At 72.0% G+C, this 56,279-nt stretch carries 49 protein-coding genes and 1 pseudogene; 20 read left to right on the top strand and 30 right to left on the bottom strand.

Translation table 11 applies throughout. The annotated features are described in order from the left end of the window. The first annotated feature begins 260 nt into the window (after positions 1 to 260). Both ABZ370_RS26580 and ABZ370_RS26575 read left to right on the top strand, forming a co-directional pair. Positions 261 to 1,127 (top strand): helix-turn-helix transcriptional regulator, encoded by an 867-nt coding sequence (locus ABZ370_RS26580; RefSeq protein ID WP_358625499.1) that lies wholly within the window; start codon positions 261 to 263, stop codon positions 1,125 to 1,127. Then, the gene (locus ABZ370_RS26575; RefSeq protein ID WP_358625497.1) at positions 1,124 to 1,324 is read left to right on the top strand and encodes a DUF397 domain-containing protein; all 201 of its coding nucleotides are present in this window, start codon (positions 1,124 to 1,126) and stop codon (positions 1,322 to 1,324) included. Before ABZ370_RS26580 ends, ABZ370_RS26575 begins: the two co-directional genes overlap by 4 nt. Before the next feature lie 68 nt (positions 1,325 to 1,392). Here ABZ370_RS26575 and ABZ370_RS26570 read toward each other — a convergent pair whose 3' ends face one another. Both ABZ370_RS26570 and ABZ370_RS26565 read right to left on the bottom strand, forming a co-directional pair. Beyond that, entirely contained in the window at positions 1,393 to 2,286 is an 894-nt protein-coding gene (locus ABZ370_RS26570; RefSeq protein WP_358625495.1) for a hypothetical protein, read from the bottom strand. A 130-nt stretch (positions 2,287 to 2,416) separates the two neighbouring features. Beyond that, positions 2,417 to 3,214, bottom strand: a complete 798-nt coding sequence (locus ABZ370_RS26565) for an APH(3'') family aminoglycoside O-phosphotransferase (RefSeq protein ID WP_358625566.1) — start codon at positions 3,212 to 3,214, stop codon at positions 2,417 to 2,419. Between the two features lie 75 nt (positions 3,215 to 3,289). Between ABZ370_RS26565 and ABZ370_RS26560 the strand changes: the two are divergent. Continuing rightward, positions 3,290 to 3,875 (top strand): annotated as a pseudogene (locus tag ABZ370_RS26560) (zinc-binding dehydrogenase); the annotation flags it as partial. Between the two features lie 81 nt (positions 3,876 to 3,956). Here the strand turns inward: ABZ370_RS26560 and ABZ370_RS26555 are convergent. The 3 genes from ABZ370_RS26555 to ABZ370_RS26545 form a co-directional block, all read right to left on the bottom strand. After that, entirely contained in the window at positions 3,957 to 4,868 is a 912-nt protein-coding gene (locus ABZ370_RS26555) for a ferredoxin (RefSeq protein WP_358625493.1), read from the bottom strand. A gap of 414 nt (positions 4,869 to 5,282) precedes the next feature. Next, positions 5,283 to 6,746, bottom strand: a complete 1,464-nt coding sequence (locus tag ABZ370_RS26550; protein WP_358625491.1) for a sugar porter family MFS transporter — start codon at positions 6,744 to 6,746, stop codon at positions 5,283 to 5,285. 316 nt (positions 6,747 to 7,062) lie between these two features. After that, positions 7,063 to 8,475: a helix-turn-helix domain-containing protein gene (locus ABZ370_RS26545; protein ID WP_358625489.1), complete on the bottom strand. Its 1,413-nt coding sequence runs from the start codon at positions 8,473 to 8,475 to the stop codon at positions 7,063 to 7,065. A 197-nt stretch (positions 8,476 to 8,672) separates the two neighbouring features. Between ABZ370_RS26545 and ABZ370_RS26540 the strand changes: the two genes are divergently transcribed. After that, positions 8,673 to 9,245 (top strand): DUF4232 domain-containing protein, encoded by a 573-nt coding sequence (locus ABZ370_RS26540; RefSeq protein WP_358625487.1) that lies wholly within the window; start codon positions 8,673 to 8,675, stop codon positions 9,243 to 9,245. Here the strand turns inward: ABZ370_RS26540 and ABZ370_RS26535 are convergent. The 5 genes from ABZ370_RS26535 to ABZ370_RS26515 form a co-directional block, all read right to left on the bottom strand. Next, positions 9,235 to 9,984, bottom strand: coding sequence for an SDR family oxidoreductase (locus ABZ370_RS26535; protein WP_358625564.1), 750 nt, complete (start codon positions 9,982 to 9,984; stop codon positions 9,235 to 9,237). The two genes, ABZ370_RS26540 and ABZ370_RS26535, sit on opposite strands and share 11 nt — an antisense overlap. Positions 9,985 to 10,048: 64 nt before the next feature. After that, on the bottom strand, positions 10,049 to 11,791 hold the full coding sequence (locus tag ABZ370_RS26530; protein WP_358625485.1) for a D-aminoacylase: 1,743 nt from the start codon (positions 11,789 to 11,791) through the stop codon (positions 10,049 to 10,051). Positions 11,792 to 11,825: 34 nt separating this feature from the next. After that, a complete protein-coding gene (locus ABZ370_RS26525; RefSeq protein ID WP_358625562.1) occupies positions 11,826 to 12,947 on the bottom strand; it encodes an LLM class flavin-dependent oxidoreductase in 1,122 nt (373 codons plus the stop codon). Between the two features lie 106 nt (positions 12,948 to 13,053). Further along, positions 13,054 to 13,848, bottom strand: a complete 795-nt coding sequence (locus tag ABZ370_RS26520; protein ID WP_358625483.1) for an SDR family NAD(P)-dependent oxidoreductase — start codon at positions 13,846 to 13,848, stop codon at positions 13,054 to 13,056. Positions 13,849 to 13,858: 10 nt separating this feature from the next. Continuing rightward, the gene (locus tag ABZ370_RS26515) at positions 13,859 to 14,806 is read right to left on the bottom strand and encodes a TIGR03619 family F420-dependent LLM class oxidoreductase (RefSeq protein ID WP_358625481.1); all 948 of its coding nucleotides are present in this window, start codon (positions 14,804 to 14,806) and stop codon (positions 13,859 to 13,861) included. A 138-nt stretch (positions 14,807 to 14,944) separates the two neighbouring features. Here ABZ370_RS26515 and ABZ370_RS26510 point away from each other — a divergent pair, with 138 nt between their 5' ends. Further along, complete coding sequence (locus ABZ370_RS26510) at positions 14,945 to 15,931, top strand: AraC family transcriptional regulator (RefSeq protein WP_358625479.1); 987 nt, start codon at positions 14,945 to 14,947, stop codon at positions 15,929 to 15,931. Between the two features lie 164 nt (positions 15,932 to 16,095). Here the strand turns inward: ABZ370_RS26510 and ABZ370_RS26505 are convergent, their stop codons facing one another. After that, positions 16,096 to 17,322 (bottom strand): amidohydrolase family protein, encoded by a 1,227-nt coding sequence (locus ABZ370_RS26505; protein WP_358625477.1) that lies wholly within the window; start codon positions 17,320 to 17,322, stop codon positions 16,096 to 16,098. A 320-nt stretch (positions 17,323 to 17,642) separates the two neighbouring features. Between ABZ370_RS26505 and ABZ370_RS26500 the strand changes: the two genes are divergently transcribed. The 3 genes from ABZ370_RS26500 to ABZ370_RS26490 all read left to right on the top strand — a co-directional run bounded on the left by ABZ370_RS26500 (position 17,643) and on the right by ABZ370_RS26490 (position 21,478). Further along, complete coding sequence (locus ABZ370_RS26500; protein ID WP_358625475.1) at positions 17,643 to 20,579, top strand: BTAD domain-containing putative transcriptional regulator; 2,937 nt, start codon at positions 17,643 to 17,645, stop codon at positions 20,577 to 20,579. A 216-nt stretch (positions 20,580 to 20,795) separates the two neighbouring features. Next, positions 20,796 to 21,086, top strand: a complete 291-nt coding sequence (locus tag ABZ370_RS26495) for a hypothetical protein (RefSeq protein ID WP_358625474.1) — start codon at positions 20,796 to 20,798, stop codon at positions 21,084 to 21,086. Between the two features lie 218 nt (positions 21,087 to 21,304). Next, positions 21,305 to 21,478, top strand: coding sequence for a hypothetical protein (locus tag ABZ370_RS26490; RefSeq protein ID WP_358625472.1), 174 nt, complete (start codon positions 21,305 to 21,307; stop codon positions 21,476 to 21,478). 66 nt (positions 21,479 to 21,544) lie between these two features. Here the strand turns inward: ABZ370_RS26490 and ABZ370_RS26485 are convergent, their stop codons facing one another. Further along, on the bottom strand, positions 21,545 to 23,146 hold the full coding sequence (locus tag ABZ370_RS26485; protein WP_358625470.1) for a FadD3 family acyl-CoA ligase: 1,602 nt from the start codon (positions 23,144 to 23,146) through the stop codon (positions 21,545 to 21,547). A 121-nt stretch (positions 23,147 to 23,267) separates the two neighbouring features. Between ABZ370_RS26485 and ABZ370_RS26480 the strand changes: the two genes are divergently transcribed. The 3 genes from ABZ370_RS26480 to ABZ370_RS26470 are packed head-to-tail and all read left to right on the top strand — an operon-like array spanning position 23,268 to position 25,663. Beyond that, a complete protein-coding gene (locus tag ABZ370_RS26480) occupies positions 23,268 to 24,413 on the top strand; it encodes a lipid-transfer protein (RefSeq protein ID WP_358625468.1) in 1,146 nt (381 codons plus the stop codon). A 6-nt stretch (positions 24,414 to 24,419) separates the two neighbouring features. After that, complete coding sequence (locus ABZ370_RS26475; protein WP_358625466.1) at positions 24,420 to 24,899, top strand: OB-fold domain-containing protein; 480 nt, start codon at positions 24,420 to 24,422, stop codon at positions 24,897 to 24,899. Further along, a complete protein-coding gene (locus tag ABZ370_RS26470) occupies positions 24,896 to 25,663 on the top strand; it encodes an enoyl-CoA hydratase/isomerase family protein (RefSeq protein WP_358625464.1) in 768 nt (255 codons plus the stop codon). The genes ABZ370_RS26475 and ABZ370_RS26470 overlap by 4 nt, the downstream gene beginning before the upstream one ends. A 31-nt stretch (positions 25,664 to 25,694) precedes the next feature. Here ABZ370_RS26470 and ABZ370_RS26465 read toward each other — a convergent pair whose 3' ends face one another. The 4 genes from ABZ370_RS26465 to ABZ370_RS26450 form a co-directional block, all read right to left on the bottom strand. Next, on the bottom strand, positions 25,695 to 26,264 hold the full coding sequence (locus tag ABZ370_RS26465) for a hypothetical protein (RefSeq protein WP_358625462.1): 570 nt from the start codon (positions 26,262 to 26,264) through the stop codon (positions 25,695 to 25,697). Between the two features lie 112 nt (positions 26,265 to 26,376). Next, positions 26,377 to 26,940 (bottom strand): hypothetical protein, encoded by a 564-nt coding sequence (locus tag ABZ370_RS26460; protein WP_358625460.1) that lies wholly within the window; start codon positions 26,938 to 26,940, stop codon positions 26,377 to 26,379. Between the two features lie 99 nt (positions 26,941 to 27,039). Further along, positions 27,040 to 29,691 (bottom strand): PQQ-binding-like beta-propeller repeat protein, encoded by a 2,652-nt coding sequence (locus ABZ370_RS26455; protein ID WP_358625458.1) that lies wholly within the window; start codon positions 29,689 to 29,691, stop codon positions 27,040 to 27,042. Positions 29,692 to 29,922: 231 nt separating this feature from the next. Further along, positions 29,923 to 30,732 carry a VOC family protein gene (locus ABZ370_RS26450; protein ID WP_358625456.1) on the bottom strand — a complete coding sequence of 270 codons (810 nt, stop codon included), beginning with the start codon at positions 30,730 to 30,732 and terminating at the stop codon, positions 29,923 to 29,925. A gap of 356 nt (positions 30,733 to 31,088) precedes the next feature. Here ABZ370_RS26450 and ABZ370_RS26445 point away from each other — a divergent pair, with 356 nt between their 5' ends. Then, entirely contained in the window at positions 31,089 to 31,736 is a 648-nt protein-coding gene (locus ABZ370_RS26445) for a TetR family transcriptional regulator (protein WP_358625454.1), read from the top strand. Between the two features lie 530 nt (positions 31,737 to 32,266). Here ABZ370_RS26445 and ABZ370_RS26440 read toward each other — a convergent pair. Then, positions 32,267 to 32,767 carry a nitroreductase/quinone reductase family protein gene (locus ABZ370_RS26440; protein WP_358625452.1) on the bottom strand — a complete coding sequence of 167 codons (501 nt, stop codon included), beginning with the start codon at positions 32,765 to 32,767 and terminating at the stop codon, positions 32,267 to 32,269. Beyond that, positions 32,767 to 33,978 carry an acyl-CoA dehydrogenase family protein gene (locus ABZ370_RS26435; RefSeq protein ID WP_358625450.1) on the bottom strand — a complete coding sequence of 404 codons (1,212 nt, stop codon included), beginning with the start codon at positions 33,976 to 33,978 and terminating at the stop codon, positions 32,767 to 32,769. Before ABZ370_RS26435 ends, ABZ370_RS26440 begins: the two co-directional genes overlap by 1 nt. A 68-nt stretch (positions 33,979 to 34,046) precedes the next feature. Between ABZ370_RS26435 and ABZ370_RS26430 the strand changes: the two genes are divergently transcribed. Both ABZ370_RS26430 and ABZ370_RS26425 read left to right on the top strand, forming a co-directional pair. Beyond that, positions 34,047 to 35,216 carry an acetyl-CoA acetyltransferase gene (locus ABZ370_RS26430; RefSeq protein ID WP_358625448.1) on the top strand — a complete coding sequence of 390 codons (1,170 nt, stop codon included), beginning with the start codon at positions 34,047 to 34,049 and terminating at the stop codon, positions 35,214 to 35,216. Positions 35,217 to 35,277: 61 nt separating this feature from the next. Beyond that, positions 35,278 to 35,970, top strand: a complete 693-nt coding sequence (locus ABZ370_RS26425) for a pyridoxal 5'-phosphate synthase (RefSeq protein ID WP_358625446.1) — start codon at positions 35,278 to 35,280, stop codon at positions 35,968 to 35,970. Between the two features lie 34 nt (positions 35,971 to 36,004). Here the strand turns inward: ABZ370_RS26425 and ABZ370_RS26420 are convergent, their stop codons facing one another. The 7 genes from ABZ370_RS26420 to ABZ370_RS26390 all read right to left on the bottom strand — a co-directional run bounded on the left by ABZ370_RS26420 (position 36,005) and on the right by ABZ370_RS26390 (position 42,404). Then, on the bottom strand, positions 36,005 to 37,252 hold the full coding sequence (locus ABZ370_RS26420) for a cytochrome P450 (protein ID WP_358625444.1): 1,248 nt from the start codon (positions 37,250 to 37,252) through the stop codon (positions 36,005 to 36,007). Further along, positions 37,243 to 38,631 (bottom strand): cytochrome P450, encoded by a 1,389-nt coding sequence (locus ABZ370_RS26415; RefSeq protein WP_358625442.1) that lies wholly within the window; start codon positions 38,629 to 38,631, stop codon positions 37,243 to 37,245. The genes ABZ370_RS26420 and ABZ370_RS26415 overlap by 10 nt, the downstream gene beginning before the upstream one ends. Continuing rightward, on the bottom strand, positions 38,628 to 39,221 hold the full coding sequence (locus tag ABZ370_RS26410; protein ID WP_358625440.1) for an ATP/GTP-binding protein: 594 nt from the start codon (positions 39,219 to 39,221) through the stop codon (positions 38,628 to 38,630). Before ABZ370_RS26410 ends, ABZ370_RS26415 begins: the two co-directional genes overlap by 4 nt. Positions 39,222 to 39,240: 19 nt before the next feature. Next, positions 39,241 to 39,639 (bottom strand): DUF742 domain-containing protein, encoded by a 399-nt coding sequence (locus tag ABZ370_RS26405; protein WP_358625438.1) that lies wholly within the window; start codon positions 39,637 to 39,639, stop codon positions 39,241 to 39,243. Next, positions 39,636 to 40,052, bottom strand: coding sequence for a roadblock/LC7 domain-containing protein (locus ABZ370_RS26400; RefSeq protein WP_358625436.1), 417 nt, complete (start codon positions 40,050 to 40,052; stop codon positions 39,636 to 39,638). Before ABZ370_RS26400 ends, ABZ370_RS26405 begins: the two co-directional genes overlap by 4 nt. Next, positions 40,049 to 41,701 carry an ATP-binding protein gene (locus ABZ370_RS26395; RefSeq protein WP_358625434.1) on the bottom strand — a complete coding sequence of 551 codons (1,653 nt, stop codon included), beginning with the start codon at positions 41,699 to 41,701 and terminating at the stop codon, positions 40,049 to 40,051. Before ABZ370_RS26395 ends, ABZ370_RS26400 begins: the two co-directional genes overlap by 4 nt. 211 nt (positions 41,702 to 41,912) lie before the next feature. Then, complete coding sequence (locus ABZ370_RS26390) at positions 41,913 to 42,404, bottom strand: Zn-ribbon domain-containing OB-fold protein (RefSeq protein ID WP_358625432.1); 492 nt, start codon at positions 42,402 to 42,404, stop codon at positions 41,913 to 41,915. A 125-nt stretch (positions 42,405 to 42,529) separates the two neighbouring features. Between ABZ370_RS26390 and ABZ370_RS26385 the strand changes: the two genes are divergently transcribed. The 4 genes from ABZ370_RS26385 to ABZ370_RS26370 all read left to right on the top strand — a co-directional run bounded on the left by ABZ370_RS26385 (position 42,530) and on the right by ABZ370_RS26370 (position 47,729). Continuing rightward, the gene (locus ABZ370_RS26385; RefSeq protein WP_358625430.1) at positions 42,530 to 43,687 is read left to right on the top strand and encodes an NAD(P)/FAD-dependent oxidoreductase; all 1,158 of its coding nucleotides are present in this window, start codon (positions 42,530 to 42,532) and stop codon (positions 43,685 to 43,687) included. A 219-nt stretch (positions 43,688 to 43,906) separates the two neighbouring features. After that, entirely contained in the window at positions 43,907 to 46,147 is a 2,241-nt protein-coding gene (locus tag ABZ370_RS26380; RefSeq protein ID WP_358625428.1) for an acetate--CoA ligase family protein, read from the top strand. 106 nt (positions 46,148 to 46,253) lie between these two features. Continuing rightward, entirely contained in the window at positions 46,254 to 47,072 is an 819-nt protein-coding gene (locus ABZ370_RS26375; protein WP_358625426.1) for an enoyl-CoA hydratase-related protein, read from the top strand. A gap of 39 nt (positions 47,073 to 47,111) precedes the next feature. Beyond that, a complete protein-coding gene (locus ABZ370_RS26370) occupies positions 47,112 to 47,729 on the top strand; it encodes a flavin reductase family protein (RefSeq protein WP_358625560.1) in 618 nt (205 codons plus the stop codon). Here the strand turns inward: ABZ370_RS26370 and ABZ370_RS26365 are convergent. Beyond that, positions 47,704 to 49,104: an MFS transporter gene (locus tag ABZ370_RS26365; protein ID WP_358625424.1), complete on the bottom strand. Its 1,401-nt coding sequence runs from the start codon at positions 49,102 to 49,104 to the stop codon at positions 47,704 to 47,706. The genes ABZ370_RS26370 and ABZ370_RS26365 overlap by 26 nt on opposite strands. 97 nt (positions 49,105 to 49,201) lie before the next feature. Between ABZ370_RS26365 and ABZ370_RS26360 the strand changes: the two genes are divergently transcribed. Beyond that, positions 49,202 to 50,281, top strand: coding sequence for a helix-turn-helix domain-containing protein (locus ABZ370_RS26360; protein ID WP_358625422.1), 1,080 nt, complete (start codon positions 49,202 to 49,204; stop codon positions 50,279 to 50,281). On the opposite strand, the gene ABZ370_RS26355 is transcribed toward ABZ370_RS26360, so the two are convergent. From ABZ370_RS26355 to ABZ370_RS26340, 4 genes are read right to left on the bottom strand one after another with little or no spacing between them, the layout of a single operon-like run. Then, on the bottom strand, positions 50,203 to 51,255 hold the full coding sequence (locus ABZ370_RS26355; RefSeq protein WP_358625420.1) for a Zn-dependent alcohol dehydrogenase: 1,053 nt from the start codon (positions 51,253 to 51,255) through the stop codon (positions 50,203 to 50,205). The two genes, ABZ370_RS26360 and ABZ370_RS26355, sit on opposite strands and share 79 nt — an antisense overlap. A gap of 40 nt (positions 51,256 to 51,295) precedes the next feature. Continuing rightward, a complete protein-coding gene (locus ABZ370_RS26350) occupies positions 51,296 to 52,774 on the bottom strand; it encodes an aldehyde dehydrogenase family protein (RefSeq protein WP_358625418.1) in 1,479 nt (492 codons plus the stop codon). Further along, a complete protein-coding gene (locus ABZ370_RS26345; protein WP_358625416.1) occupies positions 52,771 to 54,135 on the bottom strand; it encodes an acyl-CoA dehydrogenase family protein in 1,365 nt (454 codons plus the stop codon). The genes ABZ370_RS26350 and ABZ370_RS26345 overlap by 4 nt, the downstream gene beginning before the upstream one ends. A gap of 40 nt (positions 54,136 to 54,175) precedes the next feature. Then, positions 54,176 to 55,087 carry an SDR family oxidoreductase gene (locus ABZ370_RS26340; RefSeq protein ID WP_358625414.1) on the bottom strand — a complete coding sequence of 304 codons (912 nt, stop codon included), beginning with the start codon at positions 55,085 to 55,087 and terminating at the stop codon, positions 54,176 to 54,178. Positions 55,088 to 55,210: 123 nt separating this feature from the next. Here ABZ370_RS26340 and ABZ370_RS26335 point away from each other — a divergent pair, with 123 nt between their 5' ends. After that, positions 55,211 to 56,137 (top strand): cyclase family protein, encoded by a 927-nt coding sequence (locus tag ABZ370_RS26335; RefSeq protein WP_358625413.1) that lies wholly within the window; start codon positions 55,211 to 55,213, stop codon positions 56,135 to 56,137. Positions 56,138 to 56,279 lie beyond the last annotated feature (142 nt).

The following is a 56,279-nucleotide window of genomic DNA, read 5'->3' as shown; positions in this document are numbered from 1 at the left end:
CACGTTCCTTATGTGCTTGGCGATCCGGAAGGTGTCCCGGCGCGACTCGTCCGTGACGGTTCTGGGCATGGCAGACCTACCCCCTGACTGTTCGTCAAGATTGCGCTCTGTAGCGGCGCATGCACAGAGACTAGACGTACCTCACCCACTCACGCAATCGCCCTAGAGTGCACACGTGCACGAAGTGCTCTGTCGTGAAACGTCACTCAACGTCTGCTACTGGAGGCAGACTGAGGACTTGGAGAGAGGGAGACCACAACATGCCCGCAGGTGGGAAGCCGACCGTGCGCAGCAGGCGGTTCGGTCGCAGGATGCAGCGCCACAGGCTCAAGGCTGGCTTCGACCAGGAACAGGCCGCGGCGTTCATCTACGGCTCGCGATCCAAGATCAGCCGCATGGAAGATGGGATCACCACAGCCAAACCTGCGGAGGTCTTGCTCCTCCTGGACCGCTACAGCGTCACGGACGAGAAAGAGCGCGACCATCTCGTATGGCTCGCCAAGAACAGCAACCATCGCGGCTGGTGGTTGAACTTCCCGGAGCTTTCAGACGGCTACCGGAACCACATCTCGCTTGAAGACGACGCCACATCCATTCGCGAATGGCAGACAGTTCTCGTGCCGGGGCTGCTGCAGACGGCGGGGTACGCCGAGTGCGCAAGCACAGCTGGGCCCGACTTCGTATCGTCTGAATCCGTTGCTCAGTTGGTGAAGGTTCGCGAGGAGAGGCAGGCGAAGATCAGTGAAGGCGGTACAAGCTACGCGGCCGTCATCTGGGAACCAGTCGTCATCAACCGGCTGGTCCCCGATGACGTCTACCTCGACCAGCTTGAGCACCTGCTCAAGGTGGGCAAGCGGCAGAACGTGACCCTTCAGATTCTGCCGCTGGCAGCAGGAGTGCGGGCCGGAATGACGTACCCGTTCTCGTCGTTCTCCTTCGACAATCAGCCGACAGTTGAAGCCGTCGCGATCGACAACCTCAGAGGAGCGTCCATTCTCGAAGCCTCGGACGATCTGGCAGCTTACACACGCGCTTTTGACCAGCTACGATCGGCGGCACTCACGCCGGATGCAAGCGCACAACTTATCCGGCGCGTCCTGCGAAGCAGCAAGGAAGACGAATCGTGACCCCTGACGCTGTAGGCCCGTACATCAAGTCGTCGTACTCGGGCCAGAACAACAACTGCATAGAGGTCGCGGCTACCGTCAGCGGTGGCCGGGCCGTGCGGGACAGTAAGGAGCCCGGCCGGTCGGCCCTCCGCTTCAGCCGTGAGGGATGGCAGGCATTCCTTTTGGACATCGAACGCGGCGTGTTCGACGCCTAGTACAGCGCAACGCAGGCCAAAGAGGTGCCGACGCCGCCTGACGGGCGGTCGACAGCACGCCGGTTGCGTCAGAAGTAGTCGGTTTGGCGGAGAAGCCGGGCCGTGCAGGTGAGGCACACACCGTAAAGGTCGCGCGGAGCGCTGCGCAGGCGGACTTCGCGGGCAAAGGTCGGCTCATGACAGGCGGGGCAGGGGCCGACCAGGTGGTCTTGCCGGGGGTCGCACCAGTAGTAGGCGGAGGCGAGTTCGCCAGGATCCGGATACGTCGTGCCGCAAAAGTGGCACCGGCTGATCGGTGGGCCAAGAACCAGGGCCCACAGGTCACAGTCCGGGCAGTGGATGACGCGGTCCTCCCACCCGGTCAGTTCGCCTCTCAGCCGGTTCATACGCTTGGTGACGTACGCCGCGATGTCTCGCAGGCCTTCGCGGACGCGGTCCATCTCCGCACCGACCGCCTCTCCCTCCTCGGGGCTGAGCCCGGGCAGCAGTTCCTCCTCCAGGAAGCGGACGAGGAAGTCCAGCACCTCGCCGGCACGCGCCTCGACAGCGCGGGCGTTGTGCCGGAGACCGTAGTGCTGGAGAGCGTTGCGGAGCTTCGCCAACGCTCTCAGCGCCGAGTGCTCCTGGTCGGTGATGCAGAGGCCGACGATGCGGCGCAGCCGGTACACGGAATCGTCGGTGGTGCAGCTTTCGAAGTCGCCTTCCAGGAACCGCTTTTCGGAAGCGATCCCAGGATCCTTGAAGACCAGGGCCCAGTGCTCACGCTGCAGTCGGGCCTTCAGCAGGACCTCGACGGCGCTCTGGAGGTGGAGCACCCCGTACTTCAAGTCGCGGAGGGTCACCTCGTGGTCATACTCGAAGGCCACGAGGTGATCCACCACGCTGACGAGGTAGTCGACCCCGTTACGCACCGGCGGAAAGTCGAGGTCCGCCGCCGATCGCCTATCGGTGATCGCTGACATGGCGGATGTATCTGACGATTGCACGCGAAGCCCCTTGGTCGGATCGCGCTGACGCTAACTCAGCGTCCCGATCCCTGGCACCCTCATTGATGTGAGATGCCCGCGCCCGCCCGCGTCGGTCAAACCGGTGCTACCCCCAGGTGAGGGGGTCGAGGTGGAGGTAGAAGCACTCCCGGGTGCGGTCCAGGGCGGTGCCGTAGTGGGTGGCGAACAGGGCTTCCGCCGTGGCCGTCTGGTGGGCGTCGGGCCAGGTTTCGCGGGCGGTGGCCAGGAGGAGGGCGATGTCGGCGTAGGGGTCGGCGCGGCCCAGGCGGCCCAGGTCGATGAAGCCCGTCACGGTCAGGGTCGTCGGGTCGAGGACGATGTTGGGCAGGCACAAGTCCCCGTGGCAGACGACCGCTTCGGCGGCTTCCTGGTCCAGGCGGGCTTCGAGCTGCGGGGCGAGGCGGGCGAGCAGTTCGTCAGGTGGGGTGTGCTGTTGGTCGACGGGGAGGAAGTCCGGGTTGACCGCGCCGCGCGCCACGACCTCGCGGGCGGTGGCGTACATCTGGCGGAGGTCGCGGCTGAAGGGGCAGTCCTGGAGCGGCATATCGTGCAGCCGCCGCACGGCGTCGGCGATCGGCTCCCACGCCGCGTGGAGCGTGGCGGCCGGGACGCGGTCCGCGGGGACGCCCGGCACGGCGCTGGTCACCAGGCAGCCGCCCGCAGCGGTGACGCGGTAGTCGAGTGCCCGGGCGCCTGGAATGCCCCGGGCGTGAAGCCATTCGACACGGTCCCGCTCCGCCTCCAGCGAGGCCGTCTGGTGCGGGGGCACGCACTTCGCGTACCGAGCGCCGTCATCGGAGCGGAAGACCGCGGCCCCGGACTCGCCGGAGGTGACGGGCTCCCACCCGCTGTCGTCGCGGCCCGCGGGGAGCAGGGTTCGCAGTGCCCTGGAATCGATCACGGCACCAGCCTAGGAACCAGTTCCTCCAGCGCGGCGAGAACCCGCCGGGCTCTCTTCCACACGCCGGAGGGCATCAGCGACGAGGTGGCGAGCACGCTTCCGGTGGCCGGGCTGACCGCCGCCGCCGCGCTGGCGGCGGTCGGTCTGCGGTCCGGCGACACCCTCCTGATCGGCGGCGCCGCCGGCGGTGTGGGCGTGTTCGCCGTGCAGCTCGCGAAGCTCGCCGGTGCCCGCGTGATCGGGACCGCCTCGGAGGGCACGTTCGATTTCCTGCGGCGGTTGGGCGCCGAACCCGTGGCATACGGCGCCGGGTTGGCCGACCGGGTACGGACGGCCGTTCCCGGTGGCGTGACCGCGGCGACCGACCTGTTCGGCACCGAGACGGCGAAGACCGCGCTCGCGCTCGGCGTACCGCCCGAGCGGGTCTCCACGAATCGCCGCGGGGCTCAACCCTCCCGGCGGTGTGCGCGCGACCGGCGGCGTCGACGCGGCGCCGGATGCCCCGGAACGGATCACTGACGCGATCCTCGCGGGTCAGCTCACCGTGCCGATCGCCGCGACCTTCCCGATCGAGAAGATCCGCGACGCCGTGACGCTGCAGGCCGGACGCCACGTCCACGGCAAGGTCGTCATCACGCTGTGATCAGGTCCTCCGTCCGCCGGGTCCGTACGGGTCCGTACAGGTCCGTACGGGTCGGTACAGGTCCGTACGGGTCGGTACAGGTCAGTAGCGGACCTTGCCGTAGTCGATCGGCTGCTCCGGATACGTGGTGGCCCGGTGGGCGAGGGCTCGCATGCGGGTCCTCATCTCTTCGGCGGGGAGGCGGTGGAAGCTGCCGTGGCCGGGGAGGACCCATTCGAAGGTCAGCTCCTCGGCCCCGCGTGCCACCGACGCGGCCAGGGTCTTGATCGAGTCGTAGACGACGCTGTCGGCCACCTCCAAGTCCTGCTCGGACTCGGACCAGAAGAACGCGTCGCCGGTGAAGCAGAACGTGTCGTCCGCGACGAAGACCGTGCTGCCCGCCGTGTGGCCGGGGAACGGGTGGGCGATCACGCCCGGGCCGATCTCCACCGGGTCCCGGCCGCGGATGACCGAGTCGGCGTCGGGCCGGGAGTGGAGGTCGCCCTCGTGAATCCACAGCCGGGCGCCGAACGCGTCGGCGTACCGGCGGCCGTGCGCCACATGGTCGAGGTGGGTGAGCAGCACGTCGGTGATCTTCCCGGCCCGCTCCTCGTAGTGGCGGGCGAGCGCGGGCTGCCAGCGCGGGGTGTCGATCATCATCGCGGTGGCATCGGGGCGGCGCAGCAGGTAGGAGGCGGCGCCGTAGGTCCGCGGTGAGGCGTGCCCGCACAGCAGGACGGTTCCGGCCTCGTCCAGGGGCAGGGGGTACGGGTCCGAGTCCGGCTCCCACGCATCGGCGGGCGGGTGCACGGACCGGGTCGGGCACGAGTGGGCGGCCATGTAGAGCTGCCGGACCTCGTCCTCGTTCTCGGGCTGACGCAGGACCGTCGACAGGCCGCCGTAGTCGCCGCCGGGCGTGTAGCCGATAAGGCCGGGCGCGTACTGGCGGGCGAGGTTGCAGTTCAGACAGCGGCCGTCGACGTACCAGCCGGGTGAGGTGTCGGTGGGGCTCATGAGCGCCCTCCTGAGGATAGAGCGACACCCACGTCGTCGAGCGGTTCCGTGGCGCGGGTATGACGCTGCTGCGAATCAGGTCATGGAATGCGCGACGGAAGGCGATGCGACGGACGACGTTTCCGCGGTGAACCCTAACGGATAGCGGCCCCCGGCCAGGTGGAGTTTCGGCCGAAGTGCGTGGCTGGGGTCTGTCGTTTGGATCAGGCCGGATCAGGGAGCGGGGTCTGGTGCGTGCAGCTGCAAGGCGGAGGAGGGAGTCGACGCGGAGCGTCGGCGAGTGACGACAACGCCGCAGATGCGCGTGCCAGACCCCGCGAGCCCGGCCTGATCCAAACGACAGGCCCTACCCCACCCGCTCGATCCGCTCGCTGCCGCCCAGCGGGTACGGCCGCTACCGGGGCACCTGCCTGCTCATCCCGCACTACCGCCCACGCGGCCGGCCGTCCTGAAGTCGTAGACGGTACCGCTGGTGACGCCCTCTTCCAGCTTCTCCAGCGACACTCCGCGGGTCTCAGGCACCTGGGTGACGACGAAGATCAGCGCGACCACACCGATGCCGGCGAACAAGAAGAACGCCCCGGTGATACCGACCCCTGCGACCAGCGATGGGAAGAACAGGGCGAGCAGTGCGTTCATGAGCCACCCGAAGAACACGGCGACGCCGATCCCCAGGCCGCGCATGTGCAGCGGGAAGATCTCCGCCAGCCACACCCACACCGCGACGTTGAGGCATGACTGCATCGAGAAGACGAACGCCACGACGAGGAACAGGAGGACGTACGGGCGCAGCGGGTTCCCGACCGGCAGCACCATCGAAGCGGCCCCGATGAGGAGATGGCAGGTCGTGGTCAGCGAGAGACCGATGACGAAGGTGTTGCGCCGGTTGATCCTGTCCATGTTGTAGAGCGCGATAACGCCGCCGATGACGGCGAAGACACCCGAGGCGATGTTGGCGATGAGCGCCGCGCCTGCCGTGAATCCTGCCTCGATCAGCACCCGCTGGCCGTAGTACATGATCGAGTTGATGCCGGTGAGCTGCTGGGTCATGGAGACCCCGATGCCGACGAGCAGGATCCGGATCAGCCACTTGTTCGCCAAAATCGCCCGCACACCGACGTGGCGGTCCTCCTTCTCCTCTGCGGCGACGCGCTGCACCTCGGCCAGTTCGGCGATGGCCCGCTCCTCCGAACGGACGGTCTTCAATACCGCCAGAGCCTGGTCGTCGTGTCCCTTCTCGACCAGCCAGCGAGGCGACTCGGGCATCCGCAGCATGCCCACGAACAGGGCTATGGCAGGGAGCGCGCAGATGGAGAACATGATGCGCCAGACGCCGTTCAGATCACCGAAGACGGTGCCGATGATCGCGTTTATCACGAAGGCGGCGAGCTGGCCGGTCACGATCGCCAGCTCGTTCCGCCCGGTGATCGAGCCCCGGATCTCGACTGCCGCGAGCTCGGCGAGGTAGACCGGAACCACGGTCGACGCACCACCGACCGCGAGCCCGATCAGGATCCGTCCGGTCACGAGGGCCTCGAAGCCCGGCGAGAACACGACGAACAGCGTGCCGAAGAAGAACAGAACCGCGAACAGGAGGATCGTCTTGCGACGCCCCCAGGCGTCGGAGACCTGCCCGCCGAACAGCGCGCCCACCGCGGCGGCGAAGATCAGTGAGCTGATGACGACGCCCAACGACAGATTGTCCAGACCGAGCTCGATCTGCATCGGGTTCTCTGCACCGTTGCTTACGCCGGTGTCGTAGCCGAACAGCAGGCCTCCGAAGGAGGCGACGATGGAGATGAGGCCGAGCCTCTTGCGATGCGGACCGGGAGTGAGCGGTGGAAGTGCGAATTCGCGCGCGCTTACGGACTGCGTCATGGGGAGGGAACTCCTTTGTCCAAACCTCGGGGCGTCCCGCGGCCCCTTGTCGGCCTCGACCTGGTTCTGGAAGCGGTGGGCGGCGTCACCGTCGTTGGTAAGCGGTGCGGCTGCGCGCCCGGGAAGGCGGCTTCCGGTGGGAAGTCCTTCCGCGCTCGGTGACGCCTGTCATTCTTGAGAGCTCCCCGCTCGTCAAGCAATGCTCAGACATCCATCAAAAGTCCCTCATTCAATACCGGTGGGACGCACCTTCGATGAGGTCCTTTTGATGGGTCTTTTTGATGGGCCCTGCGATTTACCATGGGGAGCCGAATTATCAGGATTCCGCCCGCTCGATCCACTCGCTGCCGCCCAGCGGGTAGTCGTAGCCGGGGCGTCCGGCGTCGGCGCTGGTGCGGAACGGGGTGCCGTTGTTGTCGATGTGCACGGTGCCGTGGCGGTCGCCGCTGGACCACTTCAGGGAGAGGTCCCACCGGACGTCGTGCGCCGTGGTGCGGGCGGAGACGTAGAAGACCTCCGGGTCGGACTCGCTGACCTTGTACGGGAAGTCGCGCTGACCGTTCTCGACGGTGACGGTGGGGCTGCCGTCGTCGAGGTCGACGCCGAACGACTTGGTGCCGACGCCACCGCCGCAGCCGACGCCCATCGAGTAGTCGTTCCAGGCGAGCGGGGCGCCCTTGTCGACGACGCGTATGTGCAGCGCCTCCAGGACGACGGTGTCCTTCCCGGTGCCCTGGACGGTGAGGGCCACGCGCTGCTCCCCCGAGGAGACCGCGCCGTTCGCGGCCGCCCAGCGGGGCGCGTCCTGCTCGGCGGCGGGCGGGCCGACCTGTGCGGGCTCGGCGTCGACGAGGAAGTGCTGGCTGCACGGACTCTCGTAGATGTAGGGGCGGATGGCGACGTTGACCGGTACGCCGCCGGTGCGCTCGGCGGCGCCCCCGCCCCCGTGCGCCTCCCCGCCGCCGCGCGCGCCGGACTCCCGCGTCGGGGCGGGGGGTTCGCCGGTCTTCGCGCTCCGGGATGGGGCTGGGGAGGAGGGCGAGGAGGGCGGCTTGGACTGGCGCTTGCCGTCCGCCCGGACGGTGGTGGCGGGCGCGTTGGTCGGGGGGACGGTGACATCGCCCGCCCGCCGGTCTGCACCGTCGTCCCCGGAGGACGACAGGTTCACGGCGAGCACCAGGGCTCCCAGCACGGCGGCCGTGGCGACGGAGGCGATGAGCGCGGTGCGGCGCCGACCTGGCCGCACGGGTGCGGAGGGGGCGGGGTCGCCGACGACCGGTTCATCGCCTGCGGCGGGCTCGGTGGGTTCGGCAGGCTGGGTGGGTTCGGCCTGCTTACCGGATTCGGCGGGCTCGGCGTCCTGGGCGGCGGATTCGGCTTCCAGGGCTGCGGGTTCGCCGTCCCGGGCGGCGGCGGGCGCCTGCTCCTCGGGCGCCGCTGCCTCGGGGCCCGCTGCCTTACGCCTCCGCGCCGCGTCCGCCAGAATCCACCGCCGGTGCAGCTCGACCAGCTCGTCGGGGGTCGCCCGGCACACCCGGGCGAGCCGCTCGGCCGGTGCGTAGTCGGGCGGTATCGCGCTGCCGTTGCAGTAACGATGCAGCGTGGACGTGCTCATGTGTAATCGCTTGGCGAGCGCCCCGTAGCTCAGCCCCGCGCGTTCCTTGAACCCCCGCAGCAGCTCCGCGAACGCCTCCGCGTCCGTCCCGGCCGCCCCTCGTGCCCCTGACACCCGTTTCTCCCCATCCCTGTGCGGCCCGGCGCGTCCCATTTCCGCGTCCCAAGCCCCTGGCGTTCCCCCTGGTCACAGCCCGTTTTCGCGTTCCACTGTCCCAAACTGCCCGGATTTTCTGGCGGTTGGGACAGATCACCCCACAAGCTCCGGTCATCCAAGCACCACACGCACCGCACCACCGAAAGGGCTCACCCATGTCGAGCATCCGGATGTCCCGCGCCCGCTTCGTGACCGCCGCCGCGACCGTCGCGGTCGCCGCGCTGTCCCTGACCGCGTACAGCAACGGGGCGACCGCCCACGCCGAGGGCGCGCGGGCCGCGGGGGCGGCGAAGGCCAAGGCCGCCGTCACCTGCCAGGGGTCCAACACCAAGACGGTCGCGGCTCCCCTGAGCCGCCCGGTGAACCACATGCTGCTGACGGTCACCAACACCGGCAGCGTCCCCTGCAACCTGTACCAGTACCCGGCCGTCCAGTTCGGCGAGGCCCAGTCGGTGCCGCCGGTCATCGAGGCGTCGAAGCCGCAGGCCGTCGTCACGCTCGCCCCGAAGCAGTCCGGCTACGCCTCGGTGAACCTGTCGGCCGCCGACGGCAGCGGCAAGCACGGCCACACCGAGAAGTCGCTCACCGTCTGGTTCCAGGGCCGCACCGCCGACGAGGACGTCTCCTCGGCCGCCCACCCGTCGCTGCCCGCCAAGGGCGTCTGGATCGACGACTCCATCAAGGTCACCTACTGGCAGCAGAACCTGGACGACGCCATCATCTGGTAGCCCCACGGTAGGCCGCCCGGACCCGGCGGCCGCCGTCCACCACCAGGTCGGTGCCGGTGATCCAGGACGCCTCGTCCGAGACGAGCCAGCGAACGGCGCCCGCCACGTCCTCCGGTTCGCCGATGCGGGCCAGGGGGAGGGTGGCGGCGATGGACGGTTCGTCGGGCTCCCAGACGAAGCGGGCCATCTCGGTGCGGATCAGCCCCGGGGAGACCGCGTTGACGCGGACGCCCGGGGCGAGTTCGGCGGCGAGCTGGCGGGTGAGGCGCAGGAGCGCCGTCTTGCTGGTGCCGTAGGCGCCGATGCCGGGGCCCACGCCGTGGGTGCCCTCGGTGCAGATGTTGACGATCGCGCCGCCGTGGTCGCGCATCCAGGCGCGCCAGGCCGCCTGCGCCAGGCGCAGCGGGGCCTCCACGTTGACCGTGAAGGCCGTGCGCCAGGCGAGCGGGTCGGCGTCGATCAGCGGGCCGAGCGGGGCGTTGGTCGCGGCGTTGTTGACGAGGATGTCGAGGCGGCCGAAGGCGGCGACCGTGCGCGCCACGGCCTCCTCGATGTGCGACGGGTCCGCCACGTCACCCGGGCAGGTGATGACGTGCGGGCCCAGCTCGCGTACGGCGGAGGCCAGGGCGGCGGGCTCGCGGGCCGTCACGCACACCGCCACCCCGTCCGCCACCAGGGCCTTCGCCACCGCCAGGCCGATGCCGCGCGAGGCGCCCGTGACCAGGGCGGCGCGCCGCACCGGTTCGCCTCGCACCGGTTCGCCTCGCACCGGTTCGCCTCGCACCGGTTCGCGCCGCACCGGTTCAGCCACGTGTCGACACGCTGCGGGTGTCGCGGCCCGAGCGCAGGACTCTGCCCGGTATCGCGCCGGTGATCTCGTCGTCGCGGATGGTTTCGACGCCGCCGACCCGGACGCTCACCATGCCCGCCGCCCGGGAGTCCAGGCGGGGGCTGTCGCCGGGCAGGTCGTGGACCAGCTTCGCCTGGCCCGCGTCGATCCGTTCGGGGTCGAAGAGGACGAGGTCGGCGTGGTAGCCCTCGGTGATACGGCCGCGCTCGCGCAGGCCGAACAGCCGGGCCGGGTCGTCGGTGAGCATCCGCACGGCCCGCTCCAGCGGGACCAGCCCGCGGCCGCGCAGGCAGTCGCCGAGGAAGCGGGTGGTGTACGGGGCGCCGCACATGCGGTCCAGGTGGGCGCCCGCGTCCGAACCGCCCAGCATGACGTCCTCGTGTTCCCAGGTCCGCCGCCGCAGTTCCCAGCTGGCCGGGTCGTTGTCGGTCGGCATCGGCCACAGGACGGTACGCATCCCGTCGGCGGCGCAGACCTCCACCAGGGTGTGGAAGGCGTCCTGTCCGCGCTCGGCGGCGATGTCGCGGACGACGCGGCCGGTGAGTCCGGCGTTGGCGTCGCTGTACGTGTCGCCGATGACGTACCGCTCGAAGTCGGCGAGGCGGCGGAAGACCCCGGCCTCGGGGCTGTGCGCGCGGCGCAGCATCTCCTCCCGTACGGCCGGGTCGCGGAGCCTGGCGATGCGCTCCGGGATGGGCAGGCCCAGGATGTCGCCCCAGCCGGGGATGAGGTTGAGCGCGCAGAACGTGCCGAGCGACATGTTCATCGGGGTGAGGATGGGCATGGTGAGGGCGACGATGCGGCCGCCCGCCTTACGGGCCCGTTCGCTCGCCTGGAGCTGGCGCGGGACGCGCTCGGGGACGGCGGCGTCGATGGTCAGGACGTTCCAGTTGAGGGGGCGTCCGGCGGCGGCGCTCATCTCCACCAGCAGGTCGATCTCCTCGTCCGCGAACTGGTCGAGGCAGCCCGCCACGATGGCCTCGATCTGGGTGCCCTCGTGCTCGCCGACGGCCCGGGACAGGGCGAGGAGTTCGCCGGGCGCGGCGTGCCGGGAGGCGACCGGCTTCCCGTCCCCGTCGGCGTGGGTGGAGGACTGGGTGGTGGACAGCCCCCACGCGCCCGCGTCCATCGCCTCGTGGAGGAGGAGCAGCATCTGCTCCAGCTGGCCGGGGGTGGGCTGGCCGCCGGTCGCGTCCGGGCCCATGACGTGGCGGCGCAGCGCGCAGTGCCCCACCATGAAGCCCGCGTTGACGGCGATCCGTCCCTCCAGGGAGTCGAGGTAGTCGCCGAAGCTGTGCCAGTTCCAGGGCGCGCCTTCCTCCAGGGCGACGAGCGACATGCCCTCGACGCGGCTCATCATGCGCCGGGTGTAGTCGGCGTCGCCGGGGCGCTCGGGGTTGAGCGGGGCGAGGGTGAAGCCGCAGTTGCCGCCCGCGATGGTGGTGACGCCGTGGTTCATGGAGGGGGTGGCGTACGGGTCCCAGAAGAGCTGGGCGTCGTAGTGGGTGTGCGGGTCGACGAAGCCGGGGGCGAGGACGAGCCCGGTGGCGTCCTCGCTGGTGCGGGCCGGTTCACCGACTGTGCCCGGCTCGGCGACGGCCACGATCCGGCCGTCCCGCAGGCCGACGTCGGCGGTGTACCCGGGCGCGCCCGCGCCGTCCACGACGGTCGCGCCCTTGATGAGGTGGTCGAGCACGGGTGGGTCCCTTCTGGCGGCTGCGCTCAGGGGGTCAGCCGGCCTGGCGGAAGCGGGTCGTGCGGTGCACCGGGTCGGTGTCGATCTTCGGGATGACGTGCTCGCCGATGAGCTTGATGGTGTTGATGGTGTCCTCGTAGCCGATGCCGATCGGCAGCCCGAAGGAGAGCTGATCGGCCCCCGCCTGTTCCCACCGCTCGCACTGCCGGAGGACCTCGTCCGGGTCGCCGCAGATCATCAGCTCCTCGGCGATGAGCAGTTCGATGATCTCCTCGGTGTACTCGGGGAGGAGCTCGGGCCACTCCGGGACGCCGTCCGGGCGCGGGAACGTGTCGTGGTAGCGGAAGAGCAGCGACTGGAGGTAGTTGAGGCCGCCGCCGAGCGCGATCTCGACCGCCTTGGCGTGGGTCTCGGCGCAGATCGCGGTCGAGGTCACCATGACGTTGTCGTTGACGAAGCCGCCGACCGGTTCCGCGTCCTTGACGGCGTTCTTGTAGGAGTCGAGGACCCACTCCATGTCCGAGACCTTCTGGATGGAGAAACCGAGGACGCCGAGGCCCTTGGCGCCCGCCATCGCGTACGAGGACGGGGACCCGGCCGCGTACCACATGGCCGGGTGGCCGGTGCCGTACGGCTTGGGCAGCACCTTGCGGGGCGGCAGCGACCAGTGCTTGCCCTGGAAGCCCGGGTACTCGTCCCGCAGCCACATCTTGGCGAATTCGCCGATGGTCTCTTCCCAGATCTCCTTGGTGTAGTTCATGTCGGTGACGCCCGGTATGAACCCCAGGATCTCGTGGCTGCCCGCGCCGCGCCCCGAGCCGAACTCGAACCGGCCGCCGGAGAGGTGGTCGAGCATGGCGACCTTCTCGGCGACCTTGACGGGGTGGTTGACCTGCGGGAGGGGGTTGAAGATGCCGGAGCCGAGGTGGATGCGCTCGGTGGCGTGGGCGAGGTAGCCGAGGAAGACGTCGTTCGCGGAAAGGTGGGAGTACTCCTCCAGGAAGTGGTGCTCGGAGGCCCACGCGTATTTGAAGCCGGACCGGTCGGCCTGGATGACGTACTCGGTCTCCTCGATGAGGGCGTGGTGCTCGGCCTCGGGGTCGGTGCGGCGTCGGCGCTCCGGCACGTATCCCTGTACGAACAGTCCGAATTCCAAGGGGGTCACCGCCTCCAGTAACAAGCAATCTGACGTATCGTCAGATTTGAATCCGACCATGGCACCGGGACGGTGGACCGTCAAGGGCCACGGACTAGAACACGGCCTAGAACACCGAGACGCCGCTCAGCCAGCCGCCGTCGGCCACGAGCGGCTGGCCGGTGATGTACGAGGAGTCGTCCGAGGTGAGGAAGAGCGCGAGGCGGGCGACCTCCTCGGGACGGCCGATGCGGCCCATCGGGATCAGCTTGCGGTAGAGGCCGTTCACCGCCTCCGACGCCTCGGCCACCTCCGAGGGGTCCGCGCCGGGGTCGAGCCGGGCCGGGTTGCTCATGGGGGTGTCGACCGCGCCGGGGCACACCGCGTTGACCCGTATCCCCTTGCCCGCCAGCTCCATCGCGGCCACCCGGGTCATCCCGACGATGGCCGCCTTGGTGGCGGCGTACGAGGTCAGCAGGGCCATCCCGGAGAGGGCGACGTACGAGGCGGTGTTGACGATCGTGCCGCCGCCCGCCGCCGCCAGCTCGGGCGCGACCGCGCGCATGCCGAGGAACGCGCCGACCTGGTTGACCTGGACGACGGACAGGTACTCCTCCAGCGGAGTGCTGGTCAGCTCGTTGAAGCGGAGGATGCCCGCGTTGTTGACCAGCCCGTCCAGCGTGCCGAAGGTGTCTTTCGCGAACGTCACGGCGGCCGCCCAGTCGTCCTCGCGGCTCACGTCCAGATGGACGTAGGCGGCGGACTCCCCGCCCAGCTCCTCGGCAACGGCCCCGCCCTGGTCGTCGAGCACATCCGCGAGCACCACCTTCGCGCCCTCGGCGGCGAACAGCCGCGCCTCCTGCTCGCCCTGCCCGCGCGCCGCACCCGTGACGATCACGACGCGTCCGTCCAGCTTGCCCATGGCGATCTCCTCAAGGATTGAGATGGGGAGCGACACCGGCCGCGAAGGCCGCCATCTGGTCGGTCAGTTCGGTGCGGCTCCGGCTGCGGAACCGCACCTGGATCTGGTCCACGCCCATGGCCGCGTACGCGCGCAGGGACTCGGCCAGCCGCTCCGGCTCACCCGTGAGCGTGCGGCGCCCCACGCGCCAGGCCGGATCGCCCACGTACAGCGGCTCGGCGATGGCGCCGATCTCGGCGGGCTCCTCGATACCCGCCGCCTCGCGCAGCGCGCGCAGCCGGGCGATCTGCGCGGGGAGCCGGTCGCGCGGGTCGCCCTGCGGCAGCCAGCCGTCGCCGCGCACGGCGGCCCGGCGCAGCGCGGCGGGGGACGAGCCGCCCACCCACAGCGGGGGGCGCGGCGTCTGGGCGGGGCGCGGGGCCTGGCCGAGGCCCCGGTACGTGAAGTGCTCACCGTGGAAGTCGGCGAACTCCTCCGGCCCCAGCGCCGCCTTCAGCGCGTCGACCGTCTCGTCGAGCAGCGGTCCGCGCGCGTCGAAGTCGACGCCGAGCGCGTCGAACTCCTCGCGTACGTGCCCGGCGCCGACCCCGAGGATCAGCCGCCCGCCGGAGAGGTGGTCGAGGGTCGCGTACTGCTTGGCGGAGAGCAGGGGGTGCCGGAGCGCGGCGACGGCGACATGGCTGAGCAGCCGCACCCGCTCGGTGGCCGCGGCGAGGTAAGCGAGGGTGGCGACCGGGTCGTACCAGACGGTGCCCATCGCGTCGGCCAGCCGCCGTGGGATGGCCACGTGGTCGCAGACGGCGATGTAGGCGAAGCCGGACCGGTCGGCGGCTCGGGCGATGGCCACGAGATCGGCCGGACCGGCGGCCTCCTCCCACGGTTCGGCGTAGAGGGTGCTCTGTGACTGGACCGGCAGCTGCATGCCGTAGCTCAACCGGCCCCGGGGCAGGACGCGCATACCGGGCCTCCTCGTCGGTGGACCGCCATCGTGATACCTGACGGCCCATCAGACAAGGGTGGTGTTAGCGTACGGACGACGTCGGTCCCAGGCCACGCCCGCCCTTCCCCCTTCTGAGGGCAGACATGAGGACACTTGATGATCGAGACGGTGTTCCGGTGCGACGACATCCCCCAGGCGGACCGGTTCGACTACTGGCGCGAGCAGATGACGAACCTCGTCGCGCCCATGGAGATGAGCAGCGACCACACCGGTGACTTCCAGGGCCAAGCACGTGTCCTGGAACTCGGCGCCGCCCATGTGTGGCCCACGAAGTTCCACCCGATGCGCTTCCGGCGGACGCCGAAGCTCATCCGTCAGTCGGACCCCGAGCTGTACCACTTCTCCTTCCTCGTACAGGGGAACCTCCAGGTCTCCCAGGCCCGCCAGGAGACCGCGTTCGTCCGCGACGGCCTGTACGTCGTCGACACCTCACGGCCGTACGACTGCGTGGCGTACGGCGAATCCCCCGCCGGTGTGGGCCTGGAGATACCGAAGGCGATGATCCCCCTCCCCTACGACCGGATCGACCCGCTGCTCGCCCGCCCCATCCCCGGGCACGAGGGGATCGGCGCCCTGCTGGGCGGGTTCCTCACCCGGCTGGCCTCGGACGACGGCGCGTACCGCCTCTCCGACGGGCCGCGCCTGGGGAACGTGCTGGTCGACCTCGCGTCCAGCCTGCTCGCCCACGCCATCGAGGCCGAGAGCGCGCTGCCGCCGGAGACCAACCGGCACACCCTGACCCTGCGCGTGAAGAACTTCATCCAGCGGAACCTGCACGACCCGCAGCTGACCCCGGCCGCCATCGCCGCCGCGCACCACATCTCCGTCGGCTATCTGCACCGGCTCTTCCGGGACGAGGACACCACCGTCTCCCGTTGGGTCCGGCAGCAGCGCCTGGACCGCACCCGGCGGGACCTCGCCGACCCCGGGCTGTCCGCCGCCCCGGTCCACGAACTCGCCTCGCGTCGGGGCTTCTCCCATCCCGCCGTCTTCAGCCGCGCGTTCCGCGCCGCGTACGGCATACCGCCGAGCGACTACCGGCAGCTGGCACTCAAGTCTGGTGTACCGGACGCACCCCCGTAGCGTCCGGCACACACGGAACCCGGCCCCGCGCCTCGTCGGACGAGGCGGGGCGGGGCGCCACATCTCAACCCTGCCGCAGCGCCCCGGGGGTGTCATTGACCAGCAGTGCCCTCTTCCTTGCCCCTGAGTGAACACGCCCCCGATTCCGCGCCGTGGCCCGGGGCTCAGGCCCCCGGCCCGGCCCAGAGCCCCTCGGCGGTCAGCCCCAGCAGCTCGATCGCGTTGCCCCGGACGATCCGCTCCACCACGTCCGGCGCCAGATGCCCCATCTGCGCCTCGCCGACCTCCCGGGACTTCGGCCAGGTCGAGTCGGAGTGCGGGTAGTCCGTCTCGTACAGGACGTTGCCCACCCCGATCGCGTCGAGGTTGCGCAGCCCGAACGCGTCGTCGAAGAAGCAGCCGTAGACGTGCTCGGCGAACAGCTCGGACGGCGGCCGCAGCACCTTGTCGGCGACGCCGCCCCAGCCGCGGTTCTCCTCCCAGACCACGTCGGCGCGCTCCAGGATGTACGGAATCCAGCCGATCTGGCCCTCCGCGTACATGATCTTGAGGCGGGGGAAGCGCTCGAACGTGCCGCTCATCAGCCAGTCGACCATCGAGAAGCAGCAGTTGGCGAAGGTGATGGTGGAACCGACCGCCGGGGGCGCGTCGGCGGAGGTCGAGGGCATCCGGGAGGACGAGCCGATGTGCATGGCGATGACCGTGCCGGTCTCGTCGCACGCCGCGAAGAAGGGGTCCCAGGCGTTCGTGTGGACGGAGGGGAGCCCGAGGTTCGGCGGGATCTCCGAGAAGCAGACGGCGCGCACCCCGCGCGCGGCGTTGCGCCGCACCTCGGCGGCGGCCAGCTCGGCGTCCCACAGCGGGATGATGATCAGCGGGATGAGACGGCCCCGCGCCTCGGGGCCGCACCACTCCTCCACCATCCAGTCGTTGTACGCGCGCACCCCGAGCAGCCCCAGCTCACGGTCGTCCGCCTCGGTGAACGTCTGCCCGCAGAAGCGGGGGAAGGTCGGGAAGCAGAGCGCGGACTGCACATGGTTGACGTCCATGTCGGCCAGCCGGTCGGGCACCGCGTAGGACCCGGGCCGCATCTGCTCGTAGGTGATGGCCTCCAGCCGGACCTCGTCGCGGTCGCAGCCGACGGCGGTGTCGAGCCGGGTGAGGGGCCGGTGCAGATCTTCGTACACCCACCAGTCGGCGATCGGCCCGTCGTCGCCGGGCGCGCCCATCTTCGGGGCGAACTTGCCGCCGACGAAGGTCATCTCCTTCAGGGGCGCCCGGACGATACGCGGGCCGGTGTCGCGGTACTTCGACGGGAGGCGGTCCCGCCAGACGTGAGGGGGCTCGACCGTGTGATCGTCCACCGAGATTATCTTCGGGAAGCTCTCCATGTCATTCACGGTAGCGCCGATCTGACGGAGTGTCAGTTATCGGGGCGTCAGGTATCGAGGTGACGGATACAGGTACGGATACAGGTGTCGAGGTGACGGATATCGGAGGGTCCGGTTCGCCCCGGCGTCTCCGCGACGTCGCCGTGCGTTCTTCCGCGTCCCCGGAAACACCCTCCCGGCACAAGGGCCGCGCCACGCACCATGGGTACTTCGGACAACTATGGCGGGGTTGTGGAGGACGTGGGGGCCCTACTGACGCGGAAGGCGTTGACAAGGCAAACTGGCCCGTGCGACTGGGCAGGACAGGCGAGGGGGAGACCATGGACGGCGAAAGGGAGCGAGTGCCGGGACAGCACTTGTACTTCACCGTGCTCGGCCCCGTTCGGGCCTGGCGGGGCGAGGACCAGATCAGCACCGGTTCACCGCAGCAGCGCGCGCTGCTCGCCGCGCTGCTGCTGCGCGGCGGACGCACCGCGACCGCGCCCGAGCTGGTCGACGGCCTGTGGGGCACCGAGCCGCCGGAAGCGGCGATCGCCGCCCTGCGCACGTACGCCTCGCGGCTGCGCAAGGCGTTCGGGCCGGACTCCGAAATCCTGGTGAGCGAATCCGGCGGCTACGCGATCCGGATCGGCCTGGGCGCCCTGGACACCGACGTGGCCGAGCAGTTGACGGCCGAGGCGGAGAAGGCGCAGCACTCAGGGGACCGCACGCGGGCCCGCGAGCTGTTCAACAAGGTGCTCGACCTGTGGGACGGCGAACCGCTGGCCGGAGTGCCGGGCCCGTACGCGGAGACCCAGCGCACCCGGCTGGACGAGTGGCACCGCTCCCTGGTCGAGACCCGGCTCGACCTGGACCTGGAGCTGGGCCACCACTCCGAGGCAGTCTCCGAACTGACCGCGCTGACCGCCTCGTACCCGCTGCGCGAGCGGCTGCGGGAGCTGCTGATGCTGGCGCTGTACCGCAGCGGGCGGCAGGCGGAGGCGCTGGCCGTCTACGCCGACACCCGGCGGCTGCTCGCCGACGAGCTGGGCGTCGACCCGCGCCCCGAGCTGTCCGCGCTGCACCAGCGCATTCTGGAGGCCGACGCCGAACTGGCCGTCGCCGCGCACGCCGCCGAGGAGCCGAGCGGCGGCGCCGCGAGCTTCGTACGCCCCGCGCAGCTGCCCGCGACGGTCTCGGACTTCACCGGGCGGGCCCCCTTCATCAAGGAACTGAGCGACCAGCTCGCCACCGCCGAAGGGCGTGTCATGGCCGTGTCAGCGGTCGCGGGCATCGGCGGCGTCGGCAAGACCACCCTGGCCGTGCACGTCGCGCACGCCGCGCGCCAGCAGTTCCCGGACGGCCAGCTCTACGTCGACCTGCAAGGCTCCGGCCCCCTGGTCGCCGACCCCGGCGCGGTGCTGGGCTCCTTCCTGCGCGCCCTGGGCACCGCCGACAACGCCATCCCCGACGGCGTCGAGGACCGCGCCGCGCTCTTCCGCTCCCTGCTGGACGGCCGCCGCGTGCTGACCCTGCTGGACAACGCGCGCGACGCCGCCCAGGTGCGCCCGCTGCTGCCCGGCACCCCGGGCTGCGCGGCGCTGATCACCAGCCGCCACCGGATGGTCGACCTGGAGAGCGCCCACCTGGTCGACCTCGATGTGATGAGCCCCGACGAGGCGCTCGTCCTCTTCACCCGCATCGTCGGCGAGGAGCGGGTCGCCGCCGAGCGGGACGCCGCCATGGACACCGTCGCGGCCTGCGGCTTCCTGCCGCTGGCCATCCGCATCGCCGCCTCCCGGCTGGCCTCCCGCCGCACCTGGACCGTCTCCGCCCTGGCGGGCAAGCTCGCCGACGAGCGGCGGCGGCTGGACGAGCTGCGCGCCGGTGACCTCGCGGTCAAGGCCACCTTCGAACTCGGCTACGGCCAGCTCGAACCGCAACAGGCCCGCGCCTTCCGGCTGCTGGGCCTGGCCGACGGCCCGGACATCTCGCTCGCCGCGGCGGCGGCCGTGCTGGACATGGACACCGACGACGCGGAGGACCTGCTGGAGGGCCTGGTCGACACCAGCCTCCTGGAATCCGCCTCCCCCGGCCGCTACCGCTTCCACGACCTCGTCCGGCTCTACGCGCGTGCCGTCGCGGAACGGGACGAGATGCCCCCGGCCGAGCGCGACGCCGCGCTGTCGCGGCTGCTGGACTTCTACCTCGCCTCCGCCGCCCGCGTCTTCGCCCTGGCCCGCCCCGGCGACCGCCTGGTCGACCACCTGGAGCCGACCCGGTACCCCGGGCTGGACTTCCGGGACTCGGCGGCCGCGCTCGACTGGATCTTCACCGAGGCGCACTGCCTGCTGGCCGGCATCCAGCAGTCGGCCACGGGAGACACGCTGCGCCGTGCGGCCGACCTCCTGGTGGCGGCGAAGGACCTGGGCGAGTCCGGCGCCAACTCCCGGCAGTACGAGGCGGCGGCCCAGACAGTGCGGGACGCGGGGGAACGCGCCGGGGACCCGCGCGCGGAGGGCCGTGCCCGCTTCACCCTCTCCCATCTGCACTGGATGACCAGCCGGTACGAGCAGGGTGAGTACGAGGGGCGGCAGGCCATGCGGCTCGCCCTGGCGGCCGAGGACCCGATCCCCGGCTGCGAGGTGCCCAACGAACGCGGCATCATCGCGCTCTACCAGAAGCGGTACGAGGACGCCGAGGCGTACTTCCGTCAGGCACTCGACGCCTTCCGCGCCGATGACAACCGGCCGGGCATCGCCGGCGCCCTGTGCAACATCTCCCGGGCACACTCGGCGATGGGCCACACCGACAGCGCCATCGAACTCGCCGCCGAGGGCGTCGAGATCTACAGCAGCCTGGGGCTGGCCCTGCGGGTCGCCAACGGACGCTTCGCCCTGGGCATCGCCCTCCACCAGGCCGGGCGGTACGACGAGGCGCTGGACCAGCTGACGCAGGCGCTCGCGTTGTTCCGCGAGAACCGGCAGCGGCTCTGGGAAGGCTCCACCCACGCCCGGCTGGCCGAGACCCACCTCGCGGCAGGCCGCCCGCCGGAGGCGGCCACCCATGCCGAACAGGCGCTCGCGCTGCGCTTCGTCGGCGGTGAGTTCCGCCGCGGCACGGTGCTGAAGGTGCTGGGCAGGGCGCTGGACCTGATGGGCCAGACGGACCGGGCCCGGGCCTGCTGGCAGGAGGCCCTGACCATCTATGAGCAGCTGAACAACCCCGCGGAGGCGGAGGAAGTTCGTTCTCTGATGGCGCCCCTGGCGGCCGCGTAGCAGGTTCACAGCGCCGCGTTCATCAATCGTTTATCCCGGACCGGCAGCCTTATAGCTGTCGATCCGTCCCCGCGGGGGGCAGACGGGTCGGTGAAGAGGCCACTCCTTGCCTCGTTAGGGTGAGCGGCCTTGTGTGCCCGTCCGGCGACCCACGGGGGAGTCGCCGGACGGGCCTTGTGCACCCCGAACCGACTGAGTTCAATGGAGTTGATCCTGGTGAGTCAGGACAAGAAGCCCACGTCCGACGCCTACCGGCCACTGGACAGCCACCCGGACAGCCCGTCGCCGCTCCAGGCCGACAGCCACCCGGACGGCGCGGGTATCGGAACGCTCGACAGCCACCCGGACAGCACGAAGCCGCTGACGGCCGACAGCTACCCGGACAGCGCGGGCATCGGCACGATGGACAGCCACCCGGACAGCGCGAAGCCGCTCCAGGCCGACAGCCACCCGGACGGGGCGGGCGTCGGGGCGCTGGACAGCCACCCGGACAGCGCGACCAAGTAACGACTGTCGGCTACCGCCGGCAGAACACGGCAAGGCGGGGCCGGTGTTGGTGGGCCGGAGGGGATTCCACCAACACCGGCCCCTGCCGCAGTGAGTCGCACATGTCGCTGGTTGCGCCATTTACCGACGACTTCCAGACAATTCAGTCGAACACTTATTCACATATCAATAATCGTGCGTTTCACTCAGCAAACGCCCGTGCAGCTTCAGGAGTTGGTATGACCTACTCGAAGAAGGCCCTCGTCGCCTTCGCCTTCGCCGCAGCGATAGCCGCCGGAACCGCGATTCCGGCGATGGCCGACGCCCACCCGGACCGTGCGGGTGCCTCGGCGCAGGACGCTCACCCGGACACCTCCAAGCCCATCTCCGGGGCGCAGGACACCGACGGCTGACCACGCGCCGACGAGCGACGACGACGCGGGGCCGAGCCGAATGCGGCTCGGCCCCGCGTCGTCGCGTCAGGCCCGGCGGCCCCGCAGGCTGCGCTTGAGCACCTTGCCGCTCGCGTTGCGCGGCAGCTCCGGCAGGAACTCCACATGGCGCGGCACCTTGTAGTTGGCCATCTCGCGGCGCGCCCAGGCGATCAGGCCGTCGGCGGTCAGGGCGGCGCCCGGGCGGCGGACCGCGAAGGCCTTGGCGACCTCGCCGAGGCGGGCGTCCGGCACACCGACGACGGCGACATCGGCGATACCGGGGTGGCGGGCGAGGAGTCGCTCGATCTCGGCGGGATAGGCGTTGAAGCCCCCGACGATGAACATGTCCTTGATCCGGTCGGTGATCCGCAGATTGCCGTCCGCGTCGAGGACGCCGATGTCGCCCGTCCGCAGCCAGCCGTCCGGGGTGATGGCACGGGCGGTGGCGACCGGGTCCTCGAAGTAGCCGCGCATCACGTGGTGGCCGCGGACCAGGACCTCGCCGGGAGCGCCCGGCGGGCGGGGTTCGCCCAGCGGGCTCACGACCTTGACCTCGGTGTCCGGGATGGCGCGGCCGGAGGTGGCCGCGATGGTCTCCGGCGGATCACCCCGGCGGCACATGGTCACGGTGCCGGACGCCTCGGTCAGGCCGTACGCCGTCAGCACGGTGGCGACGCGCAGTTCGGAGCGCAGCCGCTCCACCAGCTCCAGCGGGACGACGGCGGCGCCGGTGACGACCAGGCGCAGCGTGGACAGGTCATGGGCGGCGCGTGCCGGGTGGTCGAGGATCGCCTGATGCAGGGTGGGCGGCCCGGGCAGGACGCTGACGCGCTCGGCGGCGATGCGGGCGAGCGCGGTCTCCGCGTCGAAGACCGGCTGCGGCACCATCGTCGCGCCGCGCATCAGACAGGCGATGATCCCCGCCTTGTAGCCGAAGGTGTGGAAGAACGGGTTGACGATGAGATAGCGGTCGCCGTGCGTCAGCCCCGTGACCTCGCTCCAGGTGTCGTAGACCCGCAGGGTCTGCGCGTGGGTGATCACCACGCCCTTGGGGTCGCCCGTGGTGCCGGAGGTGAAGGTGATGTCGGAGGGGTCGGCCGGGCGCACGGAGTCGGCCCGGGCCCGTACCGCGTCCGGGGTCACGGACTCCCCCGCCGCCAGGAAGTCCTTCCAGGTGCGGAAGTCCTCGGGCGCGTCCCCGGCGAGGACGATCACCTCGCGCAGATACGGCAGCCCCGGCAGCGGGACGCCCTGGCCGGGCCCCCGCTCCGTCGCCCGGCGCAGCGACGCCACGTACGAGGCGCCCAGGAAGGTGCCGGTGATGAACAGGTGGGTGGCCCGGGTGCGCCGCAGGACGTACGCCGTCTCGGCCCCCTTGAAGCGGGTGTTGACCGGGACGAGGACGCCGCCCGCGGTGACCGCGCCGAGGGCCGCCACGATCCAGTCGGTGGTGTTGGGCGCCCAGATCGCGACCCGGTCGCCCCGCTCGACGCCGGAGGCGACGCACGCGGCCGCGGCGCGTTCGACGCGGGCGCCGAGTTCGGCGTAGGAGATCCGGGTACGGCCGTCGACGACGGCCTCCGTCGCCTCGCCGTAGCGCTCGGCGGCGGACCGTATCAGCGCCGGGATGGTCTGCCACTGAGCCATGAGATGTCTCCCGCCAGGCGCCAAATTTTAGTTGCGCGCGTATCTAAAACTGACAGTCCGTCAGATTAGCGCTAGCCTTCCCCGCTGTCAGCACCGGTGACCGCGACGTACGGAGGTGGCCATGGGCCTGAAGGACGCGACGGCGATCGTCGGCATCGGCCAGACCGCGTTCGCCAAACGCCTCCCCGAATCGGAGAAGACCCTCGCCTGCCGGGCGATCCTGGCCGCCCTCGACGACGCCGGAATCGCTCCCTCCGAGGTGGACGCCTTCGCCTCGTACACCATGGAGGAGACCGACGAGGTCGAGGTCGCCAAGGCGATCGGCGCGGGCGACGTCACCTTCTTCAGCAAGGTCGGCTACGGCGGCGGCGGTTCCTGCGCGACCGTCGCGCATCTGGCCGCCGCGATCGCCACCGGGCAGGCGGCCGTCGGAGTGGCCTGGCGCTCCCGCAAACGCGGCAGCGGGCCCCGGCCCTGGACCAACACCCGCGTCCAGCTGCCCACCCCCGCCCAGTGGACCCGGCCGTACGGACTGCTGCGTCCCGCCGACGAGATCGGGCTGCTGGCGCGCCGCTACATGCACGAGTACGGCGCCACCCGCGACCACTTCTTCAACGTCGCGCTGGCCTGCCGCAACCGCGCCAACCAGAACCCCGCCGCGATGATGTACGACCGCCCGCTGACCCGCGAGATGTACATGACGGCCCGCTGGATCAGCGAACCGCTGTGCCTGTTCGACAACTGCCTGGAGACGGACGGCGCGCTGGCCTGCGTCGTCGTCTCCGCCGAGCGGGCGCGCGACTGCGCCCGCCCCCCGGTGTACGTCCACTCCGCCGCCCAGGGGCTGCCGTCCCAGCACCACGGGATGGTCAACTACTGGAACGACGACCCGCTCACCGGGCCCGCCTGGACCGCCGCCCGCCACCTGTGGAAAACCGCCGACTTCGGCCCCCAGGACGTGGACGTGGCGCAGATCTACGACGCGTTCACCCCGCTGATCCCGCTGTCCCTGGAGGGCTACGGCTTCTGCGGGCGCGGCGAGGGCGCCGCGTTCACCGAGGGCGGCGCGCTGGAGACGGGCGGGCGGCTGCCGCTCAACACGGGCGGGGGCGGGCTGAGCGAGGCGTATGTGCACGGCTTCAACCTCATCACCGAGGGGGTGAGGCAGTTGCGCGGAACCAGCACCGCCCAGGTCCCCGACGCCGCCACCTGCCTGGTCACGGCGGGTGAGGGGGTTCCCACATCGGCCCTGCTGCTGAGGAGTTGACCACCCATGACCGAGCTGACCGAGCCGACCGAGCCGCTGGAGCTGCTCCGTCCCGTACCCGACGAGGACGGCGCCCCCTTCTTCGCCTACGCGGCCCGCGGGGAGCTGCGCGTCCAGACCTGCACCGGCTGCGGTGAACCGCGCTTCCCGCCCCGGCCCTGCTGCCCGCACTGCCAGTCCTTCGACAGCCTGTGGACAAGGACGAGCGGGCATGGCCGGATCTGGTCGTACGTCCTGCCGCATCCGCCGCTGCTGCCCGCCTACGCGGCACAGGCCCCGTACAACGTGATCCTCGTCGAACTGGCCGAGGCGCCGCGCATCCGGCTGGTGGGCAACCTGGTCGCATCCGCCGGTGCCGCGCTCAACTCCGTCGACCCGGCGCGGATACGGATCGGGGCGCCCGTGCGGGCCGTCTTCCACCCGATGCCCTCCGACCGGTCGGCCGACGGGCCCACCGTGGTGCGCTGGCTGCTGGAGCGGCCGTGACGATCGCGGTGGAGACCCGGGACGACGGGGTCGCGGTCGTCACCCTGGACCGGCCCGAGCGGCACAACGCCATCGACCTGGCGACCGCCGCCGAACTGACCTCCCTATGGCGGCGGCTGCGCCGGGAGGAGTCGGTGCGCGCCGCGGTGCTCACCGGGGCGGGCGAGCGCGCGTTCTGCACCGGCATCGACCGCACGGTCACGGTCCCGCAGCCGCCGTCCCCGTACGCGATCGACGATCCGCTGCGGGACATCGGCCCCAAGGCGAACGACCTGTGGAAACCGGTCGTGGCGGCCGTGGGCGGGATGGCGTGCGGCGGGGCGTTCTATCTGCTGGGCGAGGCCGAGTTCATCGTCGCCGACGAGACCGCCACCTTCTTCGACCCGCACACCTCCTACGGGATGGTCAGCGCGTACGAGGCCGTCTACATGGCGCAGCGCATGCCCGCCGGGGAGGTCGCGCGGATGGCGCTGATGGGGACGGCCGAGCGGGTCTCGGCGCGGCGGGCGTACGAGACGGGGCTGGTCAGCGAGGTGGTGCCGCAGGGGGAGGCGGTGGCCGCCGCGGTGCGCGCCGCCGCCGTCATCGCGTCGTACCCGACGGAGGCGGTCCAGGGCACCGTACGGGCGCTGTGGGCGGCGAAGGAGGCGGCGCTGTCCCAGGCGCTCGCCCGGGCCCCGGAGCTGATCGCCCTGGGGAATGCGCCGCCGGACGCGCAGGCCGCGCTGTTCGCGGCCCGCACGCCCGGCTTCCGTACCCGGTGAGCCGGTGCCCGTTGAGCTCGTGCCCGGTGAGTCAGCTCGTGGTGGTCTTGCTGGCCAGGCTGATCTGGCAGGTGTACTGGGTGCGCTGGGTGATGGTGTAGCTCGCGGCGGCGGTGAACGTCTCGCTCTGGCCGGGCAGTACGGTCACATCCTGGCTGTCGTAGCCGAGCAGCCCTTGGTCCGCGTAGTCGTTCCACTTGACGCTGACCGAGTAGCGGAAGCTGCGGGTGGCGTCGGTGTTGGTGACCGTGATGTCGTACTTGAACTGGCTGGTCGACTGGTCGTAGCTGCAGTTGGTGCCGCTCGTCTCGCTGGTCGCGTCCGGGTTGTAGGTGGGCGGCGCGGAGGAGGAGTAGGAGTACGGGTCCGACGGCGTCGGGGCGCCGTACGACGGCAGGTCGGAAGGCCCGCTCGGCAGGTCGGTGGGGATGTCGCTGGACAGGCCGCTGGGGCCGGACGCGGGTTCGTCTCCGCCGGTACCGCCGGAGACGAACCCGTTGTCGCCGCCGCCGAGGCCGTGGCTCTTCTTCTTTCCGCATCCGGTGAGCGCGAGAAGCCCGACCAGGGCGACGGCGAGCAGGCGCAAGGAACGGCGTTGCATGGAATTACCCCCGTGGAAAAGCTGCAATCAAGCCAACCTGAGATTGGTTGACAAGTGCACGCCACCCTAGCCAACGGGGGTACCTACCCCAAAGTCACTACGGCCGCCGGTCTCAGTAGACGGATTCGACCTCGCAGCGCACGACGTTCCGGGCCTCCAGCGGATCGTCGAGCGGCACTCGGACGCTCTCGGTCCGCCCCGCCGGGACGCGTACGTTCCCACTGCCCCGGGTCACCTCGCCGCCGCTCTTGTCGCGGAAGATCATGTCGACGATGTACAGCTCGGACGAGCCCGAGCGGTTGCGCACCTTGACCGTGGCGGCCGGGTCGCCGCTCTTGTCCCGCCCGGCGCAGGTGACGACGGTCGTCTCCGGCTCCTTCGGCGACGCGCTGGCCGAACCACCGCCGGACGGGGTGGAGCCGTAGCGGTTGTTGTCGCGGTAGCGGGAGCCGCCGGAACCAGTACCGGAATCAGAATCGCCGTAGTCCGAACCGGAGTCGGAATAGCCGCCGGAGCTCGAACCGGAACCGGAACCGGACTGATGCGAGCTGGAGCTGGAGCTGGAGCAGCCGCCCCCGCTGCTGTGCCCCCGGCTCCCGCGCGACTTGCTCTTGAAGCCGGTGAGAGCCACCAGCACCACCATGAGCACGGCGGTGAATCGCAGACCCCTCCGCATGATGAACCACTTCCCCCGTTGACACCTGCGACCTCCCGGGACGCCCGGGAGGTCAGTGAACGCGCATCACGGTAGCAGGGCTTGTCAGGGACACAGCCTTCACGCGCGGGCCGAGGGACGCGACTGACCAGTGCCCTTGACCGCGTCCAGGGCGTACACACAGCGGTCCTTGCTGCACGCGTACACCACACCGCCCGCCGCCACCGGCGAGCCGGTGATCTCACCGCCCGTGGCCAGCTTCCAGCGGAGCTGGCCGCCCGCCGCGTCGACCGTGTAGAGGCAGTGGTCGGCCGAGCCGAAGTGGACGCGGCCGTCGGCGACGACCGGGGAGCCGATGACCTCGCCGCCCGCCGCGAACCGCCACTTGGGGGTGCCGGTGACCGCGTCGAGCGTGTACAGGGCGCTGCCGCTGCCCAGATGGACGGAGCCGTCGGCCACCAGGACCGGTTCGATCGAACCGCGCGCCTCGGTGGCGATGCGCCAGCGGTCGCGGCCGTTCGAGGCGTCGAGCGCGTAGACCGTGCCCAGATAGTCGGCGATGTAGATGCCGCCGCCGGTCACCGCGGGCCCCGGCGCGTACGCCGGGGCGCTCAGGAAGACGGCGGGCGCCTCGAAACGCCACCGCACCTCCCCGCGGGCGATGTCGATCGACAGCACCCGGGTACCGGCCGAAACGTACACGGCCCCGTCGGGCGCCGGGATCAGCCGCAGCGGCACACCGCCGCAGGACGCCGTGTCGCCGACCGGATACGACCAGCGCTCCACGCCCGTACGCGCGTCCAGCGCGCGCAGCCGGGCGTCCGACCACACGAAGACCGTGCCGTCGTGCACGGCCGGACCGGCCTCGGGCGTCTCGAAGTCGGTCTGGACGCCCTGCATCTCCCACAGCAGCTCGCCGCTGGCCGCCTCCCAGGCCTGGACGCCGCCGCCGCGGGTGCCGGTGACGACCGTGCCGCGGTCGACCTTGAGCGAATAGACCCAGCCGTCCGTGGACAGCCGCCACCGCTCGGAGCCGTCCGTCGCGTCCAGCGCGTACAGGGTGGGGCCGTCGGAGGCGTGGATACGGCCGCCGTCCACGGCCATCGCCCAGGCCACGTCGCGGGTCTTGAACTGCCGCCGCCCGGAGCCCACATCCAGCGCGTGCACCTCGAACGAGGTCACATAGAGCAGGTCTCCGGCGACGGCCGGAGTGCCCCACACGTCGTTCGACATGCGGAACCGCCAGGGGCGCCAGCGGCCGTGGCCCGCCGCGCCCGGCGGCTCGGCCGCGTCGGTGGACGGGGAGTGGGAGGGCGGCGGGACAGCGGCCTCGCCACCGCTCACCCCGCCCGTGGTCAGCCCGCTGGGCGGCCGCACCCAGCCCGTGGCGGGGCCGGTGTCGTGCCGCGGCTGCGGGTCGCGGGTGAGGGCGGCGTGCAGCCCGGGGCCGATGGCCACCTGGGAGTTGTGCAGCCGGACCGGCCCGTCGGTCCCGGTGGACAGAGGGGCGGGCGCCGGGGCGGGCGCGGGCGCGTGCGGGGCGATCTGGGCGGGCTGGGGCGACGGCGACAGCTGCGGGGACGGCTGCGCGGACGGCGCGGCGTGCCGCCCGGGGCCGATGGAGCTCAGCGCGTTCGACGGACCGGCCGCGTCGGGCGCCCGCAGGCCCCCGCGCGGATCGCCCACCGGCTCCCAGCCGCCAGGGGGCGCCCCGTGCCGCCCACCGCCACGCCCGTCGGCCCCGGCGGGGGCGTACGAGGGCGGCGCGGGCGGCCGCTCGGGCGGCAGCGGAGCGGAGGCCGGGCTTCCGGCCCCGCCGCCCCCGGAGGGGCGGGAGGAACCGGACGGGGGCCGCGAGGATCGGGCCACCTGGTTGCGCCCGCTGCGCTTGCGCTCGATGAGCGCGACCGCGCCGCCGGGCAGCCACGCCGAGGCCGTACCGCTGTCGTCGGCGTTGGACGCGAACAGATGCGGGGCCAGCTGCGACTGCAAATCGGCCGGGGACGGCCGCCGGTCGGCCTCCATCTGCATGGTCGACTCGATGAGCGGCCGCAGCTCGTCCGGCAGCCCGGTCAGGTCCGGGCCCTCCCGCAGCAGCATGAACACGGTCTCGACCGGGTTCGCGCCGTGGAAGGGGGCGTGTCCGGTGGCCGCGAAGGTCAGGGTCGAGCCGAGCGAGAAGATGTCGCTGGCACCCGTCACGCTGCGCGAGTCGCGCGCCTGCTCGGGCGACATATAGGCGGGCGTGCCCACGGCGACGTTGGTCATCGTCAGCCGGGTGTTGGAGACGCCCGAGGCGATACCGAAGTCGATCACGCGCGGGCCGTCCTCGACGACCAGCACGTTCGACGGCTTCAGATCCCGGTGGACCAGGCCCGCGCCATGGATGGACTGCAGCGCCTCGGCGACCCCGGCCGCCAGCCAGCGCACCGCCTGGGCGGGCATGGGCCCGCACTCATTGATTATTTCCTCAAGGGAAGGCGCGGGGACGTAGGCCGTGGCCAGCCAGGGCACCGCGGCGCGCGGATCGGCGTCCACGACCGCGGCCGTGTAGAAGCCGCTGACCGCGCGGGCCGCCTCCACCTCGCGGGTGAAGCGGACGCGGAACAGCTGGTCCTCGGCGAGCTCGGTCCGGACCGTCTTGATCGCGACCCGTCGGCCGGACGCCGAACGTGCCAGATAGACGAGCCCCATGCCGCCCGCGCCAAGCCGGCCCAGCACCTCGAAGGGACCGATCCGCCTCGGATCGTGCTGCGTCAGCTGGTCCACCACTTGCCTGCCACCTCCCCGTAGGGGCCCCAAAAAGTACAGCCCCGTGCAGCGTCTCACCGACAAACCAACCGGCGGCACGCATCCTGCATTCTCTCTGGCGAAGGCGGCGGTTGCGAACCCGGGGGCAATTCGTCGTGTCATCGGGCGATACGGAGCCGGAGCCCATCCGGTTCGACCATCCGGCCGCCGGACCGCTCTCAGCCCCGCCCCGCCTTGTTCTCCCGTGCTCCTTCACTCCGGCGACGAGGGGTCGATGACCGCGAAAACCGCGCCCTGATTGTCCGCTAGGACCGCGAAACGCCCGTACGGCGTATCTTCGGGCCCATTGAGAACCCGTCCGCCCAGCCGTTGGGCCGTACGCGACGCATGATCGCAGTCCGCCACCACAAAGTACGTCAGGAAGTGCGCGGGCAGTTCGACCGGGTACCGCTCACCGATCACGACCCGTCCGGCGACGGCGTGGGCGCGGTCGGTGGGGTCGCCGCGCGGCGACCAGAGCAGGACATCGGCGGGCCGCCGAGGCCCGGACCGGGCCTCACCGGTCTCCCTTGTCTCGCCTGCCTCGTATCCGAAGACCGTCCGGTAGAACGCGTCCACCACCCGCGGCTTCCGGGTGTGGACCTCGGTCCAGCCGTAGGTGCCGGGTTCGTCCCGGCGGGCGAAGCCGGGGTGGCTGCCGGTCTGCCAGAGCCCGAAGACCGCGCCGCCGGGGTCGGCGGCCGTCGCCATGACGCCCAGGTCGTCGATCCACCGGGGCGCGACGATCACCCGGCCGCCCGCCTCGCGGATACGGGCGGTGGCCGCGGCGGCGTCCGCGGTGGCCAGGTAGACGTTCCAGACGGTGGGCATCCGGCCGTCCGACTTGGGCACCAGCGCCGCGACGTCCTTCCCGCCGAGCCGGGCCCAGGTGTACGGGCGGTAGCCCGCGGCGCCCTCGGCGAAGGTCCAGCCGAACAGCTCGCCGTAGAAGCGGCGGCCCGCCGCGAGGTCGGGCAGCATCGCGTCCGCCCAGCAGGGCACGCCTTCCACGCATGCGACCATGACCCGAGTCCTCCCGCGTCCTCACCGTTCGCGGCCTTTACCGCATTTGCCACGCTAACGGGGGATCGTCCCGGGTGCCCGCTCCGAAAGTCGAAATATTTGGCCAATCCTTGGCCCGCTCCGGCAAGCCCCGACCGGGTCATTCACGATTCTTATCCACAGCCTGTTGATAACACGATTCACCCGCTTGGCTGAGCGGTAATTGACGGCTTGACGACGCCCGAGAGGCCTTCGGATGGGGCCGGAATCAGCCATTCCGAGCTGCTGCGGAGGGCTCACAAACCCTCTCATCCCGCACGAACCCCATTTGCACGCAGTCGAATCGCGCTTCGATCACCCCTCGGTAAGCTGACGGCATGACAGGACAAGTACGCACCGTCGACGGTCGGGTGGCCGGTCGTCGCGGGCAGGCGACGCGGCAGAAGCTGCTCGACTGCCTCGGCGAGATGCTCAGCACGTCCCCGTACCGAGACGTCAAAGTCATCGATGTCGCCCGTAAGGCAGGCACCTCACCGGCGACGTTCTACCAGTACTTCCCCGATGTGGAGGGCGCCGTCCTCGAAATCGCCGAGGAGATGGCGAAGGAGGGCGCGAGCCTGACCGATCTGGTCGCCGGGCGCACGTGGGCCGGGAAGTCCGGCACCACGGCCGCCGACGAGCTGGTCGACGGCTTCCTCTCCTTCTGGCGCAAACACGACGCCATTCTGCGCGTGGTCGACCTCGGAGCGGCCGAGGGGGACAAGCGGTTCTACAAGATCCGCATGAAGATCCTCACCGCCGTCACCAATTCCCTGACGGACGCCATCAAGGAGCTCCAGACCAAGGGCCGGTACGACAAGGACGTCCAGCCTGCCGCCGTGGCGGGTTCGCTCGTCGCGATGCTGGCGGCGGTCTCCGCCCACCAGAAGGGGTTCCAGAGCTGGGGCGTCAAACAGGCCGACCTGAAGCCGAGCCTGGCACTGCTCGTGCACCTGGGGATCACCGGCCGCAAGCCGACGAAGTAGCGCGCCCGGCGCACACCACGCCACCCGCGCCCCCGCGCACGTCCACGCGCCATGCCGACCGGCCGGTCGGCGGGCCAGCACGTCCTGTCATGTCACGGCGGACCACCCCCGGGGTGGTCCGCCGCGGCCATTCCCCGGCGAGGCCCCGGCGCCCCTCCTTACGCCCCCGGCCTGTCACGCCCCTGGCCAGCCCGCAACAGCGTGGCCCGTCACGGCTCCGGCCCGACCATCGCGGTCACGGCCGGTTACGGCCCCGGCCTGCCCGTCACAGCTCCGGCCCATCACGACCCGGGCCAGCCCGCTTCAGCCATGGCCCGTCACAGCCCCGCCCCCTTACGGCTGAGCACACAGCCCGGGCCGATCCGCCCGAGGTCGCGCACCGCGCGGGCCCTTCTCGGCTCCCGGGCCCCGTCATGGCCCGGCCCGTCACGTCCCTGGCCCGCAGCAGCCCCGGCTCACCACGACCCCGGGCCGCCCGTCACGGCCACGACCCGGTCACGCCCCAGCCCGTCCGTCACGACCCCGGCCGTTTATGGCTCTGGGGCGGCTGTCGGGGTCCGTCGCAGGCGGAAGAGGCGGATTTGGCGGGTCACTCTTGCCTGGTAGTGCTCGTACGGCGGCCAGAAGGTCACTACCGCCGACCAGGTCCGTTCCCGTTCCGGGCCCTCCAGGAGGTGGGCTCGGACGTGGATGTCGTGGCCCTGCCAGCTGATCTCCGCGTCCGGGTGCCGCAGCAGGTTGGTGGTCCAGGCCGGGTGGCCGGGGCGGCCGAAGTTGCTGCCGACGAGAATCCAGCCGCCGTCCTCCTCCGGCATGCAGGCCAGCGGCGTACGGCGGGGCAGCCCGGACTTCGCGCCGGGCACCGTGAGGACCACCCCCGGCAGCATGCGCGCGCTCGGCAGCACCCGGCCGCGGGTCAGGCGGTGGACGGCGCGGTCGAAGGCCGGGACGACGTACGGGGCGAGCCGTGCGAAGGCGCGCGCCGAGGACACCTTCTGGACGAGCCGCGTCACCCGCGCCCCCAGCGGCATCAGACCGTCACCGCCGGGGCGAAGAGCCCGTCCCGGTCGGCCGCGCGCGCCCGCAGCCGGTGGGCGGGGCCGAAGAGCAGCTCGTCGGAGGCGGCCCGTTTGAGGTACAGATGCGCGTCGTGCTCCCAGGTGATGCCGATGCCGCCGTGCAGCTGCACGGCCTCGCCCGCGGCCGCCCGCTGCGCCTCCAGCGCGGCGGCGAGTGCGAGCGGGCCCGCGACCGGGCTGTCCGCGCCGTCCGGCCCGTCGGCCGCCCAGGCCGCGTAGTACGCCGCCGAGCGGGCCGCCTGGACCGCGACGTACACATCGGCCAGCCGGTGTTTGACCGCCTGGAAGGAGCCGATCGGACGGCCGAACTGCTCCCGCGTGCGGACGTGGTCGACCGTACGGGCGAGGGCCGCGTCCGCCGCGCCCACCGCCTCGGCGGCGAGCACGGCCGCCGCCGGACCGCCCAGCGCGGCCAGCGCGCCCGCCACGTCCGCGCCGTCCGCGCCGTCCGCGCCCAGCAGCTCGGCCGGGACGTCGCGCAGCTCGATACGGGCCTGCGGCCGGGTCTCGTCCAGCGCGGTCTGCCGGGTGCGGACCAGACCGGCCGCCCCGGCCCGGACGGCGAAGACCAGGGTGCGGCCGCGCGTATAGCCCCCGGCGCGGGCGGCGACCAGCAGCAGCCGCGCGCTGTGCCCGTCGAGGACCTGGTCCACCTGCCCGTACAGCCGCCAGCCGCCGTCCCCGGCCCGGGCCTGGACGCCGCCCGTACGTCCGCCGCCCGCCCAGTCCGCCTCGTCGCCGCCACCGGGCTCCGGGACGAGCGCCCGGGACAGCGCCCGGCCCGGGACCGCGAGCGCCGCCGTCAGCTCGCCGTGCGCGATGCGCGGCAGCAGCTCGGCGCGCTGCTCGCCGGTCCCGAGGGCGGCGATCAGCGGCGCGGCGAGCACGGCGGTGGCCAGCAGCGGCGAGGGCAGCAGCGCTCGCCCGGCCTCCTCGCAGGCGAGCGCCAGCTCGACGGAGCCGCAGCCGACGCCGCCGTACGCGGTGGGCAGGGCGAGGCCGGGGAGGCCCAGCCGCCCCGCGAGACGGCCCCACAGCTCCTCGTCGTATCCGGCGGCGGTGCGGACCGCGGCCTTGACCTCGGCGCCGCCGCACCGCCCCCGCAGCAGCTCGCGCAGGGTGCGCCGGATCTCCTCCTGCTCCTCGCTGAACGCGGCATCCATCGGACGAGCACCTCCCGTTCCTGACGGACCGTCATACTAACGCAGGTACCTGATGTACCGTCAGGTACATGACGCCTGCCCCCCGCAAGGTCGCCGTCGTCGGCGTCGCCCTCGCCGACTGCGGCCGCGTCGACGGCCCCACCCCCTACGCCCTGCACGCCCAGGCCGCCCGCCGCGCGCTCGCCGACTCCGGTCTCGACCGGTCCGTGGTGGACGGCTTCGCCTCGGCGGGGCTCGGCGCCCTGGCGCCCGTGGAGGTGGCCGAGTACCTGGGGCTGCGGCCCTCCTGGACCGACTCGACGGCCGTCGGCGGGGCCACCTGGGAGGTCATGGCGGCGCACGCGGCGGACGCCATCGCCGCCGGGCACGCCCGCGCCGTCCTCCTCGTCTACGGCTCGACCGCCCGCGCCGACATCCGGGCCGGGCGGCGGACCGCGGACCTCTCCTTCGGGGCGCGCGGACCACTCCAGTTCGAGGTGGCTTACGGCCACACCCTGATCGCCAAGTACGCGATGGCCGCACGCCGCCATATGTACGAGTACGGCACCACCCTCGAACAGCTCGCGGACATCGCCGTTCAGGCACGCGCCAACGCCGCGCACAACCCGGACGCGATGTACCGGGAACCGATCACGGTCGATGACGTGCTGAGCGGGCCGATGATCGCCGACCCGTTCACCAAGCTGCACTGCTGCATCCGCTCGGACGGCGGCTGCGCGGTGCTGCTGGCGGACGGGGACCTCGTCGCGGACACCGCCCGGCCCCCGGTGTGGGTGCTGGGCTCGGGCACCGCCGTCTCGCACTCCACCATGTCGGAGTGGGACGACTTCACCGTCTCGCCCGCGGCCGCCTCCGGACGGGCCGCCTTCGCACGGGCGGGGGTGCGGCCGTCGGAGATCGATGTGGCCGAGCTGTACGACGCGTTCACCTATATGACGCTGGTGACCCTGGAAGACCTCGGCTTCTGCGCCAAGGGCGAGGGCGGCGCGTTCGCGGCGGACGGACGGCTGACGCTCGGCGGCGCACTGCCGGTCAACACCGACGGCGGCGGCCTGTCCGCCTGCCACCCCGGGATGCGCGGACTGTTCCTGCTGGTCGAGGCGGTACGTCAGCTGCGCGGCGAGGCCGGGGCGCGGCAGGTGCGCAAGGCGGGCGGACGGCTGCCGGAACTGGCCGTGGCCTCGGGGACGGGCGGCTGGTTCTGCTCCTCCGGCACGGTCGTGCTCGGCCGCGGCTGATGCCCCGCCCCGGGGCCGCCCGCTTGCCCGGACCGGTGCCGGGTGATCGGATGGGCTCCCGATGAGCGACGCATATGACGACGATGAGGCTTTCCGGGAGCTGCTGCGGGGCCTGCGCGTCCCGCACGCGGACGAGCTGCCCGTATTCGACCCCGCCCAGGCCCCGGACGCGCCGCTTCCGCTGTTCCGGCGGTGGCTGCGCGAGGCCGCCGAAGGCGGCGAACCGGGCCCGCACACGATGATGCTCGCCACGGCCGGAGCGGACGGCCGCCCGTCCCTGCGCACGGTGATGCTGCACGGCGCCGACGCCGACGGCTGGCACTTCGGCACCCACCGCACCAGCCGCAAGGGCCGCGAGCTGGCGACGCACCCCTACGCGTCGCTGGGCTTCCACTGGATGCGCACCGGACGCCAGGTCCGGATCTGCGGGCGCGTCACGGAGGCCGGGCCCGGGGAGAGCGCGGCGGACCTGCGCGGCCGCTCCCCCGCCGCACTGGCGGCGGCGCTGGCCGGGGCGGGACGGCAGAGCGCGGTGCTCGGTTCGTACGAGGAGCTGGAGGCGGCCTTCGCGGACGCCTACGAGCGGGCCGGGCGCGACCCGGAGGCCACCGCCCCCACCTGGACGCTGTACGTCCTGGAGCCGGACGAGGTGGAGTTCTACCAGGAGGAGGCGCGGCGCCGGCACGTCCGGCTCCGCTACCGCCGCGCCCCGGAGGAACGCGGCGGCTGGCGGCGCGAGTTGCTGTGGCCGTAGGGCCCTCGTCAGGCCCATGGCCGTAGGCCCCTCGTCAGCCTTGCGGTGGGCCCAGCCGCACCGGAAGCGCCCGGTGACCGTTGACGATGACCGACGGGGACCGCTCCAGCGGGCCGTCCGGTTCGGCGAGCCGCAGACCGGGGAAGCGGGCGAAGAGTTCCCGCAGCGCGGTGGTGGTCTCCAGCCGGGCGAGCGAGGAGCCCGGGCAGCTGTGCGGGCCGTGGCCGAACGAGGTGTGCCGGGGGCGGCGGGCGATGTCGAAGCGGTCGGCGTCCGCGCCGTGCTGGGCGCGGTCGCGGCCCATACCGCCGTAGGAGATCACCACGCCCTCCCCCTTGCGGACGAGGGTTCCGGCGACCTCGATGTCCTCGGCGGCGAAGCGGAACAGGAAGTTCAACGCCGGGGCGTCCAGCCGCAGGCTCTCCTCGACCACATCGTCCCAGCTGTAGCGGCCGCTGTGGACGAGTTCGAGCTGCGCGGGGTCGTCCAGCAGCGACCGTACGGCGTTCACGATCGCGTGGACGCTGGTCTCGTGCCCGGCCGTGATCATGACCTGGATGGTGGCGATCAGCTCCTCGACGGCCTCCTCCGACGGCTCGTCACCGAGTTCCGACAGCAGCGCGCTGGTGAGGTCGGCGCCGGGCTCGTCGCGCTTGAGCTGGACGAGCCGCACGATGTAGCCGTACAGCCCCTGAAGGGTGGCGTGGACGGTCTCGGGGGCGGCGTTGTCGTCGAAGAAGCTGTCGTACAGCTCCCGCAGCGGCCCGTGCCATTCGACCGGCATGCCGAACAGCTCGCCGACCACGGTGATGGGCAGCGGGAACGCGAAGGTGTCCTTGAGGTCCACCACCCCGCCGGAGCCGTCGGCCGCGGCGGCCCGCTCCGTACGGTCGAGCAGCTCGCCGGTGATCTCCTCGACGCGGCCGCGGAGCGCCTCCACCCGCTGCGGGGTGAACTCCCGGGCGACCGGGCGGCGCAGCCGCCGGTGCTCGGTGCCGTCCGTGGTGACCAGGGAGGGCGGCAGGTCGACCAGGCCGATCAGCGGCCAGTCCGCGGGGACCTCACCGCGCGTCCAGGCCCCCCACCGGCCGATGTCCTTTACGAAGCGGCTGTCGCGCATCACCTCGCGGGCGGGCCCGTCATGGGTGACGGCCCAGGCGGGCACCCCGCCCGGCAGCTCCACCCGGACCACGGGACCCGCGGCGTAGAGGAGTTCGCTCTCCTCGGCGGACGTGCGGATCGTCGGGTCGAGCTGGACGGGTCGTTCCTCGGTCAGTCCCAACCGAAGCCTCCGGTGTATGAGTGGGCGGGCGTATAAGTGACGGGCAGCGAGGTCAGGCCGCGCAGCCAGGGCGAGGGACGCCACCGCAGCTCGTCCGCGGGCACGGCCAGTTCCACGTCCGGCAGGTGCTCCAGCAGCGTCTCGACGGCGGTGTGGGCGACGACCTCGGCGATCCACTGGCCCGCGTACGGGCACCGGTGTTCGCCGTGGCTGTACGACATGTAGGCGTTGTGGCCCTCCGGCCCGGATATCCCGGTCATCCCGGACGCCCCGGACGCCCCGCCCGCTTGCGGACGTATATAGGGGTCGGTGTTGGCCCCCGCGAGCCCGAGCAGCACCAGGTCCCCGGCCGGGATGCGGGTCGCGCCCAGGACGGTGTCCTGGGTGGTGAAACGGCCCGCGAAGATCTGCACCGGGGTGTGGTCGCGCAGCACCTGGTGCATGGCCTGGCGGACCGAGCGGCGGCCGCCGCCCATGTCGGCGGCGTAGTCGTGGTCGGTGAGCAGCAGCCACAGGGTCATGCCGATCCAGTCCGTGCAGGGCTGGTGTCCGGCGAGGGTGAGGACCATCAGGTCCTCGATCACCTCCTGGTCGCTGAGACCGGCGTGGTCGGCGAGCATCCGCGAGGTGGCATCCGGGCCGGGGTCGCGGCGCTTGCGGGCCACCAGCCGCTCCATGGTGCCGCGTACCTCGATCTGCCCGCGCAGGGCGTCGGGGCCGCCGTCGACCATGTCGTTGATCGACTTCACCATGGCGAAGCCCTCGGAGTCGGACAGGCCGAGGACCCGGCTGAGGGCGAGCACGGGCAGCGGATGGGCGTAGTCGGCGATCAGATCGGCCCGGCTGCCCTCGCTCAGCTTCTGGATCAGATCCTGCGCGAACGACTGGGTGGCGTCCTGTATCTGATTGAGATCGACCGCTTCGAGCGCGGAGCCGACCGCTCCGGCGCGCCTGCGGTGCTCGTCGCCCTCCCGGTACAGCAGCGACCCGTTGTCCTCGACCATGGGGCGCAGCGGCCAGTCCGGCGGGATCTGCGGCCACAGCTTCCAGCGGGCCGAACCGCGCCCGAACACCTTGGTGTTCTCGGTGACGCGCAGCAGTTCGCGGTAGCCGACGACCAGCCAGGCGGGGACGCCGCCGGGCAGCAGCACGGGGGCGACCGGTCCGTAGGTGTTCCGCAGCTCCCGGTACACCTCGGCGGGCGTGTCCTGGAAGCGCGGGCCGAACAGCTCGGGGGCGTTGTGGTGGGAGGCGGGCGGCTCGATGGCGGGCGGCGCGGGCTCCGGTTCGCCGGGTGCGCCGGACGCGCCGTGTAAACCCGGCTCGTCCGGCTCGTCCGGTGCGGCGGGTTCGTCGGACGGTGAGGTCGGCTGGGTCACGAAGCGGCCTCCTGGGCGGCGGACAGGGTGTGGAGATGGTCGAGCAGCGCCACCAGGACGTCCCTGCCCGAGGTGTGGGAACGTGCGTCGCAGGCGACCAGCGGTATCGCGTCCGCGAGGTCGAGCGCGCCGCGTATGGCGTCGAGGGTGTGGTCCGGGCTGTCGTCGAAGCGGTTGTGGGCGACGATGAACGGCAGCCCCTTGCGCTCCAGGTGGTCGATGACGGGGAACGAGTCCGCCAGCCGCCGGGTGTCCACCAGGACCACCGCACCCCAGGCGCCCACGAACAGGTTGTCCCAGAGGAACCGGAAGCGGCTCTGCCCGGGAGCGCCGAACAGATACGTCACGATCCGCTCCGTGACGCTGATCCGGCCGAAGTCGAAGGCGACCGTGGTGGCCGACTTGCCCTCCACCCCGGCCACGTCGTCGACTCCCACGCCGTTCTCGGTCATCACGGCCTCGGTCGTCAGCGGGTCGATCTCGCTGACGGCCCGGACGAAGGTGGTCTTGCCGACGCCGAAGCCACCGGAGATCACGATCTTGACGGCGTCCCGGGCCGTATCGCTCAGGGGGGCCTCGACGTCGCCCAAGGGGGCCTCGTCGGCCGTCTCAGAGATTTTTGAGTGCAACGAGAACCTCTCGGACCAGAGCGGTGTCGGGCAGCGGGGGCCGCGCCGGGGCGGCCTCCACGCCCCGCGGGGCCGACCGTCCGCCGCCACCGGCTCCGCTGCTGGGATGGCGGACCGAGACCCGGCCCTCGGCGAGCAGATCGGACAGCAGGATCGCGACGACGCCCACGGGCATGCGTAACCGCGCGGAGACCTCCACCAGCGCCATCGGATGGCGGCACAGCCGCAGGATCTGAACCGTCTCCGGGGCCATGCCCGCGGTCGGTTCGGATTCGCTGACGACCAGTGACACCAGATCGAACTCCGTATACGCGCGGCTACGTCCTCCCGTCGCGGCGAACAGCCGGTCCGGCTGTTCATGGACGTCCCAACGCATCATGCCGTCGCGCCGCCCTCCTCCCCGGGCGCGCGCTGCGGCGAGGTGAGGTACGACAGAAGGCCGTCGACCAGCACGGACATGCTGTTCCCGACAATCCCCGGGTCGGCGTCCTCCCGGGCGAGCACCGCGAGATGGGCGCCCTCGCCCGCCTCGACGGTCATCAGCACCGCACCGCCGACCGCGACCAGGGAGTGCTCCACGCTGCCGGAGCGGTCGCCGAACTTGGTCGACACCGTTCTGGCCAGGCTCTGGATGCCGGAGGCGATGGCGGCCAGCGTCTCCGCGTCCGACTGCGTCAGATCGGAGGAGTGGGTGATCACCAGTCCGTCGTTGGACACCGCGAGCGCGTGCCGCGCCCCCGGGGTCTTCGCCAGCAGGGCGTCGAGCTTCCAGTCGAGATCATGCGGGTTCATGAGGTCGTGCCTTCCGAGCGTGGGGTCGTGCGAGTGCGGTCCTGCTTGACGGCGGTGTGGAACGAACCGAACCGGTTCCCCGCCTCCGCGGGCTTCTTGCGTACGGGAGGTGGCGGCGCCGGTGGCGCGGCGCCCCGCTCGGTGCCGGTCTCGACCTGCTTGCGGCGTCGCCTCGGCAGCCCCTCGGCGGTGAGCGGATGGGCGCCGGACCGCTCCTCGGACGGCTCCTCGCGCGGCTTCTCGTGCGGCTTCTCGTGCGGTGGTGGCGACGGCGGTCGGCGGGAGGGGAGCACGGGCGAGGCGGTGCGGTGTCCGGGGGCGTGGCCGTCCGGGGCGCGGTGGCCCGGGGCGTGGCCGTCCGGGGCGCGGTGTTCCGGGGCGTGGTGTTCCGGAGCGTGGTGCTCGGCTCGGGGCTCGGTGAGCAGCTGCTGCGGGATCAGTACGGTGACCGACGTACCGCCGGTCGCGGACGACTGATACCTCACGCGCAGCCCGAACTTACGGGCGATCATGCCCACCACCAGCAGCCCCTGCCGGGTGCCGGACAGCTTCAGCATGCTCGACGGGTCGTCGGCGACCGCCTGCTGGGCGCGGGCGAGCATGTCGGGCTGCATGGCCAGACCGCTGTCCGCGATCTCGACGGCGATCCCGCGCGGGACCTCCTGCACGTAGACGTTGACGGCGGTGGAGGGCGGCGAGAAGCTCACGGCGTTGTCGATCAGCTCGGCGAGGAGCGTGATCACCTTCTCGGCCGCGGCGCCGACCACGGCCTGTTCGCTGGAGCAGCGGATCTCCACCCGCTCCAGCCCCTCGATCCGGGAGGTGGCGGCCCGCAGCACCCGCCAGATGACGATGGGCCGGGGCCAGTGCTTACCGGACAGCGCGCCGGTGAGGACGGCGATGCGGTCGGCCATCCGGCCGGTCTGCGAGGTGGTGCTGTCGAGCTGGAAGAGGTCGTCGAGGGCGTCGGCGTCGTAGCGGTCCTGCATCTCGCGCAGCCGGGCGAGGTTGCCCGCGACCAGCGCCTGGAGCCGACCGGCGACGCTGCGGAACGCGGCCACCATCTCGGTGCGCCGCTGCCGCTCCCGGGACAGCTCACCGCCCACGCTCTCCAGCAGGGCGCGCAGCGGGCCGGTGGCGGGCCGCTCGATCCCGGCCAGGGCCTGGTCCACCGGGACCCGGCCGCGCAGCTGCTCGACGAGGGCGGGCAGGGCGGTGCCGACGCTGTGGTCGAGGTCCCGCTCCACGGCGGCGGCCCGCTGTTCGGACGCGGCGGCCTGCTGCTCGGACGCGGCGGCCTGCCGCTCCACGGCGGCGACCTGCTGCTCGGAGGCGGCGACGCGGTCCCTCAGTTCACGGATCTCGGCCTCGGCCCGCTCGGCGGTCAGCCGGTTCGTCTCGGCGATGGCCCCGGCCTCGGCGGCCCGGGCCTCGGCCTGTGCCGCCCGGAACTCCAGCGCCCGCACGGCCGATTCGGCGCGCACGAGCGCCGCGCCGCGGTGGGCCGCCGCCGCGACCGCGGCGCTCACCAGCACCCCGGCCACGACCGCGCATCCGATCACCGCGGATCTCGCCGCTCCGGGCACGGCCACGGCCGCCGCCCACCCGGCGATGCCGAGCACGGGGACCGTCACCAGGAGGCCGAGCAAGGCCCGCTTGGCAGGGGAGTTCCCCCCGCGGGCACGCGACCGCTGACGCTGATCGGGGTGTATCGGAGTCATCGATTCCTCGCGGCCGGTGGGTGGGGCGGGCAACAGCCGCCGGGCGCCCTGGTCATGGCACTGAAGGGTAAGTCCTCGGTAAAAGGCGGAAGTTAGGCGGTCAGTCTAGGCATCCGGCCAAGCGGTTGTTCAAGATTGATCATCGAATTTCTTTGTCGGCGGATGAGAATTCGGCCTGATCATCCAGACAGCCACCGACCGGCCGGAAGACGGGAACGGCCGGGGCGCCCTCCCCGAGCGCGCGGAAGACGACGCGCAGCCGCATCCCGGCGCGCAGCCCGCCCGCCAGGTGGCCGACGATCCGGGTCATCATCCGCGGGCCCTCGGCGAGATCCACGACGGCGGCGGTGTACGGGACCTGGGCACCGAAGGGCGGGAGGTCGTTGCGGTGCACCTCGGACCACGTGTAGAGGACGGCGGCGCCGCTCGCCTCCTCCCAGGCGACGTCCTCGCTCCAGCAGTGCGGGCAGAACTCGCGGGGGTAGTGGTGCGCCCGGCCGCAGGAGGCGCAGCGGCGGATCAGCAGCCTGCCCTGGGCGGCGGCGTCCCAGTAGGGGCGGGTGAAGGGGTCGGGCTCGGGCAGATCGAAGCGGGGCGCCGCGGGGGCGCCGGAGGCGTCGGGGCCGCTCATGGGCACACTCCCTACCGGCCGACGTTTCTGACGACACATCAGTTTCAGGTGTCCGTGACCGATCCGCAACCGATTCGGAATTCCTTTGACCGAAACCCGTCAAGCAGCCGACTACGCTCCCCACCATGGCCGATAGCCTCCCCGCGAGATCCCCTTCACCCGTCTATGTGATCGGCGGCGGACCCGGCGGGCTCGCCACCGCCGCCGCCCTGGGCAAGCGCGGCATTCACGCCGTGGTCCTGGAGAAGTCCGACTCGGTCGCCACCTCCTGGCGCGGCCACTACGACCGGCTGCGCCTGCACACCACGCGCCGCCTCTCCGCCCTGCCCGGGCTGCCGATCCCGCGCGCGTACGGGCGCTGGGTCGCCCGGGCCGACGTGGTGCGCTACCTGGAGCGGTACGCGGAGCATCACCGGCTGGAGATCGCCACGGGGGTGGAGGTGACCCGGATCGACCGGGCCGACGACGACACGGGCTGGGTGCTGCGGGCCGGGGGCGGGCGTGAGCTGTTCTCGCCGGTGGCCGTGGTCGCGACCGGCTACAACCACACACCGCGACTGCCGGACTGGCCGGGCCGGGACGCCTTCACCGGCGAGCTGCTGCACGCCCACCGCTACCGCGACGCCCGGCCGTACGAGGGCCGGGACGTGCTGGTGGCCGGGGTCGGCAACACGGGCGCGGAGATCGCGGTCGACCTGGTCGAGGGCGGTGCGGCGCGGGTGCGACTGGCGGTCCGTACCGTGCCGCACATCCTGCGCCGTTCGACGGCGGGCTGGCCCGCCCAGCGCACCGGCATCCTGGTGCGGCGGCTGCCGCGGGGCGCGGTGGACCGGGCGGCGTGGGTGATGTGCCGCCTGAGCATGCCGGATCTGACCGCACAAGGACTGCCGCGGCCGGACACCGGCCTCTACACCCGGGTGCGGGAGGGCGCGATCCCGGTGCAGGACGTGGGGCTGGTCGACGCGGTGCGGACGGGGCGGGTGGAGGTGGTCGCCGCGGTCGCGTCGCTGGACGGGGACAAGGTGGTGCTGGCCGACGGCTCGCGCATCGGCCCGGAGGCGGTGATCGCGGCGACCGGCTACCGGCGCGGGCTGGAGGGCCTGGTCGGGCATCTGGGCGTACTGGACGACCGCGGGCATCCGCTCGCCCACGGCAGGCGGACCCCGCACGGCGCGCCGGGCCTGTACTTCACGGGCTATACGAACCCGATCAGCGGCATGCTGCGCGAGCTGGCCCTCGACGCGCGGAAGATCGCCACGACGGTGTCCCGCACGACGGCTTGATTTCGCCGCCCGCACGGCGGCGTGAGCAGACCGCCGCGCGGGCACTCTCTTGTTGCCGTCGCGCCGTACCGCCGGTAACGGCCGCGCCGTCACCCTGCGTGTTCTCCGCGCACCGAGCATTCCTGACAGCCCGTCACCTCTGTAGCCTGACTACTCAGTAATGTGACTGGGCGTCAGATACCTGGTTATTGGCCAACGAGCAGGAGTGGCGGATACCCAATGCTTGGATCGACTCACGGCACCCTCACCACCAACTCCCGTCACGCCCGTGCCGTCGCCTGCGGGCGGCCCCCCGGCCCCGCCGTCCACGTCCACAGCAGCGCCTCGGCCCTCGACGACGCCGAGGACCTGGACGTCAGCGGGCGGCCCCTGCACGCCGACGTCCCCGATCTGGACCGCTTCTTCCGCCCCGAAGCGGTGGCCCTCATCGGCGCCTCCGACACCGAAGGCCGCCCGGGCACCGGCATCACCCGGCAGCTCCTCGCCTGGGCCGAGCGCGTCGGCGCCCGGCTGCACCCCGTCCACCCCTCCCGTCCTGCCGTCTTCGGCCTCCCCTGCGTCCCGTCCGTCGCCGAGCTGCCCGAACCCGTCGACCTCGCCGTCCTCCTCGTCCGCGACCCCCTCCCGGTCCTCGAAGAACTCGCCCAGGTCAAGGTCAAGTTCGCCGTCGTCTTCGCCTCCGGCTTCGCCGAGACCGGCGCCGAGGGCGCCGCCGCCCAAGCCCGGCTGGCCGCCGCCGCCCGCCGCGCCGGACTGCGGCTCCTGGGCCCCAACACCAACCTCAACGCCTTCGAGGAATTCCGCGACGACCTCGACGGGCCCGCCATCGCCCTCATCACCCAGTCAGGCCACCAGGGACGCCCCCTCTACACCCTCCAGGAACTGGGCATCCGGCTCAGCCACTGGGCCCCCACCGGCAACGAGGCCGACCTGGAGAGCGCCGACTTCCTCTCGTACTTCACGACCCGGCCCGAGGTCGGCGCCATCGCCCTGTACGCGGAAGGGCTCAAGGACGGCCGCGGCTTCCTCCTCGCCGCCGACCGGGCCGCCCGCGCCAAGGTGCCCGTCGTCGCCGTCAAGGTCGGCCGCACCGAGACCGGCGCCCGCACCGCCGCCTCCCACACCGGCAAACTGACCGGCGCCGACACGGTCGTGGACGCGGCCATGCGCCAGTTCGGCGTCATCCGGGTCGACGGCCTCGACGAACTCCAGGACACGGCCGCGCTGCTCGCCCGCGCCCGGCCCCCGCGCGCCGACGGCGTCGTGGTGTATTCGATCTCCGGGGGCACCGGCGCCCACACCGCCGACCTCGCCACCGCGGCCGGACTCCCGATGCCCGTCCTCTCCGCCGAAAAGCAGGCCGAACTCCACCAGTGGATACCCGGCGACCTCGGCGTCGCCAACCCGGTCGACAACGGCGGCCACCCCGTCGGCGACTGGCGCGGCCCGAAAATCATCGACGCGATCCTCGCCGACCCGGCCGTCGGCGTACTGATCTGTCCGATCACCGGCCCCTTCCCGCCGATGAGCGACAAGCTCGCCCGCGACCTCGTCGACGCCGCGGAACGCACCGACAAACTCGTCTGCGTGGTGTGGGGCTCGCCCGTCGGCACCGAGGACGCCTACCGCACCACCCTGCTCGGCTCCTCCCGCGTGGCCACCTTCCGCACCGTCGGCAACTGCATTACCGCCGTCCGCGCCTATCTGGGCCACCACCGCTTCACCGCCTCCTACCGCTCCCCCTTCGACGACGCCCCGCGCACCCCCTCCCCCTCGATGCGCAAGGCGAGCGGACTGCTGCGCCCCGGCCAGCGCCTGAGCGAACACGCCGCCAAGCAGCTGCTGCGCGCCTACGGCATCCGGGTGCCGCGCGAACAGCTCGTCACCAGCGCCGCCGCGGCCGTCCGCGCCGCAGGGCTCGTCGGCTATCCCGTCGTCATGAAGGCGTCCGCGCCCCAGCTCGCCCACAAGACCGAACTCGGCCTGGTCCGGCTCGGCCTGACCTCCGCCAGCCAGGTCCGCGACACCTATCGCGAGCTCACCGACATCGCCCGCTACGAAGGCGTCGAACTCGACGGCGTGCTGGTGTGCCAGATGGTCGAGCGCGGCGTCGAGATGGTCGTCGGCGTCACCCACGACAGCCTGTTCGGGCCCACCGTGACCGTCGGCCTCGGCGGCGTGCTCGTCGAGGTGCTGCGCGACACCGCCGTCCGCGTCCCCCCGTTCGGCGAGGACCAGGCCCGCGCCATGCTCGCCGAACTGCGCGGCCACGCCCTCCTCGACGGCGTCCGCGGCGCGCCCCCGTCCGACGTGGACGCCCTGGTCGAGGTCGTGCTGCGGGTGCAGCGCATGGCCCTGGAACTCGGCGACCAGCTCGCCGAACTCGACGTCAACCCCCTGATGGTGCTGCCCCGCGGCCAGGGCGCGGTGGCCCTCGACGCGCTGGCCGTCTGCCGCTGAGCGCACGCCGTGCGCGCCGCGCATGCCGCGCATGCCGCGCATGCCGCCGCGCAGGTGCCACCGCGCCCACAGGCTGAGCAGCCCGAAGAACCTGAGGAGCCTTCCCATGACGTCTCCCTCCCCCGAAGAAGTGCTCGATTCCGTTGTACGGCACGCCACTGACAACGGGGTCGCCTGGATCACCCTCGACCGCCCCTCCGCCCTCAACGCCCTCACCCCTGACCAGCGAGAACGCCTGATTCTCCGGCTCGATCAGGCGTCGGCCGACCCGGCCGTGCGGGCCGTCGTGCTCACCGCCACCGGCAAGGGCTTCTGCGCGGGCGCCGATCTGCGGAGCGCCCCGTCCGCACCGGCCGAGCGGATCGCGGGCGATGTCGCCCGGCTCATCCGTGGCGGGGCGCAGCGGCTCGTCGCCGCCGTACTCGACTGCGAGAAGCCCGTGATCGCGGCCGTCAACGGCACCGCCGCCGGGCTCGGCGCGCATCTCGCGCTCGCCTGCGATCTGGTCCTGGCCGCCGAATCGGCCACCTTCACCGAGGTCTTCGTACGCCGCGGGCTCGTCCCCGACGGCGGCGGCGCCTACCTCCTCCCCCGGCTGATCGGCCCCCAGCGGGCGAAGGAGCTGCTGTTCTTCGGCGACTCGCTGCCCGCCGCCGAGGCGCGGCGGCTGGGGCTGGTCAACCGCGTCGTACCGGACGGCGAACTGGCCGACACCGCCCGCGCCTGGGCCGAACGCCTCGCCGCGGGCCCCACCCGCGCCCTCGCGGCCACCAAGGCGCTGGTCAACGCCTCGCTGGAGTCCGGCCGGGCGGCGGCCTTCGCCGCCGAGGCGGCCGCCCAGGAGACCAACATGACCACGGCCGACGCCCACGAGGGCGTCCGTGCCTTCGTCGAACGCCGCACCCCGGTGTACCGGGGCCGCTGAGCAGCAGGGAAAGGGAAAACCATGATGGGACACGCCGGAATGGCCGCCACCGCCGTCCGCTATCTGCGCGCTGCGGGCTCGCCCACCACCGCCGGGCCACCGCCTCCGCCCGGCGCGCGCCGCGCACTGCGCGCCGTCCAGGAGGATGAGCGCCCGCCCCTGAACCCGGCGGAATTCCGCCGGGTCCTGGGCCACTTCGCGAGCGGCGTCACCGTGATCGCGACCACGGACGAGGCGGGCCCGACCGGCTTCGCGTGCCAGTCGTTCACGTCACTGTCCCTCGACCCGCCGCTGATCGCCTTCATGGTCGCCCGTACGTCCACGACCTGGCCCCGTATCGCCCGCAGCGGCGTCTTCTGCGTCAGTGTCCTGGGCGCGGCGCAGGCCGGGCTGTGCCGGTCGTTCGCGATCAGTTCGGCCGACCGCCCGGACAAGTTCGCGGGCGTCCCCCATACTCCGTGCCCGGTGACCGGTTCCCCGCGCCTCACGGGCGCCCCCGCCTGGATCGACTGCACCGTCCACACGGTCCACACCGGCGGCGACCATCTGGTGGTGGTGGGCCGGGTGTGCGCCCTGGACACCGACGAGCAGGCGGCGGCCGACGGCCCCCTGCTCTTCCACCGCGGCGCGTTCACAGAACTGGCACCGGGTCTTTAGCCTCACCGCGCCGGATCATCAGCGACATCAGCGCCGCCACCGCGCACAGTCCGCCCGCACCGATCCAGACCAGGTCATACGATCCGAACGCGTCCCGGGCCATGCCCCCGACGAATGCCACGAGCCCCGCGCCCACCTGGTGCGACGCCAGCACCCACCCGAACACGATGGCGCTGTCCTCGCCGTACCACTCCCGGCACAGCGCGATCGTCGGCGGCACCGTGGCCACCCAGTCGAGCCCGTAGAAGACGATGAAGAAGATCATCGGCGGGTGCACCGCGTCGTCCAGCAGCAGCGGCAGGACCATCAGGGACAGTCCCCGCAGCGCGTAGTACCCGGCCAGCAGCCGCCGTGCGTCGAAGCGGTCGGTGAACCAGCCGGAGGCGACCGTCCCCACGATGTCGAAGACGCCGATCACCGCGAGCAGACCCGCGGCCGCCGTCACCGGCATGCCGTGGTCGTGTGCGGCGGGTACGAAGTGGGTCTTGACCAGGCCGTTCGTCGAGGCGCCGCAGATCGCGAACGTCCCGGCCAGCAGCCAGAACGTACCCGTCCGGGAGGCCGAGACGAGGGCCGTCACGGCACGCCGGGCGGCATCGCGGCGCGGGGCGGGCCGGGCGGCGGGCGGGCCGTCGACCCCGTACGCGGCGAGCCCGACATCGGACGGGTAGTCGCGCAGGAGCAGCCATACGCACGGCACGATGGCGAGCGCGGCGACCGTGACGATCATGGCGGCGGGACGCCAGTCGTGCTGCCGCTCCATGATCCAGGAGAGCAGCGGCAGGAAGACGAGCTGGCCGGAGGCCCCGCCCGCGGTGAGGATGCCGGTGACCAGGCCGCGCCGTGCGACGAACCACCGGTTGGTGACGGTCGCGGCGAAGGCGAGCGCCATGGAACCGCTGCCGAGGCCGACGAGCACGCCCCAGCACAGGATGAGCTGCCAGGGGGCGGTCATGTAGACCGTGAGACCGCCACCGGCGGCGATGAGTATCAGCGCGGCGACGACGACCCGGCGGATGCCGAAACGATCCATCAGGGCGGCGGCGAACGGCGCGGTGAGCCCGTAGAGCGCGAGGTTGACGGAGACGGCGAAGCCGATGGTGCCGCGCGACCAGCCGAACTCCTCGTGGAGCGGGTCGATCAGCAGCCCGGGCAGGGAGGCGAATCCGCCCGCCGCGACGATCGTCACGAAGGTGACGGCGGCGACCAGCCAGGCCCGGTGCGGACGGCGTACGCGGGCCCGCCGGGTCGGCTGCTCGTCCTGCCCGGGTACCTGTTGTCCGGAGGCCTGTCGTCCGGGCTCCTGATGTCCAGATGCCTGGTGTCCGGGTGCCTGGTCTCCGGAGGCCTGGTGAGGTCTGGTTGTCTGCGTCACCCGACCAGCATCGGGCGGCGGTTCAGCACGGACGAGTGGCCCGTGGGACAGCATTCGCTAGGATCGGGCCATACCACTGCGACGAGAGGCCGGACCCATGCCCCAGCCCGGGATGACCGAAAAGCTCCATCGCGTCGTCGTGCTCGCCCTGCCCGGCGTGATCCCCTTCGAACTGGGCATCCCCTACCGGATCTTCGGCCAGGCCCGCTCCGCCGGCCGACCGCTGTACGAGGTGGTGACCTGCGCCCCCGAGCCCGGTCCGGTCCCCACCGACGCCGACTTCCCGATCATGGTCGAGCGGGGCCCGGAGGCCCTGGTCGAGGCGGACACCATCGTGGTGCCCGCCTCGTACGCGCTCGGGCCGGTCAAGGAGGAGGGCCGGCTGACCGCACCGCTCGCCGCCGCCCTGGCCCACGCCCGCCCCGGCGTCCGCTGGGTGTCCATCTGCACCGCCTCGTACGTCCTCGCCGCCGCCGGACTGCTCGACGGCCGCCCCGCCACCACCCACTGGGCCAGCGCCGACCACTTCCAGCGGCTCTTCCCGTCCATCGCGGTCGATCCGGATGTGCTGTTCGTGGACGACGGCGATGTCCTGACCTCCGCCGGAGTCGCCTCCGGCATCGACCTGTGTCTGCACCTCGTACGCCGCGACCACGGCACCGCCGTCGCCAACAAGGTCGCCCGGCGCAGCCTGGTGCCGCCGCACCGCGACGGCGGCCAGGCCCAGTACATCCGGCGCCCGGTGCCCGCGCCGCAGCAGGCCACCACCACCTCGGCGCGCGCCTGGGCGCTGGGCCGCCTCGACCGTCCTCTCACGCTGCGCGACCTGGCCGTGCAGGAGTCGATGAGCGTCCGCACCTTCACCCGCCGCTTCCGCGAGGAGGTCGGCGTCAGCCCCGGCCAGTGGCTGACCCAGCAGCGGGTGGAGCTCGCCCGGCAACTGCTGGAGGACACGGATCTGTCGGTGGACCAGGTCGCGCACGACGCGGGCTTCGGCACGCCCGCGTCGATGCGGCAGCATCTGCAGGCCGCGCTCGGGGTCTCCCCCACCGCGTACCGGCGCACCTTCCGGGCCTCCGGCTCGGGCGGCGGACCCGTTCAGAACGTGAGCACGGCCCGTGCCACCCGTCCGCCGCGGGCGTCGTCCACGGCCTTGGGGAAGTCCTCCACCGGGTAGACGCGGGTGACGAGTTCGTCCAGCAGCAGCCTGCCCCGCCCGTACAGCTCCGCGTACAGGGCGATGTCGCGCTGCGGGCGGGAAGATCCGTAGCGGCAGCCCAGGATGGACTTGTCCAGATAGAGGGAGGAGACCCGGAAGGCCGCCTCGGCGTCCGCGGGCGGGACCCCGAGCAGCACCGCCTGACCGTGCCGGTCGAGGAGGTCGACGGCCTGCCGGATGAGTGTGGTGGAGCCGACGCATTCGAAGGCGTGGTCGGCGCCGGTGGGCAGGATCTCCCGTACAGCGTCGGGCGTACCGGCGAAGTGGGTGGCGCCGAAGAGCTTGGCCAACGGCTCCTTGGCCGGGTTGTTGTCGACGGCGACGATGGTGGTGGCCCCGGCGATCCGGGCCCCCTGGAGGACGTTGAGCCCGATGCCGCCGGTGCCGATGACGACGACCGACTCGCCGCGGTCCACCCGGGCCCGGTTGAGGACGGCGCCGACGCCGGTGAGGACGCCGCAGCCGATGAGGGCGGCCGAGGTGAGCGGGATCTCGTCCGGGATCTTCACCGCCTGGACGGCCGTGACCAGGGTGCGCTGCGCGAACGCCGAGTTGGAGGCGAAGTTGAACAGCCGCTCCCCGCCCGCACGGCGGAAGGGGCGGCCCGGTCTGCCGATCGCGGCGCGGCACATGGTGGGGCGGCCGCGGTCGCAGTCGGCACAGGTGCCGCAGTTGGCGAGGGTGGAGAGGGCGACGTGGTCACCGGGCGCCACATGGGTGACGCCGGGCCCCACCGACTCGACCACGCCCGCACCCTCGTGGCCGAGCACCACCGGCACGGGAAACGGAATGGTGCCGTCGATGACGGACAGATCGCTGTGGCACAGCCCGGCGGCGGCGACGGCCACCAGCACCTCGCCCGGGCCCGGGTCGCGCACCTCCAGGTCGTCGACCACCCGTGCCCCGGCACCGTCGAAGACCACACCTCTCATGCCGCTTTCCCCCTTCTCTCCCACGCTTCTCGGGTCCTCATCAGGAGGCCCAGACCACCGACTGGAGTTCGCTGTACGCGTGCAGCCCGAACGAGCCGCCATCGCGGCCGACACCGCTGTACTTGAAGCCGCCGAACGGCGTCTCGGGGTGGCGCTGGACCGTGTTGATGCCGACGTTTCCGCTGCGCAGCCGGGCGGCCAGCGCCCAGGCGCGGCCCGCGTCGGCGCTGAAGACGTAGTCGTAGAGGCCGTACGAGGTGCCGTTGGCGATCCGCACCGCCTCGTCCTCGTCGTCGAAGGGCAGGGCCACGACGACGGGGCCGAACAGCTCCTCGCGGGCCACGGTCATGCCGGGAGCGGCGTCGACGACGAGGGTCGGCGCGACGTAGAACCCGGACTTGACGGCGGGGCGTTCACCGCCGGTGACGATGCGGGCACCCTCCTGACCTGCACCGACGAGGTACGCCTCGACCCGGTCGCGCTGCGCGGCGGAGATCAGCGGGCCCACGACCGTGGAGTTATCCACAGGGTCCCCCACGATCAGTGACGTTGCGTAATCTGTGAGTGCGGCGACCACCCGCTCGTACAGCGATCGATGTACGAGCACCCGAGTCGGCGCCGTGCAGATCTGCCCGCTGTGGAAGGAGAAGGTCGAACCGACCGCCCCGACCGCCGACGCGATGACTCGCTTGTCGGCGTCCCCAAGGACGATGGCCGCACCCTTGCCCCCCAGTTCCATCAGGGTGCGTTTCATCGAGTGGCCTGCGGATTCGGCGATCTTCTTCCCCACGGCGGTAGATCCGGTGAAGCTGACCATGTCGACACCGGGGTGCGCGACCAGCGCCTCGCCCGCGGCCGCGCGCGAGCCGGTGACGACATTGAAGACACCGTCAGGGAGCCCGGCCTCGGTCAGCAGCGGGCCGAGTTCGAGACAGGCCAGCGGGTCCTGCGGGGCCGGTTTGGCGACGACCGTATTGCCCATGGCGAGCGCCGGGGCGACCTTGCCCGCGAGATTGGCGAGGGGAAAGTTGTAGGAGGTGATACAGGCGACGACACCCACCGGACGGCGGACCGCCGCCGCGCCGATCAGCCCGCCGGGCGCCAGCGGGCTGGCGGCGACCGGCAGCGGGGCGAGCGGGACGGTGTCCGGTTCCATCGCGCCGCGCGCGTAGCGGCGGAAGCGGTCGGCCGCGGGGGGCACTTGGAGGGCCGCGGTGACCCGCAGGGTCGCGCCGGTCTCGGCCTGGACGAGGGGCACCAGGTCGGGGGCGCGCTCGGCGAGCAGGTCGGCCGCGCGGTCGAGTACGGCGGCGCGCTCCCGGGGGGCGGCGCGCGACCAGCCGTCGTACGCGGCCCGCGCGGCCCGCACCGCGGCGTCCACATCGGCCTCGTCGGCCTCGGGCGCCCGCCCGACGGTCTCCTCGGTGGCCGGGTTGACGACCGCGTAATGCCCGGCCCCGGGCGCCCGCCAGGAGCCGCCGATCCAGTGCCCGTACGTCTTCTGCTCGTACGTTGTCATCGGGGCTCCCTCGGGAGGTGGAGTACGCGCTCGGCGATGATGTTGCGCTGGATCTCGTCCGAACCGCCGTAGATAGTGTCGGCGCGGGAGAAGAGGAAGAGGCGCTGCGCGGCGTCGAGTTCATACGGCCTGCCCTCGGTCCAGCACACCGGCCCGAGCACGGCCGCGGCGCCCCGCACCCGCACGGCCAGCTCGCCCAGCCGCCGGTGCCAGCCACCCCACAGCAGCTTGGCCACACTGGCCACCCCGTCGTCCTGCGACGCGGGGCGAGGGGGAGCGGGGCGAGGGGGACTTGGGGCGGGGGTGGAGGAGGCGGGAGGGGAGGGGGTGGGGGTGGGGGTGGGGCCCCCGGAGACGGGATTCCGGGCGGCGCCCAGCGTGCGCAGGGCGTTCCAGCGCATGACCTTCAGCTCGGCCCACTGCTGTATCAGCTGGTCGCGCAGTACGGGTTCGTGCGCGGCGCCGGTTTCCAGGGCCTGGCGTATGACGCGGTCGAGTTCCTGGGCGAAGCCGATCTGCTGGACCAGGGTGGAGACTCCGCGTTCCACGGCGAGCAGGCTCATGGCCATGCTCCAGCCCCGGCCCGGGCCGCCGACGAGGTGGTCGGGGTGGGCGAGCGCTCCGTCGAAGAACACCTCGTTGAACTCCGCGGTGCCGGTGAGCTGCCGGATCGGCCGGACCTCGATGCGTCCCGGCTGGTCCATCGGCACCAGCAGGAAGGAGAGTCCGTGATGGCGTTGTGATCCGTCCTCGGTGCGGGCCAGGACGAAGCACCAGTCGGCTTCGCGGGCGTGGGAGGTCCAGATCTTCTGGCCGGTGACACGGTAGGTTCCGTCGCCCGGGTCGCGGACGGCGCGGGTGCGCAGTCCGGCGAGGTCCGAGCCCGCGTCGGGTTCGCTGTAGCCCTGGCACCAGAGTTCCTCGCCGCGGGCGATGGGCGGCAGGAAGCGGGCGCGCTGGGCGGCGTCGCCGTGTGCGAGCAGAGTGGGGGCGAGCAGGTTCTCGCCGATGTGGCCGAGTCGGGCGGGGGCTCCGGCGCGGGCGTATTCCTCGGCCCAGACGACCTGTTGGGTGAGAGTGGCGGCCCGGTTTCCGTAGGTCCCGTGAGTCTTATGGGTCCCGTGAGTTCTCTGGGTCCCGTTGGTCTCATGAGCCTTGTGAGGCCCGTTGGTCTCGTGGGTTCGGTCCCAGCCGAGTCCGATCCAGCCGCCGGCGCCCAGTTCGCGTTCCCAGGCGCGCTGGGTGGCGGCGTCGGCAGCGGCGTTCGCCGATTCCGTGAAGCGGCCGGTCAGATGGGTGTCGAGCCAGGCGCGGGCCTCGTCGCGGAAGTGTTCGTCCCCGGGCCCGAAGGCGAAGTCCACGGCCTCTCCCCTTCCTCACATCGCACGGTGGGCGTGCGGGTCACGCGTTGGGGCGCTGGTCGGCCGCGGCGGCCCGGGCCATGGCTTCGAGCTGGGCCAGCAGCGGCATGGGGTCGGTGCCGACCGTGCCGGGCAGAAAGTCGGCGATCTTCTCCGGGGTCCAGGCGCCCTCGGCGTATCCGGCGCGCAGTTCTCTCGGCTGGGCCCAGACCGCGATCTTGGGGCCCGCGATCGTGTAGACCTGTCCGGTGATCTTCTCCTCGCGGGCCCGTTCGCTCAGCAGGTAGACGACCAGCGCCGCGACATCCTCCGGTTCGCCGATCTCCTTCAGTTCCATCGGCACATTGGCGGACATGCGGGTACGGGCGACCGGGGCGACGCAGTTGGCCGTGACGCCGTATTTGTGCAGGCCGAGTGCGGCGCTGCGGACCAGCGAGATGATGCCGCCCTTGGCCGAGGCGTAGTTGGCCTGCGCGACGCTGCCCTGGTGATTGCCGCTGGTGAAGCCGATCAGAGTGCCGGAGCGCTGCCGCCGCATCACCGCGGACGCGGCGCGGAAGACGGTGAAGGTGCCCTTGAGGTGGGTGGCGACGACCGGGTCCCACTCCTCCTCGGTCATGTTGAAGAGCATCCGTTCGCGGAGGATTCCGGCCACGCACACCACACCGTCGAGCCGTCCGAACCGGTCCACGGCGGTGTCCACGATCCGCTGGCCACCGGCCATGGTGGAGACGTCGTCGGCGACCGCGACCGCCGCTCCGCCCGCCGCCGCGATCTCCTTGACCGCCGCTTCGGCGATCTCGCTGGTGGGTTCGCCGCCCTCGACCGAGACTCCGTAGTCGTTGATGACGACCTTCGCGCCCTCGGCCGCGCAGGCGAGGGCCACGGCGCGTCCGATGCCGCGTCCGGCCCCGGTGACGGCGATCACCTTGCCGTCCAGGAAGTTGCCCACGTCGCGTCCCCTCCCGCAGTTTCTGACGGACCGTTAGATTTTTGAGCAGACCCGCTCCGAGTACAAGCCCTGGAACGGAACCGACCGAGGAACCGACCGAGGGAACCGACTGAAGGAGGCGCCATGTCGCTGCCGCCCGAGTTCCACGACATCGCCCAGCGCGTCAACAACTGGGGGCGCTGGGGCGCCGACGATGAGATCGGCACGCTCAACCTGATCACCGACGCGGTGGTCCGGGACGCGGCCGCGGCGGTGCGCACCGGACGCCGCGTCCCGCTCGCGGTTCCGCTACGGCAGGACGGCATCCAGACCGGGATGATCCCCGGAAGGGTCAACCCGCTGCACACCATGGTCGCCGTGAACGCCGAGATGTTCGGCCCCGATACGGTCGCCACCAGCGACGACGCCGTGACGATGGGACTGCAGTCCGGCACCCACTGGGACGGGCTGGCCCATGTCTCGCACTCCGGCCGGATCTACAACGGCCGCCCCGCCGCCTCCGTCACCGCCCACGACCGCGCGGCCTTCAGCGGCATCCACACGGCGCGGCACATCGTCTCGCGCGGGGTGCTGCTCGACGTCGCGCGCGCCCGGGGCGCGGACCGGTTGCCCGAGGGGCATGCCGTCACCCCCGAAGACCTCGCCGCCGCCGAGGAACTGGCCCGGGTCACGGTCCGGTCCGGCGACATCGTGCTCGTCCGGACCGGGCAGATCCAGCGGTATCTCGCGGGCGAGCGGGAGGCGTACGCGTTTCCGTCGCCGGGTCTGTCGCTGCGTACGCCCGAGTGGTTCCATGCCCGTGACGTGGCCGCGGTCGCCAACGACACGCTCACCTTCGAGATCTTCCCGCCGGAGATCGAGGACCTGTGGCTGCCCGTCCACGCCCTCGACCTGGTCGAGATGGGCATGCCGCAGGGCCAGAACTGGAACCTGGAGGAGCTGTCGGCGACCTGTGCCGAGGAGGGGCGCTACACCTTCCTGCTGTCGGCCACTCCCGAGCCGTTCACCGGCGGGACCGGTGCCCCGGTCGCGCCCGTGGCGATCCTCTGACGCCAGAGGTGAGATCAGAGGGGAGATCAGAGGCGACACCCGGGGTGACATCCGGGGCGCGAGGGGGCGGGTGGACGGGTCTATCGGGCGGCGGTGCGCTCATGCACACCCCGAGCACGGCATCGCGCACCGCCACCCGGCT

Origin of the sequence: Streptomyces sp. NPDC005962 (genome assembly GCF_040629205.1) — a bacterium.
Taxonomy (GTDB): Bacteria; Actinomycetota; Actinomycetes; order Streptomycetales; family Streptomycetaceae; genus Streptomyces.
Note: the sequence above shows the minus strand (reverse complement) of the source record. Positions and strands in the feature narration are given on the sequence as shown.

Bases quoted from the DNA above. Each gene is read 5' to 3' on its own strand.
- ABZ370_RS26580 (WP_358625499.1), top strand. From the start codon at position 261: ATGCCCGCAGGTGGGAAGCCGACCGTGCGCAGCAGGCGGTTCGGTCGC.
- ABZ370_RS26570 (WP_358625495.1), bottom strand. From the start codon at position 2,286: ATGTCAGCGATCACCGATAGGCGATCGGCGGCGGACCTCGACTTTCCG.
- ABZ370_RS26555 (WP_358625493.1), bottom strand. From the start codon at position 4,868: ATGAGCCCCACCGACACCTCACCCGGCTGGTACGTCGACGGCCGCTGT.
- ABZ370_RS26550 (WP_358625491.1), bottom strand. From the start codon at position 6,746: ATGACGCAGTCCGTAAGCGCGCGCGAATTCGCACTTCCACCGCTCACT.
- ABZ370_RS26540 (WP_358625487.1), top strand. From the start codon at position 8,673: ATGTCGAGCATCCGGATGTCCCGCGCCCGCTTCGTGACCGCCGCCGCG.
- ABZ370_RS26520 (WP_358625483.1), bottom strand. From the start codon at position 13,848: ATGGGCAAGCTGGACGGACGCGTCGTGATCGTCACGGGTGCGGCGCGC.
- ABZ370_RS26515 (WP_358625481.1), bottom strand. From the start codon at position 14,806: ATGCGCGTCCTGCCCCGGGGCCGGTTGAGCTACGGCATGCAGCTGCCG.
- ABZ370_RS26510 (WP_358625479.1), top strand. From the start codon at position 14,945: ATGATCGAGACGGTGTTCCGGTGCGACGACATCCCCCAGGCGGACCGG.
- ABZ370_RS26505 (WP_358625477.1), bottom strand. From the start codon at position 17,322: ATGGAGAGCTTCCCGAAGATAATCTCGGTGGACGATCACACGGTCGAG.
- ABZ370_RS26500 (WP_358625475.1), top strand. From the start codon at position 17,643: ATGGACGGCGAAAGGGAGCGAGTGCCGGGACAGCACTTGTACTTCACC.
- ABZ370_RS26490 (WP_358625472.1), top strand. From the start codon at position 21,305: ATGACCTACTCGAAGAAGGCCCTCGTCGCCTTCGCCTTCGCCGCAGCG.
- ABZ370_RS26485 (WP_358625470.1), bottom strand. From the start codon at position 23,146: ATGGCTCAGTGGCAGACCATCCCGGCGCTGATACGGTCCGCCGCCGAG.
- ABZ370_RS26480 (WP_358625468.1), top strand. From the start codon at position 23,268: ATGGGCCTGAAGGACGCGACGGCGATCGTCGGCATCGGCCAGACCGCG.
- ABZ370_RS26475 (WP_358625466.1), top strand. From the start codon at position 24,420: ATGACCGAGCTGACCGAGCCGACCGAGCCGCTGGAGCTGCTCCGTCCC.
- ABZ370_RS26465 (WP_358625462.1), bottom strand. From the start codon at position 26,264: ATGCAACGCCGTTCCTTGCGCCTGCTCGCCGTCGCCCTGGTCGGGCTT.
- ABZ370_RS26460 (WP_358625460.1), bottom strand. From the start codon at position 26,940: ATGCGGAGGGGTCTGCGATTCACCGCCGTGCTCATGGTGGTGCTGGTG.
- ABZ370_RS26450 (WP_358625456.1), bottom strand. From the start codon at position 30,732: ATGGTCGCATGCGTGGAAGGCGTGCCCTGCTGGGCGGACGCGATGCTG.
- ABZ370_RS26445 (WP_358625454.1), top strand. From the start codon at position 31,089: ATGACAGGACAAGTACGCACCGTCGACGGTCGGGTGGCCGGTCGTCGC.
- ABZ370_RS26440 (WP_358625452.1), bottom strand. From the start codon at position 32,767: ATGCCGCTGGGGGCGCGGGTGACGCGGCTCGTCCAGAAGGTGTCCTCG.
- ABZ370_RS26435 (WP_358625450.1), bottom strand. From the start codon at position 33,978: ATGGATGCCGCGTTCAGCGAGGAGCAGGAGGAGATCCGGCGCACCCTG.
- ABZ370_RS26430 (WP_358625448.1), top strand. From the start codon at position 34,047: ATGACGCCTGCCCCCCGCAAGGTCGCCGTCGTCGGCGTCGCCCTCGCC.
- ABZ370_RS26425 (WP_358625446.1), top strand. From the start codon at position 35,278: ATGAGCGACGCATATGACGACGATGAGGCTTTCCGGGAGCTGCTGCGG.
- ABZ370_RS26405 (WP_358625438.1), bottom strand. From the start codon at position 39,639: ATGATGCGTTGGGACGTCCATGAACAGCCGGACCGGCTGTTCGCCGCG.
- ABZ370_RS26400 (WP_358625436.1), bottom strand. From the start codon at position 40,052: ATGAACCCGCATGATCTCGACTGGAAGCTCGACGCCCTGCTGGCGAAG.
- ABZ370_RS26390 (WP_358625432.1), bottom strand. From the start codon at position 42,404: ATGAGCGGCCCCGACGCCTCCGGCGCCCCCGCGGCGCCCCGCTTCGAT.
- ABZ370_RS26385 (WP_358625430.1), top strand. From the start codon at position 42,530: ATGGCCGATAGCCTCCCCGCGAGATCCCCTTCACCCGTCTATGTGATC.
- ABZ370_RS26380 (WP_358625428.1), top strand. From the start codon at position 43,907: ATGCTTGGATCGACTCACGGCACCCTCACCACCAACTCCCGTCACGCC.
- ABZ370_RS26375 (WP_358625426.1), top strand. From the start codon at position 46,254: ATGACGTCTCCCTCCCCCGAAGAAGTGCTCGATTCCGTTGTACGGCAC.
- ABZ370_RS26370 (WP_358625560.1), top strand. From the start codon at position 47,112: ATGGCCGCCACCGCCGTCCGCTATCTGCGCGCTGCGGGCTCGCCCACC.
- ABZ370_RS26360 (WP_358625422.1), top strand. From the start codon at position 49,202: ATGCCCCAGCCCGGGATGACCGAAAAGCTCCATCGCGTCGTCGTGCTC.
- ABZ370_RS26355 (WP_358625420.1), bottom strand. From the start codon at position 51,255: ATGAGAGGTGTGGTCTTCGACGGTGCCGGGGCACGGGTGGTCGACGAC.
- ABZ370_RS26350 (WP_358625418.1), bottom strand. From the start codon at position 52,774: ATGACAACGTACGAGCAGAAGACGTACGGGCACTGGATCGGCGGCTCC.
- ABZ370_RS26335 (WP_358625413.1), top strand. From the start codon at position 55,211: ATGTCGCTGCCGCCCGAGTTCCACGACATCGCCCAGCGCGTCAACAAC.